We start from the raw sequence: 40,958 nt of genomic DNA, 5'->3' as shown, positions 1-40,958 counted from the left end.
CTGGGCGCCCGGCGCGAGCGACGACGCCGCTTCCGGACACGTCACCACCGGAGCCGTCCCCGTTCCCGAGAACGACGTCTCGGTCACCGTCGCATCCGTGATGGTCACGTTCCCGGTGTTCGTCACGAGGAACGAATACGTGATCGTCTGCCCCGCAGCCGTGATCGTCGACCGATCCGCCGACTTCACGACCGTCAACGCCGGCTGCGGGTCTCCCGGAATCTGCACCGTCGACGGCGGCGACACCGGCGGCTCGCCGGACGGCGGCGTGCCCGTCGCCGTCGCCGTGTTGGTGAGTCGCCCGGCATCCACGTCGGCCTGGGTGAGCGTGTAGGTCGCGGTGCACGTGACCTGTGCGCCCGGAGCCAGCGACGCCGCACCGGCCGGACAGGTGATCGGCGACATCTCGCCCGACCCGGAGAACGCCGTCTCATCCACGGTCACGTCGGTCAGCGTGACGTTGCCCGTGTTGGTCACGACGAACGAGTAGGTGATCTCCTGGCCCACGTCGTAGTCTGCCGCGGTGCTCGGAGAGGCCGACTTCACGACCGTGATGCCCGGCGACTCGATCGAGGGCACCACCACGGTCGACGGCGGCGACACCGGTGGTGTGCCGGGACCGGGCGGGTTGCCCGTCACCGTGGCGGTGTTCGTGACACCACCGGCGTCCACGTCCTCCTGCGTCACCACATACGGCGCGGTGCACGTGACCGTGGCTCCCGGAGCGAGCGACGCCGCCCCCGCCGGGCACGTCACGACCGGCGGCGTCCCCGTCCCGGTGAACGCGGCCTCGGTGACGCCGACATCGGTCAGGGTCACGTTGCCCGTGTTCGTGATGAGGAAGGAGTACGTGATCGTCTGTCCGGCGGCCGTGATCTCCGTCCGGTCGGCGGTCTTGGCGACGGTCAGGGACGGGGCGGGCGGGACCGTGACGATCGCGGTCGACGGCGGCGACACCGGCGGCTCGGTCTCCCCGGGGGGTGTGCCGGTGGCCGTCGCGGTGTTCGTGATCTGGCCCGCATCGATGTCAGCCTGCGTGGTGGTGTACGTCGCCGTGCAGGTGATCTGCGCAGAGGGCGCGAGAGACGCCGCACCTGCAGGACAGGTGATGGCCGGCGCCGTTCCCGTCCCCGTGAAGGCCGTCTCGGTCACGGTCACCTCGGTGAGCGTCACGTTGCCTGTGTTCGTCACCAAGAAGGAGTACGTGATCGGCGTGCCGACCGTCGACACGGTGGCGGGATCGGCCGACTTCACGACCGTGATGGCCGGCGATTCGATGGCCGGCACCACGACGGTGGACGGTGGTGACACCGGCGGCTCACCACCTCCGGGCGGGTTGCCCGTGCCCGTGGCCGTGTTCGTCAGCTGTCCCGCGTCGATGTCAGCCTGGGTCACCACGTACGGTGCCGTGCAGGTGACCGTGCCACCGGGAGCGAGCGATGCCGCACCGGCGGGGCAGGTCACCACAGGCGGTGTCCCGGTGCCGGAGAACGACACTTCGTCGACTCCGACGTCCGTGAGGGTCACGTTCCCGGTATTGGTGAGCAGGAAGGAGTACGTGATCGTCTGACCAGCTGCGGTGATCTCGGTGCGGTCCGCCGTCTTGGAGACCGTCAGTGCGGGCGCGGGCGTGACCGGAATCTCGACCGTCGACGGCGGCGACACCGGCGGGGTGCCCTCGGGTGGGGTCCCGGTGGCGGTCGCCGTATTGCTGAGCTCGGCGGTGTTGTAATCGGCTGCTGTGACCGTGTAGGTCGCCGTGCAGGTCACCCGTGCCCCCGGGGCCAGTGACGCCGCGCCGGCCGGGCACGTCACGTCGAGCGGACCGGTACCCGAGAATGCGCCCTCATCCACGGTGACGTCGGTCAGCGTCACATTCCCGGAGTTCGTGACCAGGAAGGAATAGGCGATGGTCTGACCCGCACCCGTGATGGCCGTCGTGTCAGCAGACTTCTCGAGCGTGATCGCCGGTGCCGGGTCGACCGGCACCCGGACGGTCGACGGCGGGGAGACCGGGGGGACGAGCGATCCGGGCGGCACGCCGGTCGCGGTGGCGGTGTTACTGACCGATCCGTTGTCCACGTCGGCCTGGGTCAGGGTGTAGGTGGCCGTGCAGGTCATCTGCGCCCCCGGCGCGAGCGGCGTCGACGGACACACGGCGGGCGAGAGCGAGCCGGACCCGTCGAAGGCGGTCTCGTCGATCGAGACGTTCGTCACCGTCACGTTGCCCGTGTTGGTGACGATGAAGGAGTAGTCGATCACCTGGCCGACCACGAAGTCGTCCGGACCGGACGGCGTGGCCGACTTCTGAACGGTCAGCGAGGTGTTGCGTGTCGCCGTGACGACCGCGGTGCTCGGAGTGCTCTCGACCGGAGTGTTGGCAGCCGAGGTGCCGGTCGCGACCGCCGTGTTGGTGATGGTCCCCGCATCGACATCGGCCTGCGTCGGCGTGTACGTCGCCGAACATGTCGTGCTCTCCCCCACCGCGAGGGCGGTGGCGGCACAGGTCACGGCCCCGATCGTCCCGGTGCCGCTGAATGCGGTCTCATCGATCCCGATGTCCGAGATCGCCACGTTGCCCGTGTTCGAGACGGCGAAGGTGTACGTCACGGGCTGGCCGGCCGCGGTGATCGTTGTCGGGGTGGCCGTCTTGGTGAGCTCCAGGACCGGAGCGGCTGCGGTGATCGTGAGGGCGTAATCCTCCACCTCTCCCGGTCCGCCGGTCCCAGTGGGCGTTGACGTGGTCAGCGTCGACCCCGCGCCGATCCGGAATCGCGCGAACGTCTGTCCGGCGACCGTCTGCGGGGCGATCCCCGACCAGGTGAGGGTGAACGACGATCCGTCGGGAGTGCCCGCCGGCACGACCACGGATGCCCCTTCCGTGGCGTCGAAGACACCGTTGCGGTTGAAGTCGACCCAACCGACCAGGGTGGCCGGAAGTCCGGACAGCTTGTTCGACGCGAGGACCGATACAGAGTACGAGCCCGTCACACCCGCGATGATCTCTCCGAACGCCGAGACCGCAGTCTCATCATCGATGGTCTGGTTCGGAGCCGTTCCCCCGACGACGTTGTCGCCGGTGGCCGAGGCGTTCGACTGCATCGACGTCTCGGCGTCGGCCGACCAGCCGAGGTAGGTCGCCGCGTTCAACTCCTGCGATACCGAGCCGTAGCTCGCCGGGGCGTCGCCGAAGTCGTCAGCGATCGTGGTGCACGAGGGGGTGAATCCGTCGATGCCCTCGCCACCACCTTGCGCGCGATAGCCGCGGACGAGGATGTCGCTCACCCCCGTCGTGCCCCCGGGCCCGCATTGCGGAGTGGGCGTATCGAGACCGCCGGTGGTGTTGAGATTCTCGCCCGCCGTAAGGACCGTCGGCGTGGCGGAGAGGTCGATGCGGAGCTCACCCGTCGCGGTGAGCACGAGCGGCCGACAGGTGATCTGCACCGACGAGGGCCACCGGTTCGTCCCGTCGCCGACGAAGGTGGTGCCTGTGATGCGGTGGACGACGGTGTTCGCCGGGCACACCGCGGTCTGCAAGTCTCCTCGCCCTTGATCGTAGGTGGGCCCGGTGAGCCATGTGGGGCTCACCGCCGGGGTGATCGTGCCGGCGTTCGAGACGGTGATCGTCGCACACTGCAGGCTCAACCGCACGAGGATCGCATTGGAGTTCGTCGGACTGACGTTCTGCCGGTTCTCCGTCTGCACACCGGTGAGCACCGAGTTCGCCGGGCACTCCGTGGGAGCGTTGAAGTCCTTGTCGGAGCCGATCGTCGTCCCTTCGTACGAGACGCCGAGGTACAGCTGCGCCGGGTCGCCAGGCGCAGCTGTGGCCGGAAGCACCGGCGCGACGAGCGATCCGAGCACGAGGGCGAGCATTGTCGCGACCGCCCACGGTCGCCGCGGCGACAGCAGCCGCCGGCGTCTTCTCCGGTCCTGCTGTGTCTCATCGCGCTGTGGACTCGATTGCTGCGAAAACAGCATGAACACTCCCCTGTTCTGCGCCCAGTTCACCCACCCCTCCGAACTGAGATATCGCTGAGAGTAGGGCGAGAGGTGCGGAATCTCCATAGCCACTTTCATCCACCAAGGATGAGGACGTATGTCACTGGTCGGACGGGGAAGACACCGGTCAGCCGCGGAGGATCGCGGGGAAACAGAAAGAGCCGGTCAGATTCTGACCGGCTCTTTCATGAATGTCTCGCTGTGCGCGAGGGGGGACTTGAACCCCCACGTCCATAAGGACACTGGCACCTGAAGCCAGCGCGTCTACCATTCCGCCACTCGCGCGAGCGCCTCGTTCCGAAGAACTCAACTTTCCGAGGATATCACGCGTTTTCGCCCGCGTTGCACACCCCGGCACGGGCGTCGGCGGCGTTCCCCCAGGTCACCTGGCTACGATGTCCCTACCGGTCGGCATGCCAGAGGAGCCCAGTGGGACTACTTGACAGCTTTGAGAAGGGTCTCGAGCGCGCAGTGAACAGCGCGTTCGCGAAGACCTTCCGCAGCGGCATCCAGCCCGTGGAGATCGCTTCGGCGCTGCGACGCGAGGCGGATACCACTGCGGCCGTGGTGAGCCGTGACCGCATCATCGCGCCCAACAACTACGTCGTGCGCCTCAGCCCCGACGACGCGGAGCGCATGCGCGGGCTCGGCGGCGCTCTGACGGACGAGCTGCACGCGCTCCTCACGAAGCATGCGAAGTCCCAGGGCTACAGCTTCGCCGGTCCCCTCACCATCACGCTCGAAGCGGACGACAAGGTCGCCACCGGCACCGTCCGCGTCACCTCGGGCACCGTCGAAGGACGCGTGAGCTGGCAGGCCGTGGTCGACGTCGATGGACGCCGGCACACCCTCACGCGTGCCCGCACAGTGATCGGCCGCGGCTCCGATGCCGACATCACCATCGCCGACGCGGGCTCGAGCCGTCGTCATGCCGAGATCCTCTGGGACGGCGAGCGCGCCATGCTCCGCGACATGGGGTCCACGAACGGTACGAAGGTCGACGGGCAGAAGCTCCGCGAAGCCGCCCTCCCCTCCGACACCACGATCACGATCGGTCGCACCGATCTCGTGTTCCGCATCGTCCCCGTCGCCACCCCGTCGCGGTCGTCTCGCCCCGACGACGACGCGACCCGCGTGTTCGGAGCCCTCGGATGAGCGAACTGGTCCTGCTCCTGCTCCGCATCGGCTTCCTCGTGCTGATGTGGTTCTTCGTGTTCGGGGTCGTCTACTCCCTGCGCGCCGATCTGTTCGGGGTGCGCGCCCGCAAGCTCCCCGCCGAGGCGACCGCGGGAGCACCGGCTGCTGCCGCTGCGGCACCGGCCGCTCCGCCCCGTCCCTCGTCGGCACGACCGTCGACCGGCCCCGCGACCGTGGCGACGGCGAAGCGCCTCGTGATCACCTCCGGACCGAAGGCGGGCCTCGAGCTCCCCCTCGGCTCCGACGCGATGACGATCGGCCGCTCCAGCGAATCCGCCCTCGTGATCCGCGACGACTACACCTCCAGCCACCACGCCCGACTCCTGCTCCGCGGCGACACCTGGGCGATCCAGGACCTCGACTCGACGAACGGCACCTTCGTGGCCGGCCAGCGGGTGACGGGCGGCCCGGTCTCCCTCAGCCTCGGCACCCCGGTCAAGGTCGGCGCGACGACGTTCGAGCTGAGGGCCTGACGCCGGCATGGTCTTCGAAGGCTCGAGCGCCGCGATCTCCCACACCGGGAAGGTCCGCTCCAACAACCAGGACTCCGGGTACTCCGGGGCGAACCTGTTCGTCGTCGCCGACGGCATGGGCGGACACGCGGGCGGCGACGTCGCCTCCAGCATCGCCATCCAGCGCATGGAGCCGCTGGACCAGCCGTACTCCTCCACGGAGGACGCGCAGGCCGCCCTCCAGGCCGCCGCCACGACAGCCGCGGGCGATCTCATCCGCGCCGCGAAGGATCGTCCCGAGCTCGCCGGGCTCGGCACCACGCTCAGCGCGATCATCATGGTCGACGAGTACGCCGTCATCGGCCACATCGGCGACTCGCGCATCTACCTCTACCGCGACGACGCGCTCACGCAGATCACCGCGGACCACACCTTCGTGCAGCGGCTGGTCGACTCCGGCCGGATCACCCCGGAAGAGGCCAGATACCACCCGCGTCGGTCCGTGCTCATGCGTGTGCTGAGCGACATGGACGCCGACCCCGAACTCGACATGTTCGTCATGCACGCGCAGCCCGGCGACCGCTGGCTGCTGTGCTCCGACGGCCTCTCGGGCGTCGTGGACGAGGCCCGCATCCTCAAGGCCATGCAGCTCGGTCTCGCCCCCGGCCGCACAGCCGACAACCTCCTCAAGCAGGCGCTCGACGGCGGCGCCCCCGACAACGTCACGATCGTGATCGTCGATGTGGGCGGACAGCACCCCGTCCACTCCGGCACCGCCACGATCGTCGGCGCGGCGTCGAACCCGTCGGGTGTCTACGTGCCGCCGGTGCGGGCCCCGCGGAGCAACTGGCTCCACCCGGTCCGCCAGGCCGCGAACGAGCCGAGCCACTTCGAGCCGGCACCCGAGTACCTCGAGGAGCTGATCGAGGAGGACCGCCGTCGCGCCAAGCGCCGCCGGCTGGGCTGGATCGCCGGAACGCTCGTGGCGCTGGCCATGCTGGGCTTCGCCGCATTCGCCGCCTACAGCTGGACGCAGACGCGCTACTTCATCGGCGCCGATGAGGACAGCGTCGTGATCTTCCAGGGTGTGCAGCAGAACATCGGTCCGATCACGCTGTCGACACCGGTCGAGGACACCGAGATCCTCCTCGCCGACCTGCCCCCGTATCAGCGGGCATCGGTCGAGCGCACCATCAGCGCGCGCTCGCTCTCGGACGCCATGGCCATCGTGGACCGTCTCCGCACGGGCGCCGAGGCGAACATCATCGAGCAGACCCCGCTGCCCACGCCGCTCCCCTCCCCGAGCGCGACGCCCTCGGGAGGTGCGGGGTGAGCACCGACGTCCAGGCCGACACCACGGTCATCAAGGCTCTGCGCCGCCTCCGCATGCCGCAGACGCAGCGCAACCGCGAGTTCTGGCTGCTCCTCTTCGCCTGCGCGATCAGCGGCGCCGCCCTCACCCTCGTCCAGCTCGGCGCTCTCGGCACCATCGACCCGATGATCCTGGCGATCGGCGGCGGGCTGGCGGCTCTGGCCTTCGCCCTCCACATCGTGCTGCGCTTCGTGGCAGCCGATGCCGATCCCTTCGTCGTCCCGATTGCGACGCTGCTCACCGGACTCGGCGTCGCGATGATCTACCGGATCGACATCGCCTTCGCGAACACCGGGTGGAACGCCTACTCCACCAAACAGCTCGCTTGGACCGCCATCTCCCTCGCCGGAGCGATCACGGTGGTCATCCTGCTGCGCAACTACCGGATCCTGTTCCGGTATACCTACATCTTCGGCCTCGCCGGAATCCTCCTGCTGCTCCTGCCGTTCGTTCCCGGGCTGCGGATCCCCGATGCGAACGCGCAGGTGTGGGTCTCGCTCGGCGGCATGTTCGCCTTCCAGCCCGGAGAGCTCGCCAAGATCTGCCTCGCGATCTTCTTCGCCGGCTACCTCGTGCGGACGCGGGAGAGCCTGACGTCGGTGGGAAAGCGAGTGCTCGGGATCACCTGGCCGCGCATGCGCGAGCTCGGACCCGTGCTCGTCGTCTGGCTCGTCTCTCTCGGCATCATCGTCGTCCAGCGCGACCTCGGCACCGGAACGCTCATCTTCGGCATGTTCGTGGCCATGCTCTACGTCGCCACCGGCAAGACGAGCTGGGTGCTCATCGGGCTCGGCCTCGTGGTCGCGGGCGTCGCCGCCGCGTCCCAGATCCTCAGCTACGTGCAGGGGCGCTTCGTCAACTGGCTGTTCCTCTTCGACTCCTCGAAGGTCGACCCGGACGGCGCCGGCTATCAGCCCATGCAGGGGCTCTTCGGGCTCGCCCGCGGCGGGCTCATCGGCACCGGCTGGGGGCAGGGTCGCCCGGAGATCACGCCGCTCGCGCACAGCGACTACATCATCACGAGCCTGGGCGAGGAGCTCGGTCTCATCGGCCTCTTCGCGATCCTCTGCCTCTACATGGTTTTCGTCAGCCGCGGCGTCCGCATCGGTCTCGCCGGTCAGGACGACTTCGGCAAGCTGCTCGCCACGGGCCTGTCGTTCACCATCGCGCTGCAGGTGTTCATCATGGTCGGCGGTGTCACGCGGGTCATCCCGCTGACCGGTCTGACCACCCCGTTCCTGGCCGCCGGTGGCTCGTCGCTCGTCGCGAACTGGCTCATCGTGGCACTCCTCCTCCGCATCTCCGACGGCGTCCGCCGTCAGCCCCGGGTGGTGATCGGCTGACATGACACGAGAACTCCGCAGACTCAGCATCGTCATGCTGTTCATGTTCATCGCGCTGTTCGCCGCGACGAGCTGGATCCAGGTCGTCGAGACGGACGACCTGTCGCAGAACCCGCACAACAAGCGCACCCGGCTGGACAGCTACGAGATCCAGCGCGGCGCGATCATCGTCGACGGCACGGCGATCGCCAACTCGGTCCCCAGCGACGACCAGTACCGATTCCAGCGCGTGTACACCGACGCCGAGATGTGGGAGCCCGTCACCGGCTACTTCAACCCCGCGCTCGGCTCCAGCACCGGGATCGAGGAGGCGATGAACGCCGACCTCTCCGGAACCGGCTCCAACGCGTTCTTCGCAGAGATCGAGCGGATCCTCTCCGGTCAACCACAGCGCGGATTCAGCGTCGAGCTGTCGTTGAACACGGCAGCGCAGCGCGCCGCCACCGAGGCCCTGGACGGCCTGCAGGGCGCCGTCGTCGCGATGGACCCGAAGACCGGGCGCATCCTCGCGCTGGCGTCCACTCCGGGCTTCGACACCAACAGCATGGCGACCCACGACGCGAACGCCGCCAACGCGACCTACGACCAGCTCGTGGCCGACCCCGGCAAGCCGCTGTCGAACCGCGCGATCGCCGGTGATCTCAATCCCCCGGGGTCGACCTTCAAGATCGTCGTGGCGGCGGCCGCCTACGCCAGTGGCGAGTGGACGCCGGAGTCGACCCTCCCCAACCCCGCCTCGTACACGCTGCCGGGCTCGAACAGTCGCGTCTCCAACGCGTGGGGCGGCACCTGCGGCTCCGGCGCGACGGTCACGATCGCCGAAGCGATCCGTCTCAGCTGCAACATCCCCATGGCCGAGCTCGCGGTCGAGCTCGGCGATGACACGATCCGGGAGATGGCGGAGAAGTTCGGGTTCAACCGTAGCTTCGACATCCCGCTCACCTCGACGCCCTCGAGCTACCCCCAGGGACTCGACGACGCGCAGACCGCCCTCACCGGATTCGGGCAGGGACAGGTGACCGCGACGCCCCTGCAGATCGCCATGGTCTCCGCCGGCATCGCCAACGACGGCGTCGTGATGAACCCGCAGATGGTCGACGCCGTGATCGGCAACGACCTCTCGGTGATCCGGTCGTTCGACAGCACCGAGTTCGGCCGCGCGATGGAGCCGGACGTGGCGGACGAGGTGACCTCCGCCATGGTGGCCAGCGTCTCAAACGGCGCGGCGCAGGGTGCAAGAATAGACGGGGTCGACGTGGCCGGTAAGACCGGAACGGCGGAGAACGGAAACAGGCCGCACACGCTGTGGTTCACGGGGTTCGCCCCCGCGGACGACCCCGCGGTCGCGGTAGCGGTCGTCGTCGAGAACGGCGGCGGACAGGGTCAATCAGGAAGCGGGGACACCATCGCCGCTCCGATTGCGAAGAAGGTCATAGAGGCGGTGCTGGGCAGATGAGGCCGACGCAGGGTGTGTCGTTCGGTGGTCGCTACGAGCTGCAGTCGCGGATTGCGATCGGCGGCATGGGCGAGGTGTGGGAGGCGACGGATCACGTCATCGGGCGCACCGTCGCCATCAAGATCCTCAAGGACGAGTACATGGGGGACCCCGGGTTCCTCGAGCGATTCCGCGCGGAGGCGCGTCACGCCGCGCTCGTCAACCACGAGGGCATCGCCAGCGTGTTCGACTACGGCGAGGAGAACGGCAGCGCCTACCTCGTCATGGAGCTCGTTCCGGGTGAAGCCCTCTCGACGATCCTCGAGCGGGACGGCGCGCTGAGTGCCGACAAGACGCTCGACATCGTCGCGCAGACCGCTTCGGCCCTCCAGGCCGCACACGCGGCGGGTCTCGTGCACCGCGACATCAAGCCGGGAAACCTCCTCATCACGCCGGACGGTCGCGTGAAGATCACCGACTTCGGTATCGCCCGCATCGCCGATCAGGTCCCGCTCACGGCGACCGGGCAGGTGATGGGCACAGTGCAGTACCTGTCGCCGGAGCAGGCATCTGGCGACCCCGCCTCCCCTGCGACCGACACGTACTCGCTGGGCATCGTCGCGTACGAGTGCCTCGCCGGCAAGCGCCCCTTCACCGGCGAATCGCAGGTGGCGATCGCCATGGCGCAGATCAACGAGCAGCCGCCACCGCTGCCGCCGACGGTGCCGATCCCGGTGCAGAACCTCGTCATGGCGATGATCGCGAAGAAGCCGGCGGACCGCCCGTCCTCCTCGGCCACGGTCGCCCGGGCAGCCCAGGCCCTCCGCCGCGGAGACCTGAACTCCGCCGCCATCGCCGTGCCCGCCATCGCGACGGGCGGCATCGCCGGGGACGACGACGCCACGCGGATGCTGACCGCGACCGGCGACGACGGCACGACGCGAATCCTGCCCACCACCGCGCAGCTGCCCACCGACGAGGCCGTCGCGGAAGAGCAGGAAAAGAAAAAGAAGAAGAAGAGCGCCTGGACGTGGCCGCTGATCGCGTTGCTCGTCCTGCTGCTCATCGTCGTCGCCGGCACGCTGTGGGCACTGTTCGGCAACCAGGGCAAGGACGCCGACCCCGACCCCACCGGGTCCGTGAGCCGCACACCCACGCGGGTCGAGTCCGAGACGCCGACCCCGCCGCCGACTCCTGAAGAGACACGCGTCGACGTGACCGCTCTCGGGCTCAACGGCATGGACTGCGGCACCGCCACCGCGACGCTCAAGGAAGCCGGGTTCTCCGACATCGCCTGCGGTGAGGGCGACCCCGCCCCCACCGACGGCGATGTCGGCAAGGTCTACCGGGTGCAGCCGGAGGGGAATGTCGCGACCACGACCCCCATCGCCCTCACGGTCTACGCGGGCCGCACGCCGTTGCCGACGCCGACGGACGTTCCCACGATCACCGGCGACCCGATCGCCGGCAGCACCGTGACGATCTCCTGGGGCACGGGTTTCACCTGCCCCAGTGGCACGACGCTGTCCGGCTACGTCGTCTCGCTGCAGAACGGCACCTTCGCTTCGGGTGGGCCGAACTTCCAGCCGACGGAGCGCAACGCGCAGGTGACGGTCGGCGACGCCGTGGGGAAGCAGCTCATCGCGACGTATCAGGGACTCTGCTCCGGTGGCGACCAGCGCACGTCGAACGCCTCCCCGCCGCTGTCCGTCACGATCGTGGCCCCGGAGGACGGCGCGGGTGACGGCGAGGACGGCGCCCAAGGGTAGCCTGAGTATCCAGTCCAGCCATAGTCGTTTCCAGGGGGTCATCCGTGTCCACAGAGCCACGAGTCATCGCGGGCCGGTACCGCGTCGACGAGCTCATCGGGCACGGCGGGATGGCGAAGGTGTACCGCGGGTACGACCTGACCCTCGGCCGCGAGATCGCGATCAAGATCCTCGATCCTGATCTCGCCCGCGACACCAGTTTCCGTACCCGGTTCCGGCTGGAGGCACAGTCGGCGTCGCGCATGTCGCACCCGTCGATCGTGCGGGTGTACGACGCCGGCGACCCCTCCACGGTCGACAGCTCCTCGGACGAGCCGCCGTACATCGTGATGGAGCTGGTCAAGGGCACCCTGCTCAAGAAGATCATCGCCGACGGCCCCGTGCCCGTCGAAGATGCGGTGCGCTACGTCGACGGGATTCTCGAAGCGCTGGACTACTCCCACCGCGCCGGAGTCGTTCACCGCGACATCAAACCGGGCAACGTCATGGTCACCGACAAGGGCCAGGTGAAGGTGATGGACTTCGGCATCGCCCGCGCGGTGTCCGACTCCTCCTCGACCGTGGCCGAGACCACTCAGATCATCGGCACTGCCGCCTACTTCTCGCCCGAGCAGGCCAAGGGCGAGCCGGTCGATGCTCGTGCCGACCTCTACTCCACAGGCGTCGTGCTCTACGAGCTGCTGACCGGACGGCAGCCGTTCCGCGGCGAGTCGCCGGTCGCCGTCGCCTACCAGCACGTCAGCGAGACACCCGTCCCGCCCTCCGAGGTCAACGAGGAGTCGCCCGCAGCCCTCGACCCGATCGTGTTGCGCGCCCTCGCGAAGGACCCGTATCAGCGGTATCCGGACGCCGCCCACTTCCGCGCCGCTCTGGACGCCGCGGTGACCGGCGCCGCCCCCACGCGCAAGCAGATCGGCGCCCTGACGAGCGAGCTCTATGGACCGAGTCCGCGCCAGGCGCAGGAGACGGCGCGGTCCCTGCGACAGCTCAGCACCGACACCACGATGGCCCGCACACAGTCGGGACCGCCCGTCGCGTGGATCTGGGCGGGAGTCGCGCTGCTGGCGGTGCTCCTGGCATCCGTGCTGTTCTGGGTCTGGACCATCAGCATGCGCCCCGCCGACGTGCCGAGCACCTCGAGGCTCGTGCCTGATCTGACGAACGTCGCCTCGGAGCGCGCGCAGGACGACCTCGCCGAACTGGACCTCTCCTCGAAGATCGTCATCGAATCGAGCCCGTCGATCGCCGAGGGCAACGTCATCCGCACGGATCCCGAGGGCGGCGTGTCCGTGGAGAAGGGCTCGACGGTCACCCTCTACGTGTCCTCCGGCGAGGAGACGGTGGTCGTGCCGAAGCTCGAGGGGATGTCCCTCGATGCCGCGACGAAGGCGCTGAAGGCCGCCGGCCTCGAACTCGGCACGGTGACGCGACGCAATGACAAGGGTCTCGCCGCCAACACGGTGATGACGGCGAGCGAGCAGGCGGAGGCCGAGGTGGCTCCGGGCACCGTCGTGAACCTCGAGGTCGCCAGCGGGAAGGTCACGCTGAACAACGTCGTCGGCTGGTCCATGGACTCGGCGACGCAGGCGCTCGACGACCTGGGACTCACTCCGGTGCCGACCGAGGCGCCGGAGTGCCCGGCGACGGATCCGGCGACGGTGCACTCGATGTCCATCGCTCCGGGCGATGTCCCCGTCGGGTCGTCGGTCGAACTCCGCTACTGCACCGGGTCCTGACGCGGCACGCGCCGCGGCTCAGCGCATCAGCGGATCGAGAAGGCCGGAGCGGGCGACGGCCCCCTCGTCGCCGCAGAGGCGCAGCCAGTTGGCGAGGAGCCGGTAGCCCCCTCGGGTGAGAACGCTCTCCGGATGGAACTGCACCCCGTGCAGCGGCAGCGTCCGGTGCGCCACCGCCATCACGGTGCCGTCCGGGGCGGTGGCGATGACCGCGAGATCGTCGGGCAGGTCTGCCGCGGACAGCGCGAGCGAGTGATACCGCCCCACGTCGAAAGGTGAGGGGATGCCCGCGAACAGGGCGGAGCCGTCGTGGCGGACCGCCGAGACCATGCCGTGCATGACCTGGGGAGCAGACCGGACCGCCGTGCCGAAAGCGGCCCCGATGACCTGATGGCCGAGACACACTCCGAGTGTGGGGACCCCCCGCCGCACCGCGATGCGAGCAGCGTCGATCGAGACGCCTGCATCGGCAGGAGCCCCGGGACCGGGGGAGAGCAGGAGTGCGTCATGCGCGCCCAGAAGCTCCTCGATCTCGACCGCGTCGGTCGCATCGGACTCCACGAGCGTGGTGTCCGCACCGAGCTCGCGGAGATAACCCACGAGAGTGTGCACGAAACTGTCGTGGTTGTCGACCACGAGCACCCTCGTCATTCGACGTCGACTTCGCCCGGGGCGATGAGCGGGCTGACCCAGGGGAACACGTACCAGAACAGCGCGTACAGTACCGCGGCGATCACCACGAGCAGGATGAGGACGCGCAGCCACCACGGGCCGGGCAGCAGGCGCCAGAGTGCGGCGTACATGGGTCTTCTCTCTCCTGGAGGCGGGTCACACGGACGGTGCGGCCGGCGGGGGCGGCGGGTCGGTCAGAGCGGGCGGGGGTCCCTCGGCTCGCGGCTGGAAGCTCTCGAACACCCCGTAGGCGACGATCCTCTCGGCGAGAGAGTACAGCGGTGAACACGCCGTCAGGGTGATGTACTGCTCCCCCGTCTGCTGCTCCGGCATCTGCGGCACGTCGGCGAGCACGTCGGTCTGCGTCGGCTTCACGTACTCCAGGGTGCGGAACCGGTAGGTGTACCAGCCGTCACGGGTCTCCACGACGATCGCGTCACCCACGTGCAGCTTGTCGAGCTGGTTGAACGGCTTCCCCCAGGTGGTCCGATGGCCGGCGAGGGAGAAGTTCCCGACCTCTCCCGGCATCTTCGACTGCGTGTAGACGCCGATGCCCTTCTGGTCGAGAGTGCGCGCGCGACTCGTGCCACCGTAGATGCCGAAGTTGTAGTCGGCGCCGAACCGGGGGATGTGCATCTGTCCGAACCACTCCCCGTCGGCCGGGGCCGCAGGGACGGGCGCCTCGTAGACGGTCTCTCCGTCGTCCGTCTCGACCAGTGGCGGCAGTTCGGGCGCCTCGCCCGCGGCGAGCTGCTGTGAGATCGCGGCGCCCTCCTCGTTCTTCTGGGCCGCGATGATGATGTCGCCGATCCACATCTGCCACGCGACGAAGAGGAGGACGACGACGCCCGCGGTCAGGAGGAGTTCGCCGAGCACGCTCGCGAACGTGGCGCGCGACCGTCGTCGCTGCCGCCGTTCGCGCCGCCCCCCAGGCACGACAGATGCAGTCATGGGCGTGATCATATCCGCCCGACCTGTGCAGCAGGAGTCGGGACACCGCCGATCCGCGTCCTCACGTCTCGTCGGCGCCGAGGTCTCCCGGGTACAATGACGGCATGGCACGTGACCGCAAGACCGAAGAACCCGCCGTCGAGCGCGCCGAAGGCGACGCCGCTCCCAACGCCGTCTGGTTCAAGCCGGTGATGATCGGCTTCATGCTGCTCGGCCTCGCGTGGATCCTCGTCTTCTACATCTCGGGCATGCAGTTCCCGATCCCCGGCCTCGACAACTGGAACCTGGCCATCGGCCTGGGCATCGCCCTCATCGGATTCCTCATGACCACCCGCTGGCGCTGACCGCTCAGAACGAAGGAACCCCTCGCCTCTTCCGCGAGGGGTTCCTTCGTCTGTGCGGCAGGCGTGGAGTTATCCACAGGTTATCCCCACACTGGGGAGAATTACACCGATGTTATTCACAGGGGTTAACAACCCTGTTAACAACTCAGGATCAGGCCAAAAGGAGCAGGGGCGGCACGACGGCGACGAGGATGATCAACAGCACCACCAGCGCAGCGAGGAAGACGATCTGCCAGGTCCGCTGGTCGCGGCGCTTCGTCCGTACATAGATGAGCGCCACGAGAGCGCCCGTGATCGCCCCGCCGAGGTGCGCCTGCCAGGAGATGCCGCCGGCGAAGAACCCGAAGGCGAAGTTGATCCCGAGGATCACGAGGATCCCCGTGACATTGGCCCCGATGTGGCGCCCGATGATCAGGAGCGAAGCCAGGAGTCCGAAGATCGCCCCCGACGCGCCGACCGTCCACGTCTCCGGCGCCAGGACGGCCACCGCGACGGATCCGCCGAGGCCGCTGATGAGATACAGCGCGAGGTAACGCGCGCGACCCAGCATCGGTTCGAGATTCTGTCCGAGCATCCACAGGGCGAGCATGTTCAGTGCGAGATGCACGAAGCCGCCGTGCACGAACAGCACGGTCAGCAGTCGCCACGGCTCGAACGGCAGGAGGGAGAGGTTGGGGTAGAGGAACGGCGCGTAGAAGCCGAGGGCCTGGATGATCGGGGCGTTGAGCCCGGGGATGAGCTGCACGAGGCCGATGAACGATGTCACCGCCAGCAGGACGTACGTGATGACGGGCTTGCCGCTGCGCACGGCACCCATGGTCGTGGCCCCACCACCGCGCCACCGACGCGCGGCCTTCTTCTGGGCGGGGGTGCGGTTCTTGCGCTCCGCGTTCATGCACTCCGGGCAGATGACGCCGACCGGGGCGGGCGTCTGACACTCGGGGCAGATGGTGCGCAGGCACCGCTGGCAGAGCACGAAGGACTGCCGATCCGGATGCCGGTAGCAGAAGTTCTCACGGTTGTTCGTGAACTCGGGCGTCGTCATCCGGATCGGCCGTCGCTGTCGTCAGGCGGCGACGATGTCGATCGACTGCAGCACGACGGGCTCGATCGGGCGGTCACCCGCAGCCGTCGGGACCGCGGAGATCGCGTCGACGACCTTGCGCGATGCGTCGTCGGCGACCTCGCCGAAGATCGTGTGCTTGCCCTGCAGCCACGGGGTCGGGTCCGTGGTGATGAAGAACTGCGAGCCGTTGGTGCCCTCGACCTTGCCGGTGATGGCGTTGCGGCGGAGGCCCGCGTTGGCCATCGCGAGGATGTAGGGCTCGTTGAAGTTGAGCTCGTTGTTGATCTCGTCGTCGAAGTTGTACCCCGGACCGCCCACGCCCTGGCCGAGCGGGTCGCCGCCCTGGATCATGAAGTTCGGGATGATGCGGTGGAAGATGACGTCCTTGTAGAGGGGACCCTCGCCCGGCTTGCCGGTGGCGGGGTGCGTCCACTCCTGGGAGCCGTCGGCGAGGCCGACGAAGTTCTTGACCGTCTTCGGGGCGTGGTCGCCGAAGAGGTTGATGACGATGTCACCGTGGTTGGTGTGCAGAGTTGCGACGTGGGAAGCGTGAACCATGCGTTCATTCTCGCAGAGCTTCCGGTGAGCGGGCCGGGCGTGTACAACGCAGGAGCCGATGATGCAAGGGGCGGGCGATTCCCTCGCCGCATCCAGCCTCTCGTGGCAAGATGGGGAACCCGTACTCCAATGGACAGGAGAGCATCGTGAGCCTCAGCCGCAAGCGGAAGAAGCAGCTTCGTCGTCTTCAGAAGGACGCGAACCAGCTGTGGGAAGACCAGCAGGTGCTCGTCGGCCACGCTGCCGACGTCGCTCGTGAGGCGGGTCGCCAGCTCGGCAACTTCAATCGCGAGCAGATCGTCCCGGTGGTCCAGGACACGTACAACCGCCGCGTGGCCCCGGTCGTTGACCGCTCGGTCAAGGCCGGAAAGCACGTCGTGGACGACAAGGTCGTCCCGATCGTGGGCGGCGTCGTCGGCACCGCGCTGACCGCGTGGGACGTCGCCAACGCGAAGCGCCACGGCGTCGAGTACAAGGCCCGCAAGGCCGTCTCGCAGAAGAAGGGTCCCGGTCTCGGATCCGTCATCGCCATCGTCCTGGGTGCTGCGGCCGCCGTCGGCGTTCTGTACGCCGCCTGGCAGGCGCTGCGGGCCGACGACGAACTCTGGGTCGCCGACGACCCGCTGTCGGCTCCCGACGCGTGACCACTCCCGACCCGCACGCGCGGGTGAGGGATGCTGCGGCTGCCCGCGGACTCGACATCGAGATCCGCGAGCGGCCGCAGGCGCGTAGCCTCGTCGAAGCCGCCAAGATCCTCGGCATCCCGCCGTCCGGCATCGTGAAGACCCTCGTGGTCAAGCGCTCTGACGACACCTATCTGTTCGCGCTCATCCCCGGTGGGCGGTCCATCTCGTGGCCGAAGCTGCGGGCCGTCGTGGGAGTGAACAAGCTCCGCCTGCCCGAACCCGAGCTCGCTCTCGCGGCAACCGGCTACGAGCGCGGAACCATCGTCCCGATCGGCAGCACCACCGACTGGCCGGTCTACGCCGACGCGTCCATCGTCGGCGAGCGGGTCGCGATGGGAGCGGGCGCGCACGGCTACAGCCTCTTCGTCGACGCCGACGACCTCATCGCGGCGTACGGCGCGACCGTCGCCGACATCTCGGTGCCCGACGAGCGCTGACGACCGCCGGGACCTCAGAGCAGGCCGGCCATCCGCAGTGCGATGTCGACCAGCCGAACGCGCTGCAGCCCGGCGACGGCGGAGAGAGCGAACCACTCCGCCCGGTCGGTGGAGCCGTCCGTCTCCCAGCGCAGCTTCCCGCCAGTGACCTCCGCGCGATAGACGATCCGGAGGGTATGCAGGGGATCAGGCGACTTCTGCACGCGCCGCCCTGCGGGGATGACACGGGAGTGGATGCCGAGGAGTGAGCCGACGCGGACGGTGTAGCCGGTCTCCTCTCGGAGCTCCCGGCGCACGGCATCCTCCGGTGGCTCACCCGGTTCCAGTCCCCCGCCGGGAAGCGTCCACGCGATGCGCCGACCCTCCGTCCATCGCGCCAGCAGCAGGCGTCCACCCTCGTCGGTGACGACCCCGTATGCGGCGACGCGCAGGTCCATGCGTCACACACTATCCGGGTATCGAGCTGCGTCCCGTCGCGTGACGGCGGACGCGATCGATCACGAATCGAGAAGCACGGCACCGCGCGTCGTCCTTACGCTGGGAGCATCATCCAGGCCGCACGAGAGGATCATCATGGCCGACAACGACAAGAACTTCACCGCCGAGGAACGCGAGGCCATGCAGGCGGCCGCGAAGGAGGCGCGCACTCGACGCTCGCGGGCCAAGAAGTCGCCGGAGGAACTCCGCGCCGCCGGGGAGGCCGACCTCAAAGAGGCGGTCGCGAAGCTCACCGACGAGGACAGGCTGCTCGCCGAGAAGCTGCACGCGCTGGTCTCCGAGGTGGCGCCGGAGCTCGTGCCCCGCACGTACTACGGCATGCCGGCGTGGGGCCGGGACGGCAAGGTGCTGTGCTTCTTCCAGCCCGCGAGCAAGTTCAAGGTCCGCTACGGCACCTTTGGATTCGAGCCGATCTCGAACCTCGACGACGGCACCGTCTGGCCGACCGCGTACGCGGTGACCGCGCTCACGGAGCAGGATCTCGAGTTCCTCGCCGGGCGCATCCGCCAGGCGATCAGTTGAGCTCGAAGAGGGTCTGACGCAGCGGGGTCGCGCGCATTAGCGTGGTGCCTGTGAGTACCCTTCCCTTCTCCGCCGCCGTCTACGCCCGCCGTCTCGCACGCGCGCAGGAGCGCGCCCGGAAGGCCGGCCTCGACGCGATCATCGTCGGCCCCGGCCCCGACCTGCAGTACCTCCTCGGTGTCGAGGGTGACACCATCGAGCGGCTGACCGCCCTCGTCCTGCCGCCGCAGGGCACGGCGACGCTCATCGTCCCCCGGATGGAGCTCGCCAAGGTGCGCAGCACGGCCGTCGGAGAGCTCGGACTGACCGTCGCCGATTGGGTCGACGGCGACGATCCGTACGCCCTCGTCGCCGCGGCCACCAGTCCCGTCTCGCGCGTCGGGGTGTCAGATTCGCTTCCCGCGCTGCACGTCGTGCCGATCGGCGATCGCCTGCAAGCCCGGCTCGAACTCGCCACTCCGGTGCTCCGGGAAGGCCGGATGGTCAAGGACGAGGAGGAGATCGCCGAATTGCGTCGCGCCGGCGCGGCCATCGATGCCGTGCACCGCCGCGTGCCCGGATGGCTGCGCGCCGGCCGCACCGAGCGCGAGGTCGCCGCCGACATCGCCGCGGCGATCGTGGAGGAGGGACATCGGACGGTCGAGTTCGTCATCGTCGGGTCGGGGCCCAACGGCGCCGACCCCCATCACGAGGTCTCTGACCGGGTGATCGAGGACGGCGACATCGTCGTGGTCGACATCGGGGGAGCCGTTCCGAGCGGCTACAACTCGGACAGCACGAGGACCTACGTCGTCGGAACGCCCGATCCGGCAGCCGCAGATCGGATCGCCACCCTTGTCCGGGCGCAGCAGGCCGCCGTGGATGCGGTGCGCCCCGGGGTCACGGCGGCGGAGGTCGACGCGGCCGCCCGGTCGGTTCTCGCGGAGGCGGGGCTCGGCGAGGCGTTCCTGCATCGCACGGGTCACGGGATCGGCGTCTCGGTGCACGAGGAGCCGTACATCGCCCCCGGCAACGACCTCGTGCTCCGCGAGGGCATGGCCTTCAGCATCGAGCCCGGCATCTACTTCGCCGGCGAATGGGGCGCCCGCATCGAGGACATCGTGGTCGTGACGGCGGACGGCGTCGAGCGCCTGAACACGGCACCGCATGAAATCACGGCGACCGACCGGTGAGGGAGAGGATGGTGGAGCCTAGGAGATTCGAACTCCTGACATCCTGCTTGCAAAGCAGGCGCTCTACCAACTGAGCTAAGGCCCCGTGAGGGAATTCTTGAATTGAAAGGGTGGGGCTACCAGGACTTGAACCTGGGACCTCTTCATTATCAGTGAAGCGCTCTAACCGCCTGAGCTATAGCCCCGTCAACCTCCAGAACTTTACCGGAGTTTCGGCGAAAATCCGAATCGAGAGCGAGGCCCCTCCCCGGGGCCTCGCTCTCGCTCCGTTCACCGACCCGGCTGGATGCTGATGCGGCCCGCGGCGAGAGAGACATCGATCGTGCGCCGCGCACCGGAGGACTCGTCCACGGTGGCGTCGAACGACCCGGCGCTGACGTCCTGCCGGATGCGGTAGTCGACGTCCGGGAGGGTCAGGTTGAGCGACCCGGCGTTCACATCGATGGTGGTCGCGGACGGCCCCTCGCCGGTGAGCTCGACCGTGAGGTCGCCCGCCGCGATCCCGAGGTCCGCCTGCGTCACGCCGTCGAGGACGACGTCGGCGCGACCGGCGTTCATCTGCACGTCGAACACCTCCGCGGCGCCCGCGATGTCCAGCGATCCCGCATTGACCTGCACCTCCAACGTCCCGAACTCGCCGGACACGTCGAGAGAGCCCGCGTCGAGCGTGAGGTTCGCCCCGAGGTCGGTCCCGCTGAGCTCCTCCGGCAGCGTGAGGACCACGCGCTCCTCCTCGCCGAACCAGTTGCCGAACCACCAGCCGAAGACCGGCTGGGGACTGCGGACGACCATCTGGTCGCCCTCGCGCTCGAAGGTCCAGCCCGTCCCGCGGCCGTTGGCGACCGAGAGCTCGGCCTCGTCGATGTTCGCGAACTCGATGCGGACCATGCTCGCATCGGCGTCGAGGTCGATCGCCGTGAGCCCGTCGACATCGAGCGTCTGGACGGCATCCGCCCGGTTCGACGAGAGGAGGGTACCCGTCGCGGCCACCGCAGCCGTCCCGCCGGCCCCGACGAGAGCGATGCCTCCGACGACGGCGGTGAGGACCAGGATCCCGGTCGCGCCGGACGACCGGCCCGGCTCGGGCGCACCCGGCGCGGGGGACGTCGCCGGCGACGGCGGGGGAGTGAGCGGGGTGTGCCCGCCCTGTGCTCCGGGGTTCTCGGTGGTCATCGTGTGGCTCCTGTCTGGCCGTTCGACGGCGACGTGCCGCCCGTGTTCTCGAGGTGGGCGAGAGCAGCGAGGACGCGGCGGTTGCCCGACTCGCCCTGCTCGAAGCCCAGCTTCTGGAAGATGGAGGTGATGTGCTTCTCGACGCTCGCCTCCGAGAGGAAGAGGAGCCCCGCGATCGCCTGGTTCGACTTCCCCTCCGCGATGAGCGCGAGCACCGTCCGCTCGCGCTCCGTGAGCCGCATCATGCGGTCGTCACGGTTGCGGCGGGTCAGCAGCTGCGCGACGACCTCGGGGTCGAGGACGGTGGCGCCGTCGGCGATCCGCTGCACCGAATCGATGAACTCGGCGACATCCGCCACCCGATCCTTCAGGAGGTAGCCGAGCGGACCGCCCTGCGCGGCGATGAGGTCGGACGCGTAGCGCTCCTCCACGTACTGCGAGAGGACGAGGATGGCGAGCGCCGGGTGCACGGTCCGGAGGTCGAGCGCCGCGCGGATGCCCTCGTCGGTGTACGTCGGCGGGAGCCGCACATCGAGGATGCAGAGGTCCGGGGACGCGGATGCCACAGTGGCTCGGAGATCGGTGGTGTCGGTGAGGGCGGCGACCACCTCATGACCGGCGTCCTCGAGCAGACGCACAAGCCCCTCGCGCAGGAGGACGGAGTCCTCGCAGATCAGGATGCGCATGGCACGTTCACCTCCAGGCTGGTCGGACCGCCCTGCGGGCTGTCGAGGCGGAAAGTCCCGCCGGCGGCGAGGATCCGGTTGGCGATGCCGTCGAGGCCGCCGCCCGGGAGCACCTGCGCGCCGCCCATGCCGTTGTCCTCGACCCGTGCCCACAGGATGCCCCCCTCGCGGAGGCGGACCGTGACCCGCGCCTCGCTCGCTCGGGAGTGCTTCGCCGCGTTGGTCAGCGACTCGGCGATGGAGAAGTACACCGCCGCCTCCGCCTCCCGCGCCGGCCGCGGAGCCGACGGATCCATCCGCACGTCGAGCTGCACCGGGATGGGGGAGCGGCTGGCGAGCGCGGACAGCGCCGCATCGAGTCCGCGATCATCGAGGACGGACGCGTGGATGCCGCGAGCGAGCTGCCGCAACTCGGTGATCGCCGCCTTGGTGGAGGTGTGCGCCTCGGAGATCAGCACTTTCGCCGCGGCGGGATCGCTGTCGATCTTCTGCTGGGCGAGCCCGAGAGTCATGCCCACCGAGACGAGTCGGGGCTGGACGCCGTCGTGCAGATCCCGCTCGATGCGGGTGCGCTCGACATCCGCGGCGCGCACGGCTCCCTCCCGCTGGGCGGTGGAGGCCCGCACCCGTTCGGTGAGCTCCGCCTCCCGGGCCCGCGCCACGATGGCCAGGGCCAGGGTCCGCGCCAGGAAGGCGAGGCCGATGATCGCGCCGACCGAAACGACGACACCGAGGATGCCGATGAGCGGGGCCCACGACGCCGGGATCTCCGCCCCAACGAACGGCGCCCGGATGGTCTCGGCCGGGGTCAGCGGCGCGAACGCGATGATCGCCGACCACACGAGGGTCCAGAACAGCCGCAGCACGAAGAAGCCGAGAACGGCCGTGATGACGAAGTTCGCGACCGCTCGCCACATCCGACCGTCGATCGACTGCCGGCCGAGGGTACGGAGCCACCCGCCGAACCCGGAGCGCTCACGCGGTCGCAGGCGGAGCGGAACAGTGGGCACCCGGTAGAGGCCGGCGACGCGCTCCACCTCGAACCAGCCGACGCCGAAGAGGGCGTACACCAGTCCCACGAGGAGGAAGACGCCGACGCCGAAGACGATGAGAAGGCCGATCCCCGCTCCGAGGAGCCCGCCGAGCACGCCGATCACGCCGCCGCCGATCACCCCCGCACCCGCCAGGTGCAGGATGGTGAGGGGGAGGCGCAATGGCGGCGAGGCCGCTGCCGCGGAGGCCGGGATCGCAGTCTGTGTGGTCATGGTTCCACGGTAGGGCCGGGCCGCGGCACCGCCCACCGAGGCAACCGGACACTCGCCTTCGGGTTTTCCCTACTGGGTGTGCGGACGACGAGGATCTGCTTCACTGGGCGCATGACGACGCATGAGAACGAGCCCCACGGTTCGGGCGTGAGTCAGCGCCTCAACTGGCTGCGTGCCGGCGTGCTCGGCGCGAACGACGGGATCGTGTCGGTGGCCTCGCTGGTCGTCGGCGTCGCGGGTGCCACGACGGACAGCGCCGCGCTACTCACCGCTGGCGTCGCGGGTCTCGTCGGCGGCGCGATCTCCATGGCCCTCGGGGAGTACGTCTCGGTGAGCAGTCAGCGCGACAGCGAGCGGGCACTCATCGCCAAGGAGCGCGAAGAGCTGCGGACCATGCCGGCGGAGGAGCTGGCGGAGCTGACCGCGCTCTACCGCCGGCGCGGACTCTCGGAGGAGACGGCCGAGCGGGTGGCGGAGGAGCTCACCGCCCACGACGCCCTCGCCGCACACCTCGAGGTGGAGCTCGGTATCGATCAGGACGATCTGGTCAATCCGTGGCACGCCGCCGCGTCTTCCGCCATCGCGTTCACACTCGGGGCACTCCTCCCGCTCCTCGCGATCCTCCTCCCGCCGCCGGAGGCTCGAGTGCCCGTCACCTTCGTCGCCGTCCTCCTCGCACTGGCGCTCACCGGGACGGTGTCGGCGCGCATCGGCGGTTCACCCCCGCTCCGCGCCGCGCTCCGGCTGGTGGTCGGTGGAGCGCTGGCGCTGGCCGCGACCTGGCTGATCGGCTCGCTCCTCGGATCCACCGGCGTCGTCTGAGCCCGCACACGCGGAAGGGCGGGTGCCGCAGCACCCGCCCTTCCGTCGACCGTGAGGATCAGTTCGACATGAAGCCGACGAGCAGACCGCCGGTGACCTTCACCGCCAGGTTGTAGATGCCCGCGATCACCGCACCGAGCACCGTGAAGACGATCAGGTTGAGGATCGCCACGACGGCCGCGAATGCCATGACCTGCGGCAGACCCACGAGCTCCGACAGCGGGATGGCGCCGTCGGTGAAGCTGCGCACGAACTCGTCGGCGGTGGACATGATGCCGGTGGCCTGCAGCACGAGGAAGATGAGGAAGAACGACACCATCGTGACGACGGCCAGTGCGACCGCTCCCAGGAAGGAGAGCTTCACGGCGGACCAGAAGTCGACGTAGACGAGGCGCAGACGAACCTGCTTACCGCCGGTCTTCCGTGTCGACTTCTTCGCCAGCTTGTCGGCCACTGTGCTCATGCGTCTGTATCCTCGGGTGTCTCAGTCGTCTGGGGGGCCTCGGCATCGGCATCCGGCTCAGTCTCTTCTTCGGTGAGACCACGCTCACCATTCCGGGCGATGGCGAGGATGCGGTCAGCCTCCGTCGTGCGGGCGAACACCACTCCCATGGTGTCGCGACCCTTGGCGGGGACCTCGGCCACGGCAGAGCGTACCACCTTGCCGCTGGACAGAACCACCAAGACCTCGTCGTCCTCGGACACGATCAGACCGCCCGCGAGAGTGCCCCGATCGTCGTTCAACTTGGCGACCTTGATGCCGTATCCACCGCGTCCCTGGACGCGGTATTCCTCGACGGCGGTGCGCTTGGCGTAGCCCCCGTCGGTGACGACGAACACATACTTGCCTGGTGCGGCGACCGAGGCGGACAGCAGGCTGTCGCCCTCGCGGAACTTCATGCCCTTCACACCGGCGGTGGCGCGACCCATCGGGCGCAGCGCCTCGTCGGTCGCCTGGAACCTCACCGACATGCCCTTGCGGCTGATGAGAAGGATGTCGTCCTCGGCGTTGACGAGGAGGGCGCTGACCAGCTCGTCCTCATCGTTCAGGCGGATGGCGATGACGCCGCCCTGACGGTTGGTGTCGTAGTTGTCGAGACGGGTCTTCTTGACCAGACCGTCGCGCGTGGCGAGGACGAGGTAGTCCGCCACCGCGTAGTCGCGGATGTCGAGGACCTGTGCGATGCTCTCGTCGGGCTGCAGCGCGAGGAGGTTCGCGACGTGCGTGCCCTTCGCGTCGCGCCCGGCCTCCGGCACCTCATACGTCTTCGCGCGGTAGACCCGGCCCTTGTCGGTGAAGAACAGCAGCCAGTGATGGGTCGTGGTGACGAAGAAGTGCTCGACGATGTCGTCGGCGCGCAGCTGGGCGCCCTTGACGCCCTTGCCGCCGCGGTGCTGCGAACGGTAGTTGTCGCTGCGGGTGCGCTTGATGTACCCCTCGCGGGTGACGGTGACGACCATCTCCTCCTCGGCGATGAGGTCTTCCATCGACACATCGCCATCAAAGCCGTGCAGGATGTGCGTGCGCCGCTCGTCGCCGAACCGGTCGACGATGGCGGTGAGCTCCTCGCGGATGATGGTCCGCTGCCGGCCCTGGTCGGCGAGGATCGCCTTGTAGTCGGCGATGAGCGCTTCGAGCTCGTTCGCCTGGTCGATGATCTTCTGACGCTCCAGCGCGGCGAGGCGACGGAGCTGCATCTGCAGGATGGCATCGGCCTGGATCTCGTCGATGTCGAGGAGCTTCTGCAGACCCTCGTTCGCATCCTGGGTCGTCTGCGACCGGCGGATGAGCGCGATGACCTCGTCGAGCGCGTCGAGCGCCTTCAGATAGCCGCGCAGGATGTGCATGCGCTTCTCGGCCTCGTTCAGGCGGAACTGCGTCCGTCGTACGATGACGTCGATCTGGTGGGCGATCCAGTTCGAGATGAAGCCGTCGATCGCGAGCGTCCGGGGAACGCCGTCGACGATCGCCAGCATGTTCGCGCCGAAGTTCTCCTGCAGCTGCGTGTGCTTGTAGAGGTTGTTCAGCACCACCTTCGCCACGGCATCGCGCTTGAGCACGACGACGAGGCGCTGACCCGTGCGGTCCGAGGACTCGTCGCGGATGTCGGCGATGCCGGTGATCTTGCCGTCGCGCGCGAGGTCGCCGATCTTGACCGCCACGTTGTCGGGGTTCACCTGGTACGGCAGCTCGGTGATGACCAGGCAGGTCCGCCCCTGGATCTCCTCGACGTTGACGACCGCGCGCATCGTGATCGAGCCGCGGCCGGTGCGGTACGCCTCGTGGATGCCCTTCGTGCCGAGGATCTGCGCGCCGGTCGGGAAGTCCGGTCCGGGAATGCGCTGGATCAGCCCGTCGAGCAGCTGCTCGCGGGGGAGGTCCGGGTTGTCCAGCGCCCAGAGCGCGGCATCGGACACCTCGCGGAGGTTGTGCGGCGGGATGTTGGTCGCCATGCCGACCGCGATGCCGACCGAGCCGTTGACGAGGAGGTTCGGGAACCGGGACGGCAGAACCGTCGGCTCCTGGGTCTGGCCGTCGTAGTTGTCGGCGAAGTCGACGGTGTCCTCTTCGATGTCGCGCACCATCTCGAGCGCGAGCGGGGCCATCTTCGTCTCGGTGTACCGCGGTGCCGCCGCGCCCATGTTGCCGGGCGAGCCGAAGTTGCCCTGGCCGAGAGCGAGCGGGTATCGGAGCGACCACGGCTGCACGAGACGGACGAGGGCGTCGTAGATCGCCGAGTCGCCGTGCGGGTGGTACTGACCCATGACCTCGCCGACGACGCGGGCGCACTTGGAGAACGACTTGTCGGGCCGGAATCCGCCGTCGTACATGCCGTAGATCACCCGGCGGTGCACGGGCTTGAGACCGTCGCGGACGTCAGGGAGCGCGCGGCCGACGATGACCGCCATGGCGTAGTCGAGATAGCTGCGCTGCATCTCCGACTGGAGATCGACCTGGTCGATCTTGCCGTGCTCGTGGCCCTCGGTGATGTCGGGGCGTTCTTCGTCAGTCATGTGTCTTTCCTGGTTGGCTGAGCTTGTCGAGGCGTCGGGTCCCCTGGCACACGCTCGAGGACCCCGCGGTGATCAGATGTCGAGGAACCGGACGTCCTTGGCGTTGCGCTGGATGAAGCTCCGACGCGACTCCACGTCCTCGCCCATCAGCACGCTGAAGATCTCGTCCGCGGCGGCGGCGTCCTCGATGGTCACCTGGCGGAGCGTCCGGGTGGTGTGGTCCATCGTGGTCTCCCACAGCTCCTTGGCGTTCATCTCGCCGAGACCCTTGTAGCGCTGGATGCCCGCGTCCTTCGGGATGCGCTTGCCGTTCTCCAGGCCGTAGGCCAGCAGCGCGTCGCGCTCGGCGTCGCTGAACACGTACTCGTGCGCCGCGTTCGACCACTTCAGGCGGTAGAGCGGGGGCATCGCGAGGTACACGAAGCCGGCCTCGATGAGTCCGCGCATGTAGCGGAACAGCAGCGTGAGCAGCAGGGTGGTGATGTGCTGACCGTCGACATCGGCATCGGCCATCAGCACGATCTTGTGGTACCGCGCCTTCTCGATGTCGAACTCCTCGCCGATGCCCGTGCCGAAGGCCTGGATCATCGCCTGGACTTCCTTGTTGCCGAGCGCCTTGTCGAGGCGCGCCCGCTCGACGTTGAGGATCTTGCCGCGCAGGGCGAGGATCGCCTGCGTGTGCGGGTCGCGACCCTGCACCGCCGAGCCGCCGGCCGAGTCTCCCTCCACGAGGAAGATCTCGCTGATCGACGGGTCCTTGCTCGTGCAGTCCTTGAGCTTGTCCGGCATGGCGGCGGACTCGAAGACGCTCTTGCGACGGGCCGTCTCGCGCGCCTTGCGGGCGGCGAGCCGCGCGGTCGCGGCGTCGATTGCCTTGCGGATGACGTTCTTCGCCTGGCTCGGGTTTCGGTCGAACCAATCGCCGAGCTGGTCGCCGACCACCTTCTGCACGAACGCCTTCGCCTCGGTGTTACCGAGCTTCGTCTTGGTCTGCCCCTCGAACTGGGGCTCGCCGAGCTTGATCGAGATGACGGCGGTCAGCCCCTCGCGCACATCGTCGCCGGAGAGGTTATCGTCCTTCTCCTTGAGGAGGTTGTTCGCGCGGGCGTAGCGGTTGACGAGCGTGGTGAGCGCCGCCCGGAAGCCCTCCTCATGCGTGCCGCCCTCGTGCGTGTTGATCGTGTTCGCGTAGGTGAACACGTTCTCCGTGTAGGACGTGGTCCACTGCATCGCGACCTCGAGGGAGATCTTGCGCGCCGTGTCCTCCGACTCGAAGGCGATGATCTCCTCGTTGACGACCTCGGCGTGGCGCACCTTGTTCAGGTACTCGACGTAGTCGACGAGGCCGCGCTCGTAGAAGAAGACGTCGCTCGGCTGCTTCGTGACCGCCTGGCCGTCTTCCTCGGTCTCGTAGGCCGACTCCGGCCGCTCGTCCGACAGCTCGATGCGCAGTCCCTTGTTGAGGAATGCCATCTGCTGAAACCGGGTGCGGAGCGTGTCGTAGTCGAACTCGACGGTCTCCTGGAAGATCTCCGCGTCCGGCCAGAACGTGATGCTCGTGCCGGTCTGGTCGGTGGCCTCGCCCTTCTCGAGCTTCTGCTGCGGGACGCCGCCGTCGGCGAAGCTGTGCCGCCAGACGAAGCCCTTCTGCTTGACCTCCACGTCGAAACGCGTCGACAGGGCGTTCACGACCGAGGAGCCGACGCCGTGCAGACCGCCGGAGACGGCGTAGGCGCCGCCGCCGAACTTGCCGCCCGCGTGCAGGATCGTGAGCACGACCTCGACGGTCGACTTCGACGGGTCGGACGAGTGCGGGTCGACGGGGATGCCACGACCGTTGTCGACGACGCGCACCCCGCCATCGGCGAGAAGGGTGACGAAGATCGTGTCGGCGTAGCCGGCCAGCGCCTCGTCCACCGAGTTGTCGACGATCTCGTAGACGAGGTGGTGCAGTCCACGTGGCCCGGTCGAGCCGATGTACATGCCGGGGCGCTTGCGCACGGCCTCGAGTCCTTCGAGGATCTGGATCGAGTCGGCGCCGTACTCACCGGGCTGCTGCTTCTTCGGTGCGGGTGCCGCCGATCCTCCGGCCTGTGAGCCCGACGAAGCGTCGTTGTTCGGTTCCGTCTCGTCAGCAGGGGATTCAGGCGTCATCAGAGGGCATTCTCCAGATCGATATCTCGAACTCCCATTCTAGCGGGGTTTCGAGTCGAAATGCCGCTCAACGGCCGCGTGTGGCCCTCTGAGCGTTTCGGACCCCTTGCATGGTGCCCTACCCGTAGGTATCGCGCGGGCCCCGCCCTGGAACGGCTCTGGGACCCCATTTCCACGAGGGGACGTCCGGTCCGATGAAGCGGAGGTTCTCCACTCCCGCTTCCGGATACCGTCGTCCGATCTCGGTGAGGATCGTCGCGCGCATGAACTGGAGGTTCTTCGCCCAGGCCGTGGAATCGCATTTGACGGTGAGCAGCCCGCGTTCGAGCGATACCGGTTCCGAGTGCTTCGCGGTGTCCGCCCCGGCGAGGTCGGCCCACTGGCGGACGAGGTCTTCCCGGGCGAGCGTCGTCTCCCACCCGGACTCGCGGCTGAGGGTGTCGAGGACGGCACCGAGGCTGCCCGGATCGCGTCCGGGGGTGAACGGCGCGTTGTCGTCGTCGACGGTGATCCGTCGCTTGCGCTTCCAGTTCTTGGCGCTCGGCTGGAGTCCCCGCAGTCGAAGGTAGGTCGCGACGGTCTCAGGAGCCTCCGGCGCGGCCGCGCTGTCGGTGAGCACATCAGTCATGACTCGCACCCTCCTCTCCCTGCGATCGGTTGCGCTCGTCGCTGATGGTGCCCGCCGCGATACGGACCACGTGAGCGTGGAGCACGTCGGGGATATCCTCCTCCACCGCTGCGGTGACCACCACCTGCTCGTAGCCTGCGGTGAGGGTGGCGAGTCGCTGGCGCCGATCCGCGTCGAGCTCGGCGAAGACGTCGTCGAGGATGAGCACCGGGTCGCCGGCGGGAGACTCGCTACGCAACAGCTCCGCGGAGGCGAGCCGCAGAGCGAGGGCGACAGACCAGGACTCGCCATGCGAGGCGTAGCCCTTCACGGGGAGGTCGCGGACGCGCAGCACCAGATCGTCGCGATGCGGTCCGGTGAGGGTGAGGCCGCGGTCGAGCTCGTTCGATCGCTTCGCGGCGAGGGAGGCGCGGAACATCTCGGCGATGCGACGGGAGTCCCCGCGCACGTCGTCGACGGGGGCGGAGGCCTCCGTGTCGTCCCGATCGTCGTCGTCCTCCGGATCGCCGCCGGCGACGGACAGCGCCCAGTCCAGCCGCGGCCGGTGATCGGCGCCCGCGATCGCCGCATAGGCATCGGCCACCGGCTGCTGCAGGTCGGCGGCCAACCGCTGCCGCGCGGAGATGATCTCCGATCCGAGGGACACGAGCTTGTCGTCCCAGACGTCCAGGGTGCTCAATGCCTCACCGCGGATGCCGCGCGCCCGTGCCGACTTGAGAAGGGCGTTGCGCTGCTTGAGTACGCGATCGTAGTCGGCCAGTACCGCGGCGAGACGCGGGGTGCGCTGGATGAGGAGCTGGTCGGCGAACCGGCGACGGGCCGACGGGTCGCCCCGGACGATCTGGAGGTCTTCCGGTGCGAACAGCACGACATGCGCATAGCGGGGGAGTTCATTGGTCTTCGACGGGGAGCCGTTGATGCGAGCTTTGTTCGATCCCTGCCGGTTGAGCTGCACCTCGACCAGCACGCGCCGCTCGCCGTGGGAGAGCCGCGCCCGGATGACGGCGAAGTCCTGGCCGTCCCGCACCATCGGAGCGTCGGTGGACACGCGGTGCGACCCGAGCGTCGCGAGGAAGACCACCGCCTCGGCGAGGTTCGTCTTGCCCTGACCGTTCCGCCCGACGAGGACGTTGGGCCCTCGGTGCAGGGCGAGTTCCGCGGTCGCGTAATTGCGGAAATCGACCAGGCTGAGGTGCTCCACAATCACGGAGCCAGCCTACCTTCCGGGTCGGACACTCCCTCGGGGCGAGTGCTCGCGCTCAGCGCAGGAGCAGGTTGGGCTGCAGCAGGTACTTGAACGAGTCCAGGCCGGCCTGGTCGACCGAGGTCTGGCTGGTGATGAGGACCGGGCTGAGCTTGTTGGCGTTGTCGCTGGAGGTGAACGTGACCCGCACGAACTCGCTCTTGACCGCGCCGAGGGCTTCGATGAGGTACTGCGGGTTGAGCCCCAGCGTCACCTCGTCGCCACCGGAGAGGATCGCGTCGACCGACTCGGACGCGCGGGCGTGCTCGCTGCCCGAGGCATCCATGGTGACGCTGTCGGTCGAGAACGTGAAGCGCAGCGGCGCGGCACGGTCGAGCACGAGGGACACACGGCGCACGGCCTCGATGAGGTCAGCGGTGTTGACGACGGCGTAGTGATCGGTCTGCTCCGGGAAGAGGCGGCGCACCGGGGGGAAGTTGCCCTTGATGAGGAGCGAGGTCACGGTCTTGTTGCCGGCGGTGAACGCGATGATCTCGCGGTCCCCGGCCCCCGAGAACGCGATCTGGATCGTGCCGGCGTGACCGAAGGTCTTCCCGACCTCGACGAGGGTGCGAGCGGGGACGAGTGCGGTGGCCTCGACGGCCTCGCCGTCCCACGGCACGTCGCGGAGCGAAACCCGGTAGCGGTCGGTGGCGACGAGGCTGAGCGTGTGGCCGGTGACCTCGAGCTGGACACCCGTCAGCACGGGAGTCACATCGTCGCGGGATGCCGCGAAGCCGACCTGCGCGATCGCGGTGCCGAACTCGTCGGCGGGGACGACGCCGGATGATCCGGACACCTCGGGGATCGACGGGTATTCCTCGACCGGCATGGCGGCGAGCGTGAAGCGCGCCGAGCCGCAGGTGACGGCGATCCCGCCGTCATCCTCGACGGCGATCTCGATGGGAGCGTTCGGGAGGCGGCTCGCGATGTCCGAGAGCAGACGGCCGTGGACGAGGATCGTCCCCGGGGTCTCGACTGTCGCCTCGATGGTCGTCCGCGCGGAGGCCTCGTAGTCGAAGGCCGAGAGCGTGAGTCCGGAACCGTCGGCCTCGATCAGGACTCCGGCGAGGATCGGCTGCGGATTGCGCTGGGGGAGCAGCTTGACGACGAAGGACACAGCCTCGCTGAAGACATCGCGGTTGACCTGAAACCTCACGGGTGCTCCCTTGTCGTCGAACATGACGGGTCGTCGTCGGGTCCTGCCAGTGCAGGGAATCCCATGCTAGCCCCACAGTCCTGCGCTTCCCTACGCCGGAGGTCTTGTCATGCCTCGGACGGTTCTCCCCACCGTCTGGTGATCGGATCGCACCCTGAATGACTTAACTCCTTAACGGTGTTAACACCTGTGGATACTGTGGATAAGTCGGTGGAAAGCAAGCGCGAGTAGGGAACTACACACTTGTCACTTGTGGAGACCCTGAGGAATCCGCGGGTGGACGAGGGTCCATCGCGATTCGACCGTCCCGTGGTTATCCACAGGTTTCTCCGATCGACCCACACCTGCGTCGGCGCGTTCCACGGTCATCCACAAGTTATCCACATGTGCATAGACGCATTTATCCGGCGATCAGGGCCCTGTCAAACGCCGAAGGGACGCCGTCCGGTGTCGGATGGCGTCCCTCTCGTGCGCGCAGGCGTCAGCGACGACCGAGCTGCGTGGTGATCTCGGTCACCTGGTTGTAGATGGAGCGACGCTCTTTCATGAGCTCGCTGATCTTCTTGTAGGCATACATGACCGTCGTGTGGTCGCGGTTGCCGAAGAGCTGGCCGATCTTCGGGAGGGAGAGGCTGGTCCGTTCACGACAGAGGTACATGGCGATCTGCCGGGCGGTGGCGATCTGCTGCGAGCGGCTGGAGCCGTACAGATCGTCGACGGTGAGCTTGAAGTACTGTGCGGTCGCCGTGATGATGTCGGTCGGCGAGATGATGTTGTCCTCGGCCGTGTCGATGATGTCCCGCAGGACGGTCTGGGCGAGGGAGATGTCGAGGGCCGAACGGTTCAGGCTCGCGAACGCCGACACCCGGATGAGTGCTCCCTCCAGCTCGCGGATGTTCGAGGACACGACCGTGGCGATGTACTCGAGCACCTCGTCGGGGATGTGGAGAGCCTCGCTCTGCGCCTTCTTCCGCAGGATGGCGATACGCGTCTCGAGATCGGGTGCCTGCACGTCGGTGATGAGGCCCCACTCGAATCGGCTGCGCATGCGGTCCTCGAAGCCCGTGAGGTGCTTCGGCGCGACATCGCTGGTGATCACGACCTGCTTGTTGTGATCGTGCAGCGTGTTGAACGTGTGGAAGAACGCCTCCTGCGTCTCCGCACGCCCCTGGAGGAACTGGATGTCGTCGATGAGGAGGATGTCCACCTCGCGGTACCGGGCTTGGAAGGCGGCGCCGCGGTTGTTGGCGATGGAGTTGATGAAGTCGTTCGTGAACTCCTCGCTGGAGACGTAGCGCACCTTGACTCCGGCGTAGAGGGACTGCGCGTAGTCGCCGATGGCGTGCAGGAGGTGGGTCTTGCCCAGTCCGGAGTCGCCGTAGATGAAGAGCGGGTTGTAGGCCTTGGCCGGCGCCTCGGCGACGGCCACCGCGGCCGCGTGGGCGAAGCGGTTGGACTGGCCGATGACGAAGTTGTCGAAGGTGTACTTCGGGTTGAGGCGGGACTCGTGGCGTAGCGCCGTCGGCTGCTCCATCGGCGACTCGGCGCGCACCGGATCCTGCCGACCGTAGTCCGCCACGGCGATCGGAGCGGTGGGCTGATCGGCGAGCTCGTGGTTGACGACCACCCGATACGACGTCACTTCCTCGCCGACATGAGCGAGGGCCTCCATGATGGGCAGGCGCAGACGCTTGTTGATCTGCGCCGCGGTGAGGTCGTTCGGCACCTCCAGGTACAGCGTCGCCGACATCACCCCGGCCGGCACCGCGAGGCTCAGGAAGCCCTGAAGCTGCGGGGTGACCCGATCGTCGGATTCCAGCAGCTCCTGCACCGTGGTCCAGATCGGGACATCGGGCTGGGCTGGTGAGGACATGGTGCTCCGGACGACGGATCGGGAAGGGGAGCGCGGGAGGGGCTGCCCTGTGGATAACTACGGATGCCCACGCTAGTCATCGGCGTCGGGAACGGCAACCTGCCGCAGAGAATCAGGTCGTGTGGCGGTTCGGTCGATTGCTCGGGGTTGTGGATAGCTCCTGTGTGGAGGGGAGCCGGGCGCCGTCAGTCGGCGTCGTATACGCAGCTGACCGTGCCGGAGTCCGAGGTCTCCTCGACGACCAGGTCATCGTTCCAGTAGATCCTGCAACCCACCGTCTGATCCTTGCTGTCGCTCGGGGCCGTGATCGTGATCCAGGTGGACGACTCCGAGGTGGTGTACTGCGCGTTTCCCACAGCCGGCCAGGGAAGCGTCCTGGTCTCGGCGTCGCTGCTGAACGTGGCGGTGACCCCGGACTGCGGTCCTGTTCCCTCGAGGAAGACCTTGTTCTGCGGCGGCGACCAGAGTCCGAGCAGGAAGACGACCAGCAGGACGAGGGCGAGGACGAGCGCGGCGAGGGCAGCTGCCAACCCGAGACCTGCCGTGCGGCGCTCGTCCGAAGGAGCGCGGCGCGCTCGGCGGGCGAGGACGACTCCGCCGATCGCGGCTGCCGCGCCGAGGACGAAGGCGGGGATCAGCCAGGGGTTCTGGAGGGCGTAGTACGGAACGGCGAGGGCGACCAGGAGGATCAGGGAGACAGCGCCGGTGGCGATCGCCGCGGTGGAGAGCGCACCTGATGCTCCGCCGTCACGGGCGGGCTCGGAACCGGAGTCGGAGGAGGGGGTCTGCTGATCGGTCATCTCGGCCTCTCGCTGGCATGGCATCTCGGCTCATCGGCGGTCGGATTAGCATATCGACGGCCGGATGGCGCCCTCGCACGCGGAGCGGCCCGGAACGGCCGTACGGTAGATTTGCCCTGTGCGCCGCCAAGACGTACCCTTAATCGGTTGACTTATGCCTGTATGGCAGTTCCCTATGTCTCCGGTCGAAGTGAATCCGGTGGCAGCATTCCCGGAGTGATCTCATGAGCAAGCGCACCTTCCAGCCCAACAACCGTCGTCGCGCCAAGAAGCACGGCTTCCGTGCCCGCATGCGCACCCGCGCCGGCCGTGCCATCCTCTCGGCACGCCGCGCGAAGGGCCGTACCGAGCTCTCCGCGTAAGCAGCTGTGCTCGCCCGCCCGTTCCGTTTGACCCGCGGGAGCGACTACCGACTGGTCGTTCGACGCGGATCGCGTTGTGGCGGGGCCCGCGTCCTCACCTCGATGCTGGCGACGGGTGAGAGCAGAGCAGCGCGTTTCGGTTTCATCATCAGCAAGCAGGTGGGTACCGCTGTGGTGCGAAACACCGTGCGCCGGCGCCTCAAAGCCGTCTGTGCGGAGGCGCTCCCGCGTGTTCCTCAGGGCACGGATGTCGTCATCCGTGCCCTTCCTGCGTCGGCGACCGCGTCGTACGCGGAACTCCGGAGTGACGTTCACCGCTGTCTGGCGCGGCTCGCGCCCGTCGAGGCCGCATCATGACCGCGTTGCCGGCGTCGTCGGTGGGCACGGGGGAGATGCACGGACGCGACGTGCTCCGAAGCATCCCGCTCCTTCCGCGCAACGCCGTGCTGGCTTTCCTCGCGGGGTACCGCAAGGTGGTCTCGCCGATGTACGGAGACGTGTGTGCGTACTACCCCTCTTGTTCCGCCTACGCTGTAGGTGCGGTGCAGCAGCATGGCGCCGTGCGGGGGGCTCTGCTCTCGGCGTGGCGCATCCTCCGCTGCAATCCCTGGTCTCGCGGAGGCGTCGACGACGTCACACCGCATCGACACTTCCGCTACGACCTGACCGCTCACGGTTTCGTCGTCCCCTCCCGAAAGGACTGATCGGTGGGTCTTGACCTTCTGTTCGCCAGTGCCACCCCCAGCCCGGAACCGGCATCCGGCGGATTCGATCTGCTCGGAACGATCCTGTGGCCGCTGAAGTGGATCGTCGAGCTCATCCTCGTCGCCTGGCATTGGCTGCTGACGGCCGTCGGTCTCCCTGCGGCTTCCGGCATCACCTGGGTCCTCTCGATCGTCGGACTCGTGATCGTGGTCCGCGCGGCGCTCATCCCGCTGTTCGTGAAGCAGATCAAGAGCCAGCGCAAGATGATGGAAATCGCTCCTGAACTGCGAAAAGTCCAGGAGAAGTACCGCGGCAAGAAGGACCAGCTCTCTCGTGAGGCGATGAGCCGCGAGACGATGGCGCTCTATAAGAAGCACGGCACGACGCCGATGTCGAGCTGCCTGCCGCTGCTCGTGCAGATGCCGATCTTCTTCTCGCTCTACAGCGTGCTGAGCGACGTCAGCAAGCACGCGACGCAAGGCATCGGCGGTGTCGGACTGCTGAGTGCCGAGCTCACGCAGGAGTTCTACGACGCGAAGCTCTCCGGGGTGGCCTCGCTGCACGAGACCCTCGGAAACGCGATCGATGCTCAGAACGTCACGGCGATCATCATCCTGGTGACCCTGGTCGTCCTGATGATCGCGTCGCAGTTCTTCACGCAGCTGCAGATCATCTCGAAGAACCTGTCGCCGGAAGCCAAGACCGGCCAGGCCTACCAGATGCAGAAGATCATGCTCTACGTGCTGCCGCTGGGCTTCATCTTCTCCGGTGTCTTCTTCCCGCTCGGCGTCGTCGTGTACTGGTTCATCTCCAACCTCTGGACCATGGGTCAGCAGTTCCTCGTGATCCGCGAGATGCCGACTCCGGGTTCCGAAGCGGCCAAGGCTCGCGAGGAGCGGCTCGCCCGCAAGGGCAAGGCGATCGACTCCTCCGGCAAGGTCGTTCCGATGGCTGCATACGAGGCCGAGCAGCAGCGTCTGCTCGAGGAGGCTGAGAAGGCGAAGGCGGCGGCGCCGAAGCGGCAGCAGCCGGTCGGCAAGAAGCGTGCGAAGAAGAAGGGGAACGCGTCATGAGCGAGGTCGTGACCGGGAGCGCAGAGCCCACTGTGGCGCAGCTCGAGAACGAGGGGGACGTCGCGGCGGACTACCTCGAGGAGCTTCTCGACATCGCCGACATCGACGGTGATCTGAACCTCGACGTCCGTCAGGGTCGTGCCTACGTTTCCGTCGAGGCCGAGGGCGATGGCCTCGCTCTGCTCTCCGCTCCGGACACTGTGCAGGCCCTGCAGGAGCTCACGCGTCTCGCCGTCCAGAACAAGACCGGCTCGTTCTCGCGTCTCATCCTCGACATCGGTGGTTCGCGTGACGCGCGCCGCCGCCAGCTCGTGACCCTGGTCGAGGCTGCAGCGGCCAAGCTCGATGAGGGTTCCTCGCAGGCGTCGCTGCCCGCGATGTCCAGCTACGAGCGCAAGTTGGTGCACGACATCGCTGCGGAGCGCGGGCTCGTCTCCGAATCGTACGGCGAGGGCGCGGACCGTCACACCGTCCTGCGCCGTCACTGACGTACCGAAGGCGAGTGCTCGCGGGTGTCTGAGACGAGCGATTCTGGCGAGAAGACCGTCGAGCAGGAGCCGACGGTCGCCGCCGACCTGTTCGGAGACCGCCTGGAGATCGCTCGGCGGTTTACGGACTCCCTCGCCCGTCAAGGGGAGGAGCGGGGCCTGATCGGACCGCTTGAGTTGCCCCGCTTGTGGACCCGTCACATCCTGAACAGCGCGATCGCCGCACCGCTCTTCCATGGTTCCGTGGCGGACATCGGGTCCGGTGCCGGACTGCCCGGTCTGGTGCTCGCCATCGCACGCCCCGACGTGTCTTGGACACTGGTGGAGCCTATGGAGCGTCGGATCACCTGGTTGACGGAGCAGGTAAACGACCTCGGGCTCTCCAACGTCACCGTTCTCCGGGCGCGTGCGGAGGACGTCCGTGCGAAGGGTGCCTTCGACGTCGTCACGGCTCGTGCGGTGAGCGCACTGCGTACCTTGATCCCGCTGACGGCTCCGCTGGTGCGCGATGGTGGTGAACTCGCCCTCTTGAAGGGCATGAACGCCGCCAACGAGATCGAGGCGGCGCGGAAGCAGATCGCGAAGTTCAAGCTCTCCGACGTTCGCGTCGAAGTTCTGGGTGAAGGACTGCTCCCGGAGACGACTCGGGTCGTCCGCGCCCGCGTACGCTGAGACGTGCACGTTTCACGTGAAACGCTCCGACCAAGACTCGGTGCCGCCCTCGCGAGCGAAGCTCCTGGCTTCATCCTGAGGTGAACCGCGTGTCCGACCCTCTGAGTAGCGGCTAGGGCCGACGTGGAGCGCCCTTCCTCAGGGGGCGGTATAAGCCCCAGTCGGCGCCACGATGCTCCCCATCCTCGCTGCCGACGTGGTGGAACGGGGATGACAGGCCCGTAGGTCCTCCTGGCTGTGCCTGACTCCGTCCGGACGTCTCGCTCACACGGGTGTTTCACGTGAAACGTGAGTCGTCGTCGGTATCCGGTAGTGGACGTGTCTTCGGCGGGAGGCTGTGCGCACGATCGATAGACAGGGGCCAGGACCGCTCACTCCCGCGAGCTGGGTGCACGGAGAAACGCGCTGAACGTTTGTTGACCTACGGGGCGAGCTAAGGGGTGGGGGAGCGGAGGGCCCTCTTGGGGCTGGGCGCGTTGGTCGCCGCGGCTTCGCCATGTCGCGCCTCCGAGCCTCCAACGCGGTTGTTTCACGTGAAACGGCGAGGCGACCACAAGAGGAGAAGTGGTCCCGGCGGTACACGGCCGCACGTGGGACTCGCCGTGACGGCGGTCGCGAGGCACGCTCTGCTTCGCGATCACCTCGGTACGACGGAGGTGAGAACCCTTTGCCTTATGGACAAGGCGCGGGACGCGTGTGCCTGAGGGCGCTGACCACGTTCCGTCAGCCGCGGCTGCAGGCGCTGACAGCAGTCCCGTCCGCCTGCGAGGTTGTCCAGGGCGTCTTTCGGTCAATGCGCGGGTGGTTGGAGTGCTGTCCGCACGGCGTTCCCGCCTCTGGCGCAATGCGGTAGCTCTGCGTTGACACTGCTGTCGGCGGTCTGGACATGGGCGTCCCACCGTCTGACGAGCTGGGCTGTCGAAACGCGGCGCGACCATCGCTGTGCAGTATCGCGAGAGCACGTGGTCGCGCCAGCTGGAACGCTGTGGCGGGTCGAGCCTCGAACATACGGGGAGCGATACGGCGCGGGCGTTTCACGTGAAACGGTCTACCGCGTCGCGCCTGAGGTCGTGCATGCTGATTGTGCTCAGAGACGAGAGAGGAGGGGCATCGGGTCGCCGGGTACATGGTTGTTCGTTGCCACAGGCCAGCGCACTTCATGTATGCACTCCGGGCGAGAGCAGACAACATGAGAGATGACGTTGGGGAAGGGTACCGGCCGGCTCGAAGGTCGACGCCCGGGGTGGGCCGTCCGCGGGCCGTCCGCACGGCTACCGTAGGGAGTCGGCAGCTCTGATGCGGGTGGCGAAGGGGCCGCGAAGTACGTCCGGGTCCCCGGAACCGACTGGGTGCGCGCTGCTCCCATCAGAACCCACGGTGGAGCGCTTCACTCGGAGTGCAGCGGATGGGAGGAGATGTCCCGACGAAGGGAGCGCGACGGGAAGGGCCCGCCATCGAGCGCACAGAAGGGCGACTGATGAGAGAGCGGCCATCATCGCTGCGAATCAGAGTGCTCTCTGAGCTGGTGCGCGTGGCGGAGCCAGGCAACCGGTTCGCACTTGGTCGCACGTTTCACGTGAAACCAATGCCTCCCGGCTCCGACAGCCTGGTTACGGGCGCCCGTCTCTCAGGGGGAGGAGACGAGAGACCGCATCGCGGATGTAATCCGAGGTCGGTCGCTGCGATTAGAGTGGAACGCGGCCCCGAAAGGAGTGGATGTTTCACGTGAAACAGTCCGAGAAGGCACCATCGAACGAATCGTTCGGGATGGACACCCCGCTTGCGCGGGAAATCGCGGATCTCTCCGCCCGGCGCCGCGCGCTGGAAGGGGTCTCCGTCAAGTTCAGTGGCGACACCCGCATCCTAACGGTGTCGAATCAGAAGGGCGGCGTGGGTAAGACCACCAGCGCCGTGAACATCGCATCCGCGCTGGCAGGTCTGGGAGCGAAGGTCCTCCTCATCGACCTCGATCCGCAGGGGAACGCCTCCACTGCCCTCGGGGTGCCGCACAACGCCGACACCCCGAGTGTCTACGACGTCCTCATCGACGAGTTCCCCCTGGCGGAGATCGTTCAGCCCAGCCCCGAGAGTCCGAACCTCTTCTGTGCGCCGAGCACCATCCACCTCGCCGGCGCTGAGATCGAGCTCGTCGCGCAGGTCGCGCGGGAGCACCGCCTGCGCCGCGCTCTGGAGGACTACCTCGCAGACCATCCCGTGGACTTCGTCATCATCGACTGCCCTCCTTCCCTCGGGCTGCTCACGATCAACGCCTTCACCGCCGCGAACGAGGTGTTCATCCCGATCCAGTGCGAGTATTACGCTCTCGAGGGCCTGAGCCAGCTACTCGGTAGCATCCAGATGATCCAGAAGCACCTCAACCCGGGTCTGCATCTGTCGACGATCCTCCTCACGATGTTCGACGGACGGACGCGGCTGGCCCAGCAGGTGGCGGAAGAGGTGCGGTCCCACTTCCCCTCGCAGGTGCTGGACACCGTGATTCCGCGCTCCGTCCGTGTGTCGGAAGCCCCCAGTTTCGGCCAGACGGTCATCGCCTACGACGGTCAGTCCGCCGGGGCGATCGCGTACCGCGAGGCCGCCGTCGAGATCGCGTCGAGACAGACGCAGAGC

At 68.0% G+C, this 40,958-nt stretch carries 38 protein-coding genes and 3 tRNA genes (1 of these 41 only partly in view); 20 read left to right on the top strand and 21 right to left on the bottom strand.

Annotated elements, in window-relative coordinates:
- Both WFJ36_RS16335 and WFJ36_RS16330 read right to left on the bottom strand, forming a co-directional pair.
- Positions 1-3,876, bottom strand: a 3,876-nt coding sequence (locus tag WFJ36_RS16335; protein ID WP_336643711.1) for a beta strand repeat-containing protein, incomplete at its 3' end; no start/stop codon positions are given.
- Between the two features lie 328 nt (positions 3,877-4,204).
- Positions 4,205-4,287, bottom strand: a tRNA-Leu gene (locus WFJ36_RS16330).
- Between the two features lie 144 nt (positions 4,288-4,431).
- On the opposite strand from WFJ36_RS16330, the gene WFJ36_RS16325 reads away from it, so the two are divergent.
- Genes WFJ36_RS16325 through pknB form a run of 7 tightly spaced genes read left to right on the top strand, consistent with a single transcriptional unit; the run spans position 4,432 to position 13,306 of the window.
- Complete coding sequence (locus WFJ36_RS16325) at positions 4,432-5,157, top strand: DUF3662 and FHA domain-containing protein (RefSeq protein WP_336643710.1); 726 nt, start codon at positions 4,432-4,434, stop codon at positions 5,155-5,157.
- Entirely contained in the window at positions 5,154-5,672 is a 519-nt protein-coding gene (locus tag WFJ36_RS16320; protein ID WP_071329751.1) for an FHA domain-containing protein FhaB/FipA, read from the top strand. The genes WFJ36_RS16325 and WFJ36_RS16320 overlap by 4 nt, the downstream gene beginning before the upstream one ends.
- Positions 5,673-5,679: 7 nt before the next feature.
- Positions 5,680-6,984 carry a PP2C family protein-serine/threonine phosphatase gene (locus WFJ36_RS16315; protein WP_071329752.1) on the top strand — a complete coding sequence of 435 codons (1,305 nt, stop codon included), beginning with the start codon at positions 5,680-5,682 and terminating at the stop codon, positions 6,982-6,984.
- Positions 6,981-8,366 (top strand): FtsW/RodA/SpoVE family cell cycle protein, encoded by a 1,386-nt coding sequence (locus WFJ36_RS16310; RefSeq protein ID WP_071329753.1) that lies wholly within the window; start codon positions 6,981-6,983, stop codon positions 8,364-8,366. The genes WFJ36_RS16315 and WFJ36_RS16310 overlap by 4 nt, the downstream gene beginning before the upstream one ends.
- A gap of 1 nt (position 8,367) precedes the next feature.
- A complete protein-coding gene (locus tag WFJ36_RS16305) occupies positions 8,368-9,822 on the top strand; it encodes a peptidoglycan D,D-transpeptidase FtsI family protein (protein ID WP_292786534.1) in 1,455 nt (484 codons plus the stop codon).
- Complete coding sequence (locus WFJ36_RS16300) at positions 9,819-11,570, top strand: serine/threonine-protein kinase (RefSeq protein WP_336643709.1); 1,752 nt, start codon at positions 9,819-9,821, stop codon at positions 11,568-11,570. Before WFJ36_RS16305 ends, WFJ36_RS16300 begins: the two co-directional genes overlap by 4 nt.
- Before the next feature lie 44 nt (positions 11,571-11,614).
- Entirely contained in the window at positions 11,615-13,306 is a 1,692-nt protein-coding gene (gene pknB, locus WFJ36_RS16295) for a Stk1 family PASTA domain-containing Ser/Thr kinase (protein WP_071329756.1), read from the top strand.
- 18 nt (positions 13,307-13,324) lie between these two features.
- Here the strand turns inward: pknB and WFJ36_RS16290 are convergent, their stop codons facing one another.
- From WFJ36_RS16290 to WFJ36_RS16280, 3 genes are read right to left on the bottom strand one after another with little or no spacing between them, the layout of a single operon-like run.
- Entirely contained in the window at positions 13,325-13,957 is a 633-nt protein-coding gene (locus WFJ36_RS16290) for an anthranilate synthase component II (protein WP_292786542.1), read from the bottom strand.
- Positions 13,954-14,109 (bottom strand): DUF4175 domain-containing protein, encoded by a 156-nt coding sequence (locus tag WFJ36_RS16285; RefSeq protein ID WP_136051341.1) that lies wholly within the window; start codon positions 14,107-14,109, stop codon positions 13,954-13,956. Before WFJ36_RS16285 ends, WFJ36_RS16290 begins: the two co-directional genes overlap by 4 nt.
- Before the next feature lie 25 nt (positions 14,110-14,134).
- On the bottom strand, positions 14,135-14,929 hold the full coding sequence (locus WFJ36_RS16280) for a class E sortase (protein ID WP_071329812.1): 795 nt from the start codon (positions 14,927-14,929) through the stop codon (positions 14,135-14,137).
- A gap of 104 nt (positions 14,930-15,033) precedes the next feature.
- Here WFJ36_RS16280 and WFJ36_RS16275 point away from each other — a divergent pair, with 104 nt between their 5' ends.
- On the top strand, positions 15,034-15,273 hold the full coding sequence (locus WFJ36_RS16275; protein ID WP_025102888.1) for a cell division protein CrgA: 240 nt from the start codon (positions 15,034-15,036) through the stop codon (positions 15,271-15,273).
- Between the two features lie 151 nt (positions 15,274-15,424).
- On the opposite strand, the gene WFJ36_RS16270 is transcribed toward WFJ36_RS16275, so the two are convergent.
- Positions 15,425-16,318, bottom strand: coding sequence for a rhomboid family intramembrane serine protease (locus tag WFJ36_RS16270; protein WP_292786551.1), 894 nt, complete (start codon positions 16,316-16,318; stop codon positions 15,425-15,427).
- 21 nt (positions 16,319-16,339) lie between these two features.
- Complete coding sequence (locus WFJ36_RS16265) at positions 16,340-16,897, bottom strand: peptidylprolyl isomerase (protein ID WP_025102886.1); 558 nt, start codon at positions 16,895-16,897, stop codon at positions 16,340-16,342.
- Positions 16,898-17,043: 146 nt separating this feature from the next.
- Between WFJ36_RS16265 and WFJ36_RS16260 the strand changes: the two genes are divergently transcribed.
- A complete protein-coding gene (locus tag WFJ36_RS16260; protein ID WP_025102885.1) occupies positions 17,044-17,541 on the top strand; it encodes a hypothetical protein in 498 nt (165 codons plus the stop codon).
- Positions 17,538-18,020: an aminoacyl-tRNA deacylase gene (locus WFJ36_RS16255; RefSeq protein ID WP_336643708.1), complete on the top strand. Its 483-nt coding sequence runs from the start codon at positions 17,538-17,540 to the stop codon at positions 18,018-18,020. Before WFJ36_RS16260 ends, WFJ36_RS16255 begins: the two co-directional genes overlap by 4 nt.
- A 14-nt stretch (positions 18,021-18,034) precedes the next feature.
- On the opposite strand, the gene WFJ36_RS16250 is transcribed toward WFJ36_RS16255, so the two are convergent.
- Positions 18,035-18,457 carry an NUDIX hydrolase gene (locus WFJ36_RS16250; protein WP_071329759.1) on the bottom strand — a complete coding sequence of 141 codons (423 nt, stop codon included), beginning with the start codon at positions 18,455-18,457 and terminating at the stop codon, positions 18,035-18,037.
- 136 nt (positions 18,458-18,593) lie between these two features.
- Here WFJ36_RS16250 and WFJ36_RS16245 point away from each other — a divergent pair, with 136 nt between their 5' ends.
- Both WFJ36_RS16245 and WFJ36_RS16240 read left to right on the top strand, forming a co-directional pair.
- A complete protein-coding gene (locus WFJ36_RS16245; protein ID WP_336643707.1) occupies positions 18,594-19,040 on the top strand; it encodes a hypothetical protein in 447 nt (148 codons plus the stop codon).
- Positions 19,041-19,090: 50 nt separating this feature from the next.
- Positions 19,091-20,212, top strand: coding sequence for a M24 family metallopeptidase (locus WFJ36_RS16240; RefSeq protein WP_336643706.1), 1,122 nt, complete (start codon positions 19,091-19,093; stop codon positions 20,210-20,212).
- 9 nt (positions 20,213-20,221) lie between these two features.
- On the opposite strand, the gene WFJ36_RS16235 is transcribed toward WFJ36_RS16240, so the two are convergent.
- The 5 genes from WFJ36_RS16235 to WFJ36_RS16215 form a co-directional block, all read right to left on the bottom strand.
- A tRNA-Ala gene (locus tag WFJ36_RS16235) sits at positions 20,222-20,297 on the bottom strand.
- Between the two features lie 26 nt (positions 20,298-20,323).
- Positions 20,324-20,397, bottom strand: a tRNA-Ile gene (locus WFJ36_RS16230).
- Between the two features lie 85 nt (positions 20,398-20,482).
- Positions 20,483-21,385: a DUF4097 family beta strand repeat-containing protein gene (locus tag WFJ36_RS16225; RefSeq protein ID WP_336643705.1), complete on the bottom strand. Its 903-nt coding sequence runs from the start codon at positions 21,383-21,385 to the stop codon at positions 20,483-20,485.
- Positions 21,382-22,071 carry a response regulator transcription factor gene (locus WFJ36_RS16220; RefSeq protein WP_336643704.1) on the bottom strand — a complete coding sequence of 230 codons (690 nt, stop codon included), beginning with the start codon at positions 22,069-22,071 and terminating at the stop codon, positions 21,382-21,384. The genes WFJ36_RS16225 and WFJ36_RS16220 overlap by 4 nt, the downstream gene beginning before the upstream one ends.
- Positions 22,059-23,336, bottom strand: a complete 1,278-nt coding sequence (locus WFJ36_RS16215) for a sensor histidine kinase (protein ID WP_071329762.1) — start codon at positions 23,334-23,336, stop codon at positions 22,059-22,061. Before WFJ36_RS16215 ends, WFJ36_RS16220 begins: the two co-directional genes overlap by 13 nt.
- A gap of 111 nt (positions 23,337-23,447) precedes the next feature.
- Here WFJ36_RS16215 and WFJ36_RS16210 point away from each other — a divergent pair, with 111 nt between their 5' ends.
- Positions 23,448-24,158 carry a VIT1/CCC1 transporter family protein gene (locus WFJ36_RS16210; RefSeq protein WP_071329763.1) on the top strand — a complete coding sequence of 237 codons (711 nt, stop codon included), beginning with the start codon at positions 23,448-23,450 and terminating at the stop codon, positions 24,156-24,158.
- Positions 24,159-24,216: 58 nt separating this feature from the next.
- On the opposite strand, the gene WFJ36_RS16205 is transcribed toward WFJ36_RS16210, so the two are convergent.
- The 8 genes from WFJ36_RS16205 to WFJ36_RS16170 all read right to left on the bottom strand — a co-directional run bounded on the left by WFJ36_RS16205 (position 24,217) and on the right by WFJ36_RS16170 (position 35,030).
- Positions 24,217-24,621 (bottom strand): DUF3566 domain-containing protein, encoded by a 405-nt coding sequence (locus WFJ36_RS16205; protein ID WP_071329764.1) that lies wholly within the window; start codon positions 24,619-24,621, stop codon positions 24,217-24,219.
- A complete protein-coding gene (gyrA, locus tag WFJ36_RS16200) occupies positions 24,618-27,173 on the bottom strand; it encodes a DNA gyrase subunit A (protein ID WP_071329765.1) in 2,556 nt (851 codons plus the stop codon). Before gyrA ends, WFJ36_RS16205 begins: the two co-directional genes overlap by 4 nt.
- Positions 27,174-27,245: 72 nt before the next feature.
- Positions 27,246-29,327, bottom strand: a complete 2,082-nt coding sequence (gyrB, locus tag WFJ36_RS16195) for a DNA topoisomerase (ATP-hydrolyzing) subunit B (protein ID WP_083391818.1) — start codon at positions 29,325-29,327, stop codon at positions 27,246-27,248.
- Between the two features lie 118 nt (positions 29,328-29,445).
- Positions 29,446-29,955: a DUF721 domain-containing protein gene (locus tag WFJ36_RS16190; protein WP_071329766.1), complete on the bottom strand. Its 510-nt coding sequence runs from the start codon at positions 29,953-29,955 to the stop codon at positions 29,446-29,448.
- A complete protein-coding gene (gene recF / locus WFJ36_RS16185; protein ID WP_071329767.1) occupies positions 29,948-31,162 on the bottom strand; it encodes a DNA replication/repair protein RecF in 1,215 nt (404 codons plus the stop codon). Before recF ends, WFJ36_RS16190 begins: the two co-directional genes overlap by 8 nt.
- Positions 31,163-31,214: 52 nt before the next feature.
- Positions 31,215-32,357, bottom strand: a complete 1,143-nt coding sequence (dnaN, locus tag WFJ36_RS16180) for a DNA polymerase III subunit beta (RefSeq protein WP_025102872.1) — start codon at positions 32,355-32,357, stop codon at positions 31,215-31,217.
- 481 nt (positions 32,358-32,838) lie between these two features.
- Positions 32,839-34,230 carry a chromosomal replication initiator protein DnaA gene (dnaA, locus tag WFJ36_RS16175; protein ID WP_060921326.1) on the bottom strand — a complete coding sequence of 464 codons (1,392 nt, stop codon included), beginning with the start codon at positions 34,228-34,230 and terminating at the stop codon, positions 32,839-32,841.
- Positions 34,231-34,415: 185 nt separating this feature from the next.
- A complete protein-coding gene (locus WFJ36_RS16170; protein ID WP_071329768.1) occupies positions 34,416-35,030 on the bottom strand; it encodes a phage holin family protein in 615 nt (204 codons plus the stop codon).
- A gap of 224 nt (positions 35,031-35,254) precedes the next feature.
- Here WFJ36_RS16170 and rpmH point away from each other — a divergent pair, with 224 nt between their 5' ends.
- From rpmH to WFJ36_RS16135, 7 genes are all read left to right on the top strand, one after another.
- Positions 35,255-35,392 (top strand): 50S ribosomal protein L34, encoded by a 138-nt coding sequence (gene rpmH, locus WFJ36_RS16165; RefSeq protein WP_022879826.1) that lies wholly within the window; start codon positions 35,255-35,257, stop codon positions 35,390-35,392.
- Between the two features lie 6 nt (positions 35,393-35,398).
- Complete coding sequence (rnpA, locus tag WFJ36_RS16160; RefSeq protein WP_083391819.1) at positions 35,399-35,749, top strand: ribonuclease P protein component; 351 nt, start codon at positions 35,399-35,401, stop codon at positions 35,747-35,749.
- Complete coding sequence (gene yidD / locus WFJ36_RS16155; RefSeq protein ID WP_062637723.1) at positions 35,746-36,096, top strand: membrane protein insertion efficiency factor YidD; 351 nt, start codon at positions 35,746-35,748, stop codon at positions 36,094-36,096. Before rnpA ends, yidD begins: the two co-directional genes overlap by 4 nt.
- Before the next feature lie 3 nt (positions 36,097-36,099).
- Entirely contained in the window at positions 36,100-37,170 is a 1,071-nt protein-coding gene (gene yidC, locus WFJ36_RS16150) for a membrane protein insertase YidC (protein WP_336643703.1), read from the top strand.
- Positions 37,167-37,658 (top strand): Jag family protein, encoded by a 492-nt coding sequence (locus WFJ36_RS16145; RefSeq protein WP_071329770.1) that lies wholly within the window; start codon positions 37,167-37,169, stop codon positions 37,656-37,658. The genes yidC and WFJ36_RS16145 overlap by 4 nt, the downstream gene beginning before the upstream one ends.
- 24 nt (positions 37,659-37,682) lie before the next feature.
- On the top strand, positions 37,683-38,330 hold the full coding sequence (rsmG, locus tag WFJ36_RS16140) for a 16S rRNA (guanine(527)-N(7))-methyltransferase RsmG (protein WP_071329771.1): 648 nt from the start codon (positions 37,683-37,685) through the stop codon (positions 38,328-38,330).
- A 1,716-nt stretch (positions 38,331-40,046) separates the two neighbouring features.
- Positions 40,047-40,958, top strand: the 5' portion of a protein-coding gene (locus WFJ36_RS16135; protein WP_442927878.1) for a ParA family protein. Its footprint extends 12 nt past the window's final position; the window shows 912 of its 924 coding nt (coding positions 1-912); the start codon lies at positions 40,047-40,049; the stop codon falls past the right edge of the window.

It is taken from the genome of Microbacterium sp. MMO-113 (assembly GCF_037148555.1).
GTDB lineage: Bacteria > Actinomycetota > Actinomycetes > Actinomycetales > Microbacteriaceae > Microbacterium.
Note: the sequence above shows the minus strand (reverse complement) of the source record. Positions and strands in the feature narration are given on the sequence as shown.

Coding starts and splice junctions, on each gene's coding strand:
- WFJ36_RS16320 (WP_071329751.1), top strand. CDS start 5,154: ATGAGCGAACTGGTCCTGCTCCTGCTCCGCATCGGCTTCCTCGTGCTG.
- WFJ36_RS16315 (WP_071329752.1), top strand. CDS start 5,680: ATGGTCTTCGAAGGCTCGAGCGCCGCGATCTCCCACACCGGGAAGGTC.
- WFJ36_RS16305 (WP_292786534.1), top strand. CDS start 8,368: ATGACACGAGAACTCCGCAGACTCAGCATCGTCATGCTGTTCATGTTC.
- WFJ36_RS16300 (WP_336643709.1), top strand. CDS start 9,819: ATGAGGCCGACGCAGGGTGTGTCGTTCGGTGGTCGCTACGAGCTGCAG.
- WFJ36_RS16290 (WP_292786542.1), bottom strand. CDS start 13,957: ATGACGAGGGTGCTCGTGGTCGACAACCACGACAGTTTCGTGCACACT.
- WFJ36_RS16285 (WP_136051341.1), bottom strand. CDS start 14,109: ATGTACGCCGCACTCTGGCGCCTGCTGCCCGGCCCGTGGTGGCTGCGC.
- WFJ36_RS16280 (WP_071329812.1), bottom strand. CDS start 14,929: ATGACTGCATCTGTCGTGCCTGGGGGGCGGCGCGAACGGCGGCAGCGA.
- WFJ36_RS16275 (WP_025102888.1), top strand. CDS start 15,034: ATGGCACGTGACCGCAAGACCGAAGAACCCGCCGTCGAGCGCGCCGAA.
- WFJ36_RS16270 (WP_292786551.1), bottom strand. CDS start 16,318: ATGACGACGCCCGAGTTCACGAACAACCGTGAGAACTTCTGCTACCGG.
- WFJ36_RS16265 (WP_025102886.1), bottom strand. CDS start 16,897: ATGGTTCACGCTTCCCACGTCGCAACTCTGCACACCAACCACGGTGAC.
- WFJ36_RS16250 (WP_071329759.1), bottom strand. CDS start 18,457: ATGGACCTGCGCGTCGCCGCATACGGGGTCGTCACCGACGAGGGTGGA.
- WFJ36_RS16245 (WP_336643707.1), top strand. CDS start 18,594: ATGGCCGACAACGACAAGAACTTCACCGCCGAGGAACGCGAGGCCATG.
- WFJ36_RS16225 (WP_336643705.1), bottom strand. CDS start 21,385: ATGACCACCGAGAACCCCGGAGCACAGGGCGGGCACACCCCGCTCACT.
- WFJ36_RS16220 (WP_336643704.1), bottom strand. CDS start 22,071: ATGCGCATCCTGATCTGCGAGGACTCCGTCCTCCTGCGCGAGGGGCTT.
- WFJ36_RS16215 (WP_071329762.1), bottom strand. CDS start 23,336: ATGACCACACAGACTGCGATCCCGGCCTCCGCGGCAGCGGCCTCGCCG.
- WFJ36_RS16210 (WP_071329763.1), top strand. CDS start 23,448: ATGACGACGCATGAGAACGAGCCCCACGGTTCGGGCGTGAGTCAGCGC.
- WFJ36_RS16205 (WP_071329764.1), bottom strand. CDS start 24,621: ATGAGCACAGTGGCCGACAAGCTGGCGAAGAAGTCGACACGGAAGACC.
- gyrA (WP_071329765.1), bottom strand. CDS start 27,173: ATGACTGACGAAGAACGCCCCGACATCACCGAGGGCCACGAGCACGGC.
- gyrB (WP_083391818.1), bottom strand. CDS start 29,327: ATGACGCCTGAATCCCCTGCTGACGAGACGGAACCGAACAACGACGCT.
- WFJ36_RS16190 (WP_071329766.1), bottom strand. CDS start 29,955: ATGACTGATGTGCTCACCGACAGCGCGGCCGCGCCGGAGGCTCCTGAG.
- dnaA (WP_060921326.1), bottom strand. CDS start 34,230: ATGTCCTCACCAGCCCAGCCCGATGTCCCGATCTGGACCACGGTGCAG.
- WFJ36_RS16170 (WP_071329768.1), bottom strand. CDS start 35,030: ATGACCGATCAGCAGACCCCCTCCTCCGACTCCGGTTCCGAGCCCGCC.
- rpmH (WP_022879826.1), top strand. CDS start 35,255: ATGAGCAAGCGCACCTTCCAGCCCAACAACCGTCGTCGCGCCAAGAAG.
- yidD (WP_062637723.1), top strand. CDS start 35,746: ATGACCGCGTTGCCGGCGTCGTCGGTGGGCACGGGGGAGATGCACGGA.
- WFJ36_RS16145 (WP_071329770.1), top strand. CDS start 37,167: ATGAGCGAGGTCGTGACCGGGAGCGCAGAGCCCACTGTGGCGCAGCTC.